This is a genomic window from Streptomyces sp. CBMA156, assembly GCF_014596515.1.
Taxonomy (GTDB): Bacteria; Actinomycetota; Actinomycetes; order Streptomycetales; family Streptomycetaceae; genus Kitasatospora.
Genome location: NZ_MSJQ01000120.1, coordinates 1 through 43,090 on the forward strand (window position 1 = coordinate 1; position 43,090 = coordinate 43,090).

The following is a 43,090-nucleotide window of genomic DNA, read 5'->3' on the forward strand; positions in this document are numbered from 1 at the left end:
CACCGCGGCGGCTCCGGGGTGCCCGCCAGGGCCCAGGCGGCCTGCCGGGCTGCCCCGCGGGCGGCGTGCGCACCCGGCGGCGGCACCACGACCGGGACGCCGAACAGCATCGGGGCGATGTGCCGGACGGCGGGCAGCCGCCCGGCCGTGCCGAGCAGGAACACCCGCTTCACCTCGACTCCCTGGGCGCGCAGCACGTCGAGGGCGTCGGCGATGTTGCACAGCATGCCCTCGACGGCGGCCCTGGCCAGGTGCTGAGGGGTCATCGCCTCGGCCCGCAGGCCGGTCAGGGTGCCCGCCGCGTGCGGCAGCGCGGGGGTGCGCTCGCCGTCCAGGTAGGGCAGCAGCACCAGGCCGTACGCGCCGGGGGAGGAGTGCAGGGCGAGGTCGCTCAGGCCCTCCAGGTCCCGGCCGAGCAGGGCGGCGGTGGAGCGCAGCACCTGGGCGGCGTTGAGGGTGGCGACCATCGGCAGGTGCCGGCCGCTGGCGTCGGCGAAGGAGGAGACCAGTCCGGAGGCGTCCACCACGGCCTCCTCGTGCACCGCGAAGATCGTCCCGGCGCTGCCGAGCGAGACCACCGCGTCGCCGGGGCCGAGGCCCAGGCCCAGCGCGGCGGCCATGTTGTCGCCGGTTCCGGCCGAGATCAGCAGGCCCTCGGGGGTGTGCCCGGCGGGCTCGGACGGGGGCAGGACGTCGGGCAGCCTGAGTTCGTGGCCGAGTGCCAGCTCGACCAGGTCCTGCCGGTACTCGCCGGTGACCGGCGACCAGTAGCCGGTGCCGGAGGCGTCGCCGCGGTCGGTGGTGCGGCGCCTGGGGTGGCCGAGCAGCTGCCAGACCAGCCAGTCGTGGGGCAGCAGCACCTCGGCGACCCGGCGGGCGTTGGCCGGCTCGAACTCGGCCAGCCAGCGCAGCTTGGCGACGGTGTACGTGGGGGCGGGCACGGCGCCGATCGCGGCGGTCCAGGCGGCCGGGCCGCCGAGGGCGTCCAGCAGCTTGGCGGCGGCGCCGCTGGAGCGGGGGTCGTTCCACAGGATCGCCGGGCGGACCAGCACCCCGCCCGCGTCCAGGCCGATCATCCCGTGCTGCTGCGCGCTGACCCCGATCGCCCGGACGCCCTCCAGCAGGCCGCCGGTGGCGGCGTCGCCGAGCGAGTGCAGCCAGACCTGCGGGTCGGCCTCGCCCGGGCGCAGGTCCTGGTCCTCGGGGACGGGGTGCGGCGCCTTGCCCGAGCGCAGGACGGCGCCGGTGTCGGCGTCGCACGCGACGATCCTGGTGCGGTTGGTCGAGCTGTCTATCCCCGCGACGATGGCCATGTCGAGATCATGCCTCAGCCCGGCTCCGGACGCGTCCGGGCCGGGCGGGCCGTTGCCGGTTCGCGACACCGGGCCCGGGTGCGCGTGGCCCGGGCGTCACCGTCCCGTCACGGACGGGCGGCGGGTCGCCGTTGCACCGCCTCACGTGAGGCGGTGCAACGGTTGCCCGTCACGGCCGGAAGGTGCCCCAGCCGTCGTCCTCCGCCCGGGAGCGGTTGAAGTACGGCACCCGGTCGGTGACGGCGTTCGGCAGCCGGTCGCCGACCCGGTCCGCGACCACCCCGGCCGCCTTCCCGGCCACCGCGCCGGCCTGCTGCCGTGCCCGGTAGGTCGCCCCCTGCACCGTGGGGTTCCGGGCGATCTGCCGGGTGACCTTGGAGATCTGTTCGTAGCGCCGGCGCCCGGCTCGCGAGCCCAGGACGTAGCCGGCCGCGAAGCCCGCGGCCAACGACAGCTTCCACATGATCGGATCCACCCTCTCCTGGCGGCTTCTGCCGCATTGCCCTACCCGTCCGTCGGGACGGCGAACCGTCGGGACGGCGAACCGTCCGCGCCCCAGCATCCCCGCCCCCGTCGCCGGGCGCGCGCGGGGCACGCCGGGCGGCCGCCCGGCGGCCGCCCGGCGGCAACCCGGGAAAGCGATTGGCGGACCACCCCCCCGAGTGCGCTAATGTATGTCCCGCAGCGAGCGCCGAGGAACCCGGGACACCGGGGGCCGAAGCGGAAGCCGATCCCCCATAGCTCAATTGGCAGAGCAGCCGACTGTTAATCGGCAGGTTATTGGTTCGAGTCCAATTGGGGGAGCCGGGAGCGAAGCCCTCCGGGGCCCAGTTCCCTTCCGTGGTACGGAAGTCGAGTACCGCGATCCCGCATAGCTCAATTGGCAGAGCAGCCGACTGTTAATCGGCAGGTTATTGGTTCGAGTCCAATTGCGGGAGCTGCACCGGGTCCGCCCGGTGACTGCTCAGAGCGAAGGCCCCTCGGTCGACCGGGGGGCCTTCGTGTTGTCCCGGTACGCTCGCGCGACGTGACGTACGCGACACCGGGCCCGGGCGCGGGCCCGGGTGGGCGCCGCCGCCCCGCCCGGTTCCGGGTCAGGTGGTCGCGGTCCGGTAGAGGGCGTCGACCCGCTGGTCGAAGGTGATGCTGTACGAGGTGCCCGGGGTCTCCCCGCCCTCCTGGTAGCCGCCGATCACGCCCACCACCGTGCCGTCCGTCGCGACCCACGGACTGCCGCTGGTGCCGTCGGTGTAGCCGCCGCAGTCGAAGCGCTCCTGGGTGGCGCTCTGCTCGCGGGTCCGGACCGCGCAGGTGATCGGCTCGTCGCTCTCGTTCGGGTAGCCGGTCACCGAGACGGACAGCCCGAAGCCCTGGCCGGTGCCGAGCGGGTTGCCGCCGACCGCGTCCTCGACCTGCCGGCCGTCGACCGGCCCCACGGTGACGAACGCCACGTCGTACTCGGGGTCGTCGCCGGCCGCCCAGCGCGGGTCGACGGTGATCGCCTGTACCGGCCAAGTCCCGTACGGGGTCGATCCGTTGCGGTAGCCGGGGGTGAACACCAGGCCGTCCAGCAGGCCGATCCGGCGGGTCTGCACGCAGTGCGCCGCGGTGACCAGCAGATTGCGCCGGGGGCTGTGCACCACGCTCGCGGTGCAGGCCCGGGGGCCCTGCGCGGTGTGGATGGAGAGGGTGCCGATCCGGTCCCGGGCGGGGCTCTGCTGCGCGACCTCGGCCGTGGGCGCCCCGTCCTGGCCGCCGCACGCGGTGCCGACGGCCAGCAGCAGGGCGGTCAGCGCGACCGTTCGTACCGTGTGCGCGGGCCGTGCCGGGCGGGAGGCCATCGGGTCTCCGTCTCGTTCCTCGGGGCGGGCACCGGGGCCGTGCGTTCCGCCGTTCGTGAGGAAGATCTACCAGGCCGTGCCCGGCGGCGCCACCGCCGGGTGCCCGGCGGGCCGGTGGTGTCGCCGCCGGCGTCCCACACGTCGTCATCCGCCCGGGCTGCCCGGGCGGGGAGCTCCGCCGCCACCCGGGCTGCGCCGCCCGGAGCGGAGCGGACCGTCGCCCCGGCTGCGCCCCCGGCGCGCACCGCGGGTGATCGACCGGCTATGCTGCCCGGGACGGCCTCGCTGGGGCCGTCTGCTGCTGCCGTGCCGACGACCGGCGCGTGCGGCGAACCGGGGCGGTAGCTCAGCCGGTTAGAGCAGGGGACTCATAATCCCTTGGTCGTGGGTTCGAGTCCCACCCGCCCCACCTTCCTGCCCCCGGCTGTTGTCGGCCGCCTTCGAGAAGGCCCCTGACCAGCCCGAACGCCCGTTTCCGCCGAGTGGAACTGTAGGGCAGGATCTCGTCCGCCGGAGTTTGCCACGCCGCGTTTCACCCTGCCCGGGGACATCCGGGGACTTCCGGCGAGGCCGGGCGACGGAGCCGGGCCACGACTGTGGGGCCGTCACCGGGGAACGGTGACGGCCCCACAGTCGTCGGTGCGGCTCAGCGGAGAGCGACCGGCCGGATGCTCACGTCGCCGCTCTCGTAGTGCAGCGCGGAGACGGCCAGGTCCGGGAGCCTGCCCGCGGCTGCCAGCGCCTTCAGGTCGGCGAGCAGCGGCGAGCCCTCGTCGACGTAGAAGCGGAGCGGGGTCGCCGGCCGGGAGGCGGCGAAGTCCGCCATCTCCTGGGCGCTGCGGTGGCCGATCGCCCAGGCCCACAGTTCCCAGGTGCTGCCCTGGTTGCGGTTGAGCACGCTCAGCCAGAGGTTGTCCTCGACGCCGCTCCAGTCCGGGCTGGCCTCGCCCCAGGCGCGGGCGCCGGCGAGGGAGACCGGCAGCCGGCCGTCCTGCGGGTGGTCGGTGTTGAGGACGGCGATCCGCTGGGCCAGCTTGAAGTGCGCGCCGGTGCCGTTCAGCTGGGACCGCCCGGGGCTGCCCTCCCAGCCGGCCTTGCCGGAGTCGGGCTGGGCGTTGCTGAGGACGGCGAAGGCCAGGCAGCCCGCGACGGCGACCACGGGCACCCCCGAGCGGAAGCGGGACCGGACGGTCGGGCGTGCGCCGGGGGCCGGTGCGGTGCCCGGCCCGGCGAACACGCGGCGGCCGAACGCGGGCAGCAGGGCGGCGGCGAAGCAGATCACCCCGACGACCATCAGCTGATGGATCATCTTCTCGTAGAAGTACGAGGTGGTGCCCGCCGTGCGGAGCTGGTACTCCATCACGCCGTAGCAGAGCAGTGAGACCGCGGCGAGCGAGGCCAGCGCGACCCGGCGCGAGCGGTTGGCGCGCGCGCTGCGGGTCAGCAGGGCGAGGAACGCGGCCACCACGAGGGGGAGCAGCAGGTGCCGGCCGACCGGGCTGATGCTGCCGGGAAGGGTCAGCACGTCCGCCGAACCGGCCGACTTGGCGTTGCTGTACGGCGGGAACAGTGCGAGGACGCCGGTCACCGCGGCGGTGGCCAGCACGGTCGGCCAGTGCCGGAAGCAGTTCCGCCGGTGCATGACGGCCCAGGCGAGCACCACGGCTCCGACGGCCGGCAGCAGCAGGTAGTGGCCGAAGGAGATGCCGACCGTCAGGGCGCCGAGCGCCACGACCTGCTCGTGGAAGCGGCTGAGCGGCCTGATCGCCAGGGCGAGCAGCAGGGCGAACAGCCCGAGCGCGAAGATCTCGCTCAGGAAGCCGCGGGCCTGTAGCTGCGGCACCTCGGCGACGACCAGGTAGACGGCGGTGGGCAGGGCGAGGGCCAGGCCGCGCCAGCCGCGCAGCGCGCGGCCGGCGACCCGCTGCACCGCCCACAGGACGGCGACCGCCAGGCCGGCCGCGGTCAGGGCGGACAGCAGGATGAACAGCGACATCTGGGCGAGCGCCGGGCCCTGGGTGGTACCGCCCCGCAGGAAGCCGGTGATCACGGCCAGCGTCAGGTGACTGCCCTGCGGGTAGGTGTCGAGGCCCGTCGTGACGGAGACGGCGGCCTCGCTCTTGTGCAGGGAGGTCAGGCCGCCCACACGCAGGATGGTGTCGTACAGTGCCGCGTGCCGGGCGAGGTCCTCGAACGAGATGATCAGGCCCAGCCGCTCGGTGGCGTTCCGGCGGACGACCGGGTACAGCGTGAACGCGACGGCCGCGGCCGCGGGCAGCAGCAGCGCGAGGTCCCGGGTGGGAACCAGCCGGCGCAGCCGCACCCACGGCCGCTGGGCCGGCCCGGCGGGCCGGGGGCCCTGGAGGAGCAGGATCGCGATCAGCGGCACCGCGGTGGCCTCGGCGAGCGCCACCGGGTGCAGGCCCCACGGCCAGTAGCCGGCGAGCAGGCTGAGTGCGCAGGTCCAGCCGATCAGGACGCCGCCGGAGACCATCAGCCGGTCGAAGGCGGTGGCCCGGGAGCGGATGAGGGTCGCGGCGGCGTACCAGATCAGTGCGAAGGTCAGCAGGTCGGCCGAGACCAGGTGGAACAGCGGCGGGAGGATCAGGAGGGCCGCGGCGAGCCGGAGCTGTGCCGCGTTCGGCCGTTCGAACCCGGTCCCCGGGCGGTGCCGCTCGGTCCCCGCGCCCGGGTTCGTTCTGTCCGGTATGTCGACAGATCCGGCAAGCGCTGTCATGGATGCGATTCCCCCACAAACGATGCTGAGTGTGCAGATGTCGGGTGGCACTTATGAACATTCGTACGGGTCGACAAGTCTGCCGCATCGGTGGCGGGTGGCCGGTGCCGGGGGTCGCCCCGTACGGCCGGATGGCGGCGGGTGGGAAAAAGTGATATCACTTTGCCATCGGATGAGAGTGCCTGCCGAAGGAGTCGCCCCATGACCACACCGCGTACGACCGTCGAGGACGGCCCCGCCCTGGACCTCCCGGTCCCCAAGATCACCGAGAAGGTCATCACCGGGGCGGCCGGCCTGCCGGTGCTCGGCGGCACGCTGCTCGGGCTGCTCGCCGGGATCGGCTCCTTCGTCGGCGGCGCGGTCCAGCTGTCCGGCGGCAGCAAGGGGGCGGGCGTCGCGCTGATGGTCGTCGGGCCGCTGCTGCTGCTCGGCTCGCTGCTGCTGATGTTCGGGCTGACGGTGGTCTCGCCGGGCCAGGCCAGGGTGGTCCAGCTGCTCGGGCGCTACCGGGGCACCATCCGGGCCGAGGGGATGACCTGGCTGAACCCGTTCACCAGCCGCCGGCACATCTCGCTGCGGATCCGCAACCACGAGACCGAGACCAGCAAGGTCAACGACGCGGACGGCAACCCGATCGAGATCGCCGCCGTGGTGGTCTGGCAGGTCGAGGACACCGCGATGGCGGTGTTCGAGGTGGACGACTACGCCGACTTCGTCGCCATCCAGACCGAGACGGCCGTGCGGCACATCGCCACCAGCTACCCCTACGACGCCCACCACGAGGGCCAGTTGTCGCTGCGCGACGGCGCGGAGGAGATCGCCCGCAAGCTCTCCGCCGAGATCTCCGCCCGGGTCGCCGCGGCCGGTGTGCGGGTCGTCGAGTCCCGGATCACCAGGCTCGCGTACGCTCCGGAGGTCGCCCAGGTGATGCTCCAGCGCCAGCAGGCCGGGGCCGTGGTCGCGGCGCGCAGACTGATCGTCGAGGGCGCCGTCGGCATGGTCGAGGAGGCGCTGGACCGGCTCGCCGAACGCGATGTCGTGGATCTGGACGAGGAGCGCAAGGCCGCCATGGTGAGCAACCTCCTGGTGGTGCTCTGCGGCGAGCGCGGCACCCAGCCCGTCGTGAACACGGGTTCCCTCTACCAGTAAGGCGAGGCCTTGGCGACGGAACGGAAGAAGCTCCTGTTGCGGCTGGACCCTTCAGTTCACGACGCACTCGCCCGATGGGCCGCGGACGACCTGCGCAGCACCAACGCGCAGATCGAGTTCCTGCTCCGCCGCGCCCTCGGCGACGCGGGCCGGATGCCCACCGGCGCGGCCCGGCTTCCCCGGCGCGGCCGCCCGCCCAAGGAGAGCCCGGAGAGCGTCGGTCCCGACGAGGACTGACCGCGGGGCCGGGCGCTCAGAAGACCTTCGGAGACCGACATGGAACTGCCCGCCACCCTCCCCGAGAAGCTGTACCTGCTCGCCTACGACCCGCGGCGCGGGCGGACCACCCAGCACTCCTCGCTCAACCTGCTGCTCCAGGCGGCGGCGCTGACCGAACTGCTGCGCCGGGGCCTGTTGTACGAGGAGGGCCGCAAGGCCGTCGCCCGGGTCCGGGCCGGCGCCGCCGAGGCGGGCCTCGACCCTTACAGCGCCCGCCTGTTGGGCCAGATCAGGGAGACCCGGCAGCACAGCTGGAGCTGGTGGGTCGGCCGTGCCAGGAGCTACGGGCACGACCAGCCGATCCGCCGGGTCAGGGACGGCCTGGCGGACTCCGGCCGGATCACCCTCCGGCCGCACCGGGTGGCCGGGCTGTTCCCGGTGACCCTGGTCGCGCTGGACGGCCCGGGGGCCCGGGAGGCGCTGGCGGCCTCCGTCACCGGGGCGCTCAAGGGACCGCTCAGCCGGGTCGACCCGGCCGACGCGGCGCTGACCGCCCTGGTCGCGGCGGGGAAGCTCCGTTCGGTCCTGAGCTCCGGGCAGCGCAGGGAGTACCGCGGCCGGATCGGGAAGCTCGCCCTGGCGGCCGGCCCGGTCCCGCGCGCGCTCGGCACGGCGCTGGCCTGGCGGACGGCGGGCCAGGCGGCGGAGAGCGCCTCGGTGGGCTGACGGGCCGTCCACGGGGGAGACGGCCCGTACAGGGGGCTGGAGCCCGGTCGCCGATCCGGCGGCCGGGCTCCACGCACACCCGTAAGCTGGCCGGGTGCTCGAACCCGCCCTGCTGCCGACCCCGCTGGTGGACTGCGCCGACGAGGCCTTCGCCCGGGCCGGGGTGGCGCTGCGGCTGAAGCGCGACGACCTGCTGCACCCCACCGTCCCCGGCAACAAGTGGCGCAAGCTGGCGCCCAACCTGGCCGCCGCCGTGGAGCGGGGCCACACCCGGCTGCTGACCTTCGGCGGCGCGTACTCGACCCATCTGCGGGCCGTGGCGGCGGCCGCCGGGGCGCTCGGGCTGGAGAGCGTCGGGCTGGTCCGCGGCGAGGAACTGGCCGGCCGGCCGCGCAACTGGTCGCTGCGGGCCGCCGAGGCCTCCGGGATGCGGCTGGAGTTCCTGACCCGTGCCGAGTACCGGGAGGCCACCGGCCGGGCCGAGGGGGAGCACGGCACGGACGCCCTGCTCCGCCGCTGGGGCCGCTGCCTGGTGCTCCCCGAGGGCGGCTCCAACGCGCTGGCCGCCGTCGGCGCGGCCGCGATCCCGGCCGAACTGCCCGGGCTCGGCGAGCGGGACGTGGTCTGCTGCCCGGTCGGCACCGGGGGCACCCTGGCGGGCATCGCGGCGGGCCTGCCGCCGGGTGCGCGGGCGCTCGGGGTGGCCGTGCTGCGCGGCGGCGAGGGCTACCTGGAGGCGGAGGTCGCCCGGCTGCACCGGGCCGCCTACGGACGCGAGTTCGGCAACTGGCGGATCGACCACGGGCACCACGGTGGCGGGTACGGCAAGGTCACGGCCGAACTGGACGGCTTCGCCGAGCGGTTCGAGCGCCGGCACGGCGTCCCGCTGGAGCGCCGCTACGTCGCCAAGCTGCTCGCCGCGCTGGCCGACCTGGCGGCGGCGGGCGCCTTCCCCCGGGGCACCCGCCTCACCGCCGTCGTCACCGGGCTGCCGGACCCGCGGTAGCGGGCGGTCAGCCGAAGGACAGCTTGGCGCACGGGTCGGTGTCGGCGTTGCGGGTGTTCTCCGCTATCCCGGTGGGGATGCCGCCCGGGGTGGCGCCGGGGTTGGCGCCGGCGGCGGCACCGGGGGTGGCGCCGGCCGGGGCTCCGGGTGCCGGGCTCGGGGCGGTGACCGAGTCGATCCGGGTGCCCGCCGTGGGGTAGTCGGGGCCGAGGGTGACGGTGATCGCCTCCGAGCCGGGCTCCTCGACGGCCTTGGCGCCGGGGAAGAGCGCCACCACCTGGTCGGCGGTGGCCTTCAGCGCGGGGTCGTAGGAGACCCGGGTGGCCTGCTGCCCGGGGGAGTTGGGGCCGAGCGTGATGTTCCGGAAGCCGCGCGCCTTGAGCGTCTCGGCGCCGGAGCCGGCCAGGCCGGGCGTGCCGACCCCGTTGACCACGGTGATCGGCGCCGCGGTCTGCTCCGGGGTGAGCGGGGTGCCCGGCGCGGGCGCGCCGCTCGGGTCGGCGCCGGGGGAGGAGGTCACCTGGCCGGTCCCCGCGGTGCTCTGGCCGTCCAGGGTGCGGTCCTCGCGCAGCAGCTTCCAGAGGGTGTCGGCGTCCGGCTGGACCAGCCGCACCCGGTCGCCGGCGTAACGCCAGGGCGCGGTGACGAAGGAGACGTCGGAGAGCTTGATGTCCTGCACCGACCGGGCGAAGTCCACCAGCTTCATCGCGGTGCCCAGCCCCTCGTCCACGGTGAGCGACTTGGTGGCGGCGTCGGCCAGCGGCAGCAGGGTGGGCAGCGAGAAGCCCTGGCTCTGCACCTTCCTGATCATCGAGGAGAGGAAGGCCTGCTGGCGCATCATCCGGCCTATGTCGGAGTTGTCGCCGAAGCCGTGGCGGGCCCGCAGGTAGTCCACCGCGGACTGCCCGGAGAGCTTCTGGAGGCCCTTCTTGAGGTGTATGCCGTACTCGTCGACGTCGTTGGGCACACAGGCCTCCACGCCGCCCACCGCGTCGGACATCGCGGCCGCGCCCTTGAAGTCGACCACCATGGTGTGGTCGATCCGCAGCCCGGTGAGCTTCTCGACGGTGTTCTGGGTGCAGGCCGGGTTGCCCTGGGCCGCCAGGCCCACGGTGAAGGCGGAGTTGAACATCTGGTCGGTCTTCGCCGTCGTCCAGTTGCCGTTCGGCAGCCGGCAGGACGGGATGGTGACCAGGGCGTCGCGGGGGATGGAGACGCCGACGGCGTGCTTGTGGTCGGCGTAGATGTGCACCAGGATCGCGGTGTCCGAGTGGCCGACGCCCTCGTCGCCGCCGCCCAGGGCGTCGTTGCCGCCGTCGCGGGTGTCCGAGCCGAGCAGCAGCACGTTGACCGGGACGGAGGCGCCCGGGGTGGCCGGAACGGGGGCCGGCGGGCGCTCGGTGGCGACGCCGCCCGCGTCGAAGGTGGTGATGTTGTTGTCCAGCCGGTGGTAGAACCAGGCTCCCGCGCCCACGACCGACAGCACCAGTACGGCGGCCAGGCCGATGGCGGTCCGCAGGTAGCGGCGCCGGCGCGTGCTGCTGCTCATCCTCCGTGCCCCCCGTTTCAGATCTCTCGCGTTCGATGTTCGAACGTTAGACGTTCCGGAAGGCGGTTCGGTTACCTCCCCGGGACGGACGAATATCCCCCCGGGCCTGTGATGCTGGTCACGCGCCGGGCCCCGAGGCGCCCGCGAGCATCCGCCGGAGCAGGTCGCGCAGGGCGGTCCGTTCGGCCGGGTCGAGCGCGGCCAGTGGTTCGCGGGCGAAGTTCAGCGATTCGCGCAGTTCCGTGGAGGCGGCCGAGCCGGTGTCGGTGGCCGCGACCAGCTTGACCCTGCGGTCCTGCCGGTCGGCCTCGCGGGTGACGAAGCCGCGGGATTCGAGCCGGTCGACGATGCCGGTGATGTTGGACGGCTCGCAGCTGAGCGTCTGGGCGATCTGGCGCATCGGCATCGGCCCGCGCCGCAGCAGGGCGAGCACCTTGGCCTGGGCGCCGGTGAGCGAGCGCGCGGCGGCGGCGTCCTCGTACTCGCGGTGGAACAGTGCGACCAGGTTCGCCATCAGGTCGACGACCTCGCGGGTGATCTCGTCGGGCTGCGACGTGGCGTCCTGGATCGGCTCGGTGTCCATGGATCGAAGTCTACCTGAAAAGTTGACAAGGTGAACCTTTCATGTCCATCGTTACTTAAGTTGCTCAACCTTTCATGTGCCCGAGCCGCACCCGAACCGCACCGCACCCGAACCGCAAGGAGCGCCCGATGGCAGAGCAGACCGTCCCCGCGACCGCCCGTGAATGGCACCTCGTCGCCCGCCCCCAGGGCTGGCCGGTGCCGGCCGACTTCGCCCTGGTCGAGGCCCCGGTCCCGGCCCCGGGCCCGGGCGAGATCCTGGTCCGCAACGCCTACCTCTCGGTGGACCCGTACATGCGCGGCCGGATGAACGACGTGAAGTCGTACGCCCCGCCGTTCCAGCTGGGCCGGGCCATGGACGGCGGCGCCGTCGGCTACGTCGTCGCCTCCGGGGCCGAGGGCTTCGCCCCGGGCGACGCGGTGCTGCACGGGCTCGGCTGGCGCGAGTACGCGACCCTGGACGCCGGGCACGCGGTCAAGGTCGACCCGGCCGCGGCCCCGCTCTCCTCCTATCTCGGCGTGCTCGGCATGCCGGGCCTGACCGCCTACGCCGGACTGCTCGCCGTCGGCGGCCTCAAGGAGGGCGACCGGGTCTTCGTCTCCGGCGCGGCCGGCGCGGTCGGCTCCCTGGTCGGCCAGATCGCCAGGCTCAAGGGCGCCTCGCTGGTGGTCGGTTCGGCCGGCTCGGCGGAGAAGGTGGCCAAGCTGGTGGACGAGTACGGCTTCGACGCGGCCTTCAACTACAAGGACGCCCCGGTTGCCCAGCAGCTCGCCGAGGCCGCCCCGGAGGGCATCGACCTCTACTTCGACAACGTCGGCGGTGACCACCTGGAGGCCGCGATCGGAGCGCTGGACGTGCACGGCCGCGCGGTGCTCTGCGGCGCGATCGCCCAGTACAACGACACCACCGCGCCCGCCGCCCCGCGCAACCTCGCGCTCGCCATCGGCAAGCGGCTGCGCCTGGAAGGCATGCTGGTCCGCGACCACGCCGCGCTGCAGCCGCAGTTCGTCGCCGAGGTGGCCGGCTGGCTGACGTCCGGTGAACTGCGCACCGAGGAGACCGTGGTGGACGGTTTCGAGAACGCCGCCGAGGCCTTCCTCGACCTGCTGCGCGGCGTCAACACCGGCAAGATGGTCGTCCGGCTGGGCGACTGACGCCACGTCAGGAACGCCGACCGCCCCGCCGCCCCGACCGGGCGGCGGGGCGGTTCGTCGTCGTCGGTCCGGGGTCGGGTGCGGGGGTTCGGGGCGCACTACCGCATTCCGGCCCGATCCGAAAGTGCGTCATCCGTGCTGTGGCGACGCGCGGTACGGTGGTTCCGCCAGGCGATGGGGCCGTTCGGGGGAGAGATCCGGCCGAGGGGTGGACCTCGTTGAGGATTCGACTAGCATTGAGCGAAAGCCTGTCCGTTTTGCTCAATTTAGTAGCTTAATGTCGGCTAACGTGGGTAACTGCGGATCAACTGTAGGCACGAGGCAGCTGGGGAAGGCGACCCTCGTCCACAGCCTGGAGGTCCCGGTGACGACACGTGGAGTTCTGTACATCCACTCCGCGCCCCGCGCGCTGTGCCCGCACGTCGAGTGGGCCGTCGCGGGGGTGCTCGGTGTACGGGTGAGCCTGGACTGGATCCGCCAGCCGGCCGCACCCGGGCACTGGCGTGCCGAGCTCTCCTGGCAGGGGGAGCCCGGTACGGCTTCGAAGCTCGCCTCCGCGCTGCGCGGCTGGCAGCTGATGCGGTACGAGGTGACCAGCGAGCCCTGCGCCACGGCGGAGGGGGAGCGGTACAGCAGCACGCCCTCGCTCGGCATCTTCCACGCCGTCACCGGCATCCACGGAGACATCCTGATCCCCGAGGACCGGCTGCGCGCCGTCCTGCTGCGCGCCCGCAGCGAGGGGGCCGACCTGGAGGCCGAGATCGCCAGGCTGCTCGGCAAGCCCTGGGACGACGAGCTGGAGCCCTTCCGGTACGCGGGCGAGGGCGCGCCGGTGCGCTGGCTGCACCAGGTGGTCTGAGGCCGGCCCGGAGGAGTCCGACGGGCACCACGAAGGGGCCGGCGCTCGCGGAGAGCGCCGGCCCCTTCGTCCTGGGCGTCAGCGGCTGCGGAAGGCCAGCACCACGTTGTGGCCGCCGAAGCCGAACGAGTTGTTCAGCGCCGCGATCCGGCCCTCGGGCAGCGGGCGGGCCACGTCGCGGACGATGTCCGCCTCCACGTCGTCGTCCAGCTCGTCCACGTTGATGGTCGGCGGGGCGATCCGGTGGTGCAGGGCCAGCACGGTGGCGACGGTCTCGATGCCGCCGGCGCCGCCCAGCAGGTGGCCGGTCATCGACTTGGTGGCCGAGATGGCGATGTGGTCGAGGTCGTCGCCCAGCTCCTTGCGCAGCGCCTTCAGCTCGGCGGTGTCGCCCTGCGGGGTCGAGGTGGCGTGCGCGTTGACGTGCACGATCTCGGCCTTGTCCAGGTCGTTGCGCTCGAACAGGTCGGCCAGCGCGCGGGCCACACCGGCGCCGGTCGGCTCGGGCTGGGCGATGTGGTGGGCGTCCGAGGACAGGCCCTGGCCCACGGCCTCGCAGTAGATCCGGGCACCGCGCGCCTCGGCGTGCTCGATCGACTCCAGCACGACCACGCCGGCGCCCTCGCCCAGCACGAAGCCGTCGCGGCCCTTGTCGTACGGCCGGGAGGCGCGCTGGGGGTCGTCGTTGTTCTTGGACATCGCCATCATGTTGGCGAACGCGGCGATCGGCAGCGGGTGGATCGCGGCCTCGGTGCCGCCGGCCACCACGACGTCGGCGCGGCCGGTGCGGATCATCTCGATCGCGTAGCCGATCGCCTCGGCGCCGGAGGCACAGGCGGAGACGGGGGTGTGCACGCCGGCGCGGGCGCCGACCTCCAGACCGACGTTGGCCGCCGGGGAGTTGGGCATCAGCATCGGGACGGTGTGCGGGGAGACCTTGCGGGCGCCCTTCGCCTTCAGCACGTCGTACTGGTCGAGCAGGGTGGTCACGCCCCCGATGCCGGAGGCGATGACGGCGCCCAGGCGCTCGGGGACGAGCTTGGAGGACTCGTCGGTGGCGGGGGTCTCGTAGCCGGCGTCGGCCCAGGCCTCGCGGGCGGCGATCAGCGCGAACTGCGCCGAGCGGTCCAGCTTGCGGGCCAGCGGGCGGGGAAGGATCTCGCCGGGCTCGACGGCGGTCTTCGCGGCGATCCTCACCGGCAGTTCCTCGGCCCACTCCTCGGTCAGGGCCGCCACGCCGGACTTGCCTGCGACCAGGTTCTCCCAGGTGCTGGCGGCGTCGGCGCCCAGCGGCGTGAAGGCGCCGATACCCGTGACGACCACGGTGCGGATTTCAGCGGTCACTGGTTTCTTCTTCTCTCACGTGTGCGGGGGTCGGCGGCGTGCCGAGGATGGGCCCGGCCGGGCGCCCCCGGGGTGGGGACGCCCGGCCGGCGGGTCGGCCTGACTCGACCGAGCCCGGCCGACCGGTCAGCCTTCGCCGGCGTACGGGACGCCGGACGGGCTGGCCGGGTCGAACGATTCGATCGTTCAGGCGTTGGCGATGATGTAGTCCACCGCGTCGCCGACGGTCTTCAGGTTCTTGACCTCGTCGTCCGGGATCTTGACGTCGAAGCGCTCCTCGGCGGCCACGACGACCTCGACCATGGACAGCGAGTCGACGTCCAGGTCGTCGGTGAAGGACTTGTCGAGCGCGACGTCCTCGGTCGGGATACCGGCGATCTCGTTGACGATCTCGGCGAGACCTTCCAGGACCTCGTCCTTGGTAGCCATACTGGCTGCTCCTCTTCGGTGTTGAACGCACCCGGCCGATCGGCCGGGCACAGGCTTGTGGATGTGGGCGAAAGCGCCTAGGGGAGAGTAACGACTGCTGCGGCGTAGACGAGACCCGCCCCGAACCCGATGATCAGGGCCAGGTCTCCGCTGTGGGCCTCACCGCTCTCCAACATGCGCTCCATCGCCAGCGGGATGGAGGCCGCGGAAGTGTTGCCGGTCTCGGCGATGTCGCGGGCGACGGGCACCGACTCCGGCAGCTTGAGCGCCTTGATCATGGCATCGGTGATGCGCATGTTCGCCTGGTGGGGGATGAAGGCACCGAGCTGGTCGGCGGTGATCCCGGCGGCGTCCAGCGCCTGCTGGGCCACCTTGGCCATCTCCCAGACCGCCCAGCGGAAGACCGGCTGGCCGTCCATCCGCAGGGCCGGCCACCTGGTCTCCTCGCCCGCGCCGTTGATCGCGTCGGACTTGGCGAAGGCGGTGTCCCAGGCCTCGGTCTGGGTGATCAGGTCGGCCTGCGAGCCGTCCGAACCCCAGATCAGTTTGCCGATGCCGGGCGTGTCGGACGGACCGACGACCGCGGCGCCGGCGCCGTCGCCGAAGATGAAGGCGGTGGAGCGGTCCGACTGGTCGGTCAGGTCGCTGAGCCGCTCGACGCCGATGACCAGCACGTACTCGGCGTTGCCGCCGCGGATCATGCCGTCGGCCAGGCCGAGGCCGTAGCCGAAGCCGGCGCAGGCGGCCGAGATGTCGAAGGCCGGGGCGGTGCCGCAGCCGAGCCGCTCGGAGATCTCGGTGGCGATCGCGGGGGTCTGCTTGAGGTGCGAGACGGTCGAGACGATCACACCGCCGATCTGCGCGGCGGAGATCCCGGCCTGGGCGATGGCCTTGCCGGCGGCCTGGAGGGACATCTCGGCGACGGACTCGTCCGGGCCGGCCCAGCGGCGCTCGGCGATCCCGCTGCGGGTGCGGATCCACTCGTCCGAGGAGTCGATCCACTCCAGGACCTCGGAGTTGGGGATCACCCGGACCGGGCGGTAGCCGCCGACGCCGAGGATGCGCGAGTACTGCGCGCCGCTCACCGGACGGATCTGGGGCTTGGTCATGCCTGGGTCTCCTGCTCCTGACCGCCGTGCTCCGCGACGAGCTCGCGGGCCCGGTCCAGGTCGGCGGGGGTCTTGAGGGCGAGCGTGGCCACACCCTTGAGGTTGCGCTTGAGCAGTCCGGTGAGGGTGCCCGCCGGGGACAGCTCGATCACGGCCGTCGCGCCCAGCCGCCCGAGGGTCTCCATGCAGAGGTCCCAGCGGACCGGGTTGGAGACCTGCGACACCAGGCGCGCGAGCACCTCGGCACCGGAGTCCACGACCGCGCCGTCCTTGTTGGAGACGTAGCGGACCTGCGGGTCGGCCGCCGTCAGGGTCGGGGCCAGCCTGGCCAACCGCTCGACACCGGGGGCCATGTGCTCGGTGTGGAAGGCACCGGCCACCTTGAGGGCGATCAGCTTGGCGCGGGTCGGCGGGTCCGCCTTCAGCGCCTCCAGCTGGGCCAGCGTACCGGCGGCGACGATCTGGCCGCCGCCGTTGTTGTTGGCCGGGGTCAGGCCGTGTTCGGCCAGCTTCGCCGCGACCTCCTCCGGCTCGCCGCCGAGCACGGCGAGCATGCCGGTCTCGGTGACGGCGGCGGCCTCGGCCATGGCCCGGCCGCGCTCACGGACGAAGGTCAGCGCGTCGTGGGCGGTGAGCACCCCGGCGCCGGCGGCGGCGGTGATCTCACCGACGCTGTGGCCGGCCACGGCCCCGACCACCTTGCGGGCGAGGTCCTCGTCCGGGAACAGCTCCCGGGCGGTCATCAGGCCGGCCGCGACCAGCAGCGGCTGGGCGACGGCGGTGTCCTTGATGTCCTCGGCGGACGCCTCGGTGCCGGCGTGCACCAGGTCGAGACCGGCGACGTCCGACCAGCCGCTCAGGCGGTCGGCGACACCGTCGAGTTCCAACCAGGGGCTGAGGAAACCGGGGGACTGGGCACCCTGTCCAGGGGCGACGATTACGAGCACGGTTCAACCCTCTCTCGCCAGGCACCCAGGGGCGGGTAGGCGACGGTAACGAAGAAAACCATCCGGGATTGTATGGTCCCTACACTCCGGCTCAGCCGGGCTCGCTGTCGGCGTCCAGCCGGCCGAGGGCCAGGGCGATCCGCAGAGTGAACGCAGAACGTACATCGGAGGGGGCGTACCCCGTCACATCAGTCACACGTCGTAGCCGGTAGCGCACCGTGTTGGGATGGACGAAGAGCATCCTGGCCGCTCCCTCCAGCGAGGATGCCTGCTCCAGGTAGACGCTCAGCGTCTCCAGCAGGGCGGAGCCGGCCTCGTCCAGCGGTGTGTAGATCTCCTCCACCAGCTGACGGCGCGCGGCCTGGTCACCGGCCAGCGCCCGCTCCGGCAGCAGATCGTCGGCCAGCACCGGGCGGGGGGCGTCCGGCCAGGCGGCGCAGGCCCGCAGGCCGGCCGCGGCGGCGTGCGCCGAGCGGGTCGCGGAGAGCAGGTCGGGCACCGTCGGGCCGACCACCACGGGGCCCGGCGCGAACTGGCCGATCAGCGCCCGGGCCGCCTGCACCGGCTCCTTCTCGCCGCCGACCACGACCACCAGGCGCTTGCCCAGCACCCCGGTCAGCACGTGCAGCTTGGCGTACCTGGCGGCCCGGCGGATCGCCTCGACCACCAGCTCGCTGTCGCCGTCCGGCGCGCTGCCCATCACCACCCGGATCTGGCTGGGCTGGCCCCAGCCGAGCGCCGCGGCGCGCGAGAGCACGCCCTCGTCGGCGTCGCCGGACAGCAGCGAGTTGACCACCAGCGCCTCCAGCCGGGCGTCCCAGGCGCCGCGTGCCTCGGCCGCCTGGGCGTACACCTGGGCGGTCGCGAAGGCGATCTCCCGGGCGTAGACCAGCACCGACTCGCGCATGTCCGCCTCGTCGCCGGGGGCGGCCACCTCCTCGATGGCCTCCTCCATCACCTCGATCGTGGTGCGGATCAGCTCGACGGTCTGGCGCAGGGTGATCGCCCTGGTCAGCTCGCGCGGGGCGGTGCCGAAGACGTCGGTGGAGATCGCCTTCGCGGCCTCGGGGTGGCGGTACCACTCGGTGAAGGCGGCGATGCCGGCCTGGGCGACCAGGCCGATCCAGGACCGGTGCTCTGGCGGCATCCGCCGGTACCAGCCGAGCTGGTCGTCCATCCGCGAGATCGCGGCGGTGGCCAGCTTGCCCGAGGACTTCTCCAGCCGCTTGAGCGTCGCGGCCCGGCGCTCGGCGCGCTCGGCGACGTTTCTGCGCTCCTGCGCGGTCAGGCGGGGCGCCGCGCGGCCGGGGCGGTCGCGGCCCGACCGGGAGGCCGGGCTCTTCCCGGCGGCTGCGGGGCTGGGACTGGGGTCGCTCTTGGAGTTCGCGGAAGCGGCTGGCACAAGGACAAGACTGCCTCACGCGAGTGACTGCTCGCGCACACCCCCCGGCGGAGCGGCGCGGTGGCAAGGATCACACCCGGGGCCCACCCACTACGGTGGGGGCGTGACCGAAGCCGCCGACCGCCCCCGTGCCGACCTGCGCCGCACCGCCGAGCGCTACCGCTCCGCCCCGGCCGAGGGCATCGAGACCCGGCACGCGTTCTCCTTCGCGGGCCACTACGACCCGAAGAACACCCACTTCGGCGCGCTGCTCGCGTGCAACGAGGAACTCCTCGCCCCCGGGGCCGGGTTCGACGAGCACAAGCACCGGGACACCGAGATCCTCACCTGGGTGCTGGAGGGCGCGCTGGCCCACCGGGACTCCCACGGCCACGGCGGGGTGGTCCGCCCCGGGACGGTCCAGTACCTGAGCGCCGGTTCCGGCGTCACCCACACCGAACGCAACGTCGGCGGCGCCACCGGGCCGGTGCGCTTCGTCCAGATGTGGCTCCAGCCTGACGAGTTCGACGCACCCCCCGCCTACGGCCTGCGCAAGGTGGAACCGGCGGACGGCGGGTTGACGCTGCTCGCCTCCGGGCTGGAGCGCGACGCAGGGACGGACGCCCTGCGGCTGCGCCGGGGCGACGCCGCGCTGTGGCTGGCCGCCGCGGGGCCGTGGCAGCCGCTGCCGCAGCTGCCCGTGGCGCCCTGGCGGTACGCGCACCTGACGGCCGGCTCACTGGGCTACCGGACGATCCCGGGGCCCAAGGGCGGCGGCCGCTCGATGGCCCCGGGCGACAGCGTGCGGATCACCGGGGAGGCCTTCGCCGACCCCACCGCGGGCGAGGCCGGCGCCGAACTCCTGCTCTGGGAGATGCACTCGCCGGTCTCGTACGGCTAGCCGTACGGTCCGGTCAGCCGCGCAGCTCGGCGAGCACCGCGTCCGAGAAGGCCGGCCAGGCCTCGATCGCCCACGGCCCGAAGTCCCGGTCGGTGAGCACGACGCAGGCCGCGCCGGCCTGCGGGTCGACCCACAGGAAGGTGCCGGACTGGCCGAAGTGCCCGAAGGTCCCCGGGGAGTTGGCGGTGCCGGTCCAGTGCGGGCTCTTGCCGTCGCGGATCTCGAAGCCGAGGCCCCAGTCGTTCGGGCGGTGGTGGCCGTAGCCGGGCAGCACGCCGCCGGTGCCGGGGAAGGCGACCTCGCGAGTGGCCTGCCGGACGGTGGACGGGTCCAGCAGCCTGGGCGCCTGCAACTCGGCGGCGAACCGGGTGAGGTCGGCGACGGTGGACAGGCCGCCCGCGCCGGCCGGGGACTTGTGCGCGGTGTTGAGCAGGGTGTCGGTCATGCCCAGCGGCTCGAAGACCGCCTCGGCGGTGTAGCGGGAGAACTCGATCCCGGCGGCCTCGGACAGCGCCCGCGCCAGCGCGTCGAAGCCCGCGTTGGAGTACAGCCGGCGTTTGCCGGGCTCGGCGAACACCCGGTCCTCGTCGAAGCCCAGGCCCGAGGTGTGCGCGAGCAGGTGGCGCACGGTCGCTCCGGACGGCCCGGCCGGGTCGTCCAGCTCGAACACGCCCTCCTCGACGGCGACCAGCGCCGCGTAGGAGGTGAGCGGCTTGGTCACCGAGGCCAGCGGGAACAGGTGCTGCTGCGGCCCGTGCGTGCCCAGCACCGCGCCGTCCGCCCGGACCACCGCCGCCGCGGCGTGGGGCACCGGCCAGTTCTCGATCATCCGCAGGCTCTCCATGGGGTCCGACTGTAGTCGCCGGGAAATGCCCCCGGGGAAGGTGGTGGTGGAGGCACCCGGATGACGGGCTTGCTTGGAGTGCACTCAAACTAGGTAGCGTCGTCCGTGTCGCCGAGGACAGGGCGCCGGAGACGAGGCCGCCGAGCACAGGGCGGCCGAGGACAGGGGCACCGAGCCGCCGAGGACAGGGGAAACGAGCGATGACCGCACCCGCACGCATCGAGACGGACCTGCGCAGCTGCTCCGAGGTGTTCAGCCGCCCGACCGGCGACCCGGACCGGACGCCGAGGCACACCATCAGCGAGGTCGCCGCGGCGAGCGGGCTGACCGCCCACACCCTGCGCTGGTACGAGCGGATCGGCCTGCTGGACCCGGTCGGCCGGGCGTCGGGCGGACAGCGCCGCTACCGCGACGCCGATCTGCACCGGCTGGCCTTCCTGGGCCGGCTGCGGCTGACCGGCATGCCGGTGGCGGACATGCTCAGGTACGTGGACATGGCCCGGCAGGGCGAGCAGACGTACCCGGCGCGCCAGCGGCTCCTGGAGGCCCAGCGCGAGGAGGTCCGGCAGCGGATCGTCGACCTCCAGGCCACCCTCGCCGTCCTCGACTACAAGATCGACCTGTACGCCGGGAAGGCCGCCGGCATCGCCGGCACCCCGGCCGGACAGCAGGACCACCCCGTGGACAACCGTGTAGAGGAAGAGCAGAGCGCATGACTCAGACCGTCCTTCCCACCGTCGAACTCGGCACCGGCGGCCCGCTCGTGGGCACCCAGGGCCTCGGCTGCATGGGCATGAGCGAGTTCTACGGCCCCACCGACTCCGGCGAGGCACTCGCCACCCTGGACGCCGCCCTGGAGGCCGGCGTCACCCTCTTCGACACCGCCGACATGTACGGCTCCGGCCACAACGAGGAGCTGATCGGCCCGTTCGTCCGGGCCCACCGGGACGAGGTGGTGCTGGCCACCAAGTTCGCCATCATGCGCTCGGCGGAGGACGAGTCCGTCCGCGGCATCAGCAACGACCCGGCGTACATCCGGACCGCGGTGGACGCCTCGCTGCGCCGCCTCGGCGTGGACGTGATCGACCTGTACTACATGCACCGCCGCGACCCGGCCGTGCCGCTGGCCGACTCGGTCGGCGCCATGGCCGAGCTGGTCGAGGCGGGCAAGGTGCGCCACCTCGGCCTGTCCGAGGTGACCGGGGCGGAGCTGCGCGAGGCGCACGCCGTCCACCCGATCGCCGCGCTCCAGTCCGAGTGGTCGGTGTTCGCCCGCGACGTCGAGCGCACGGCGGTGCCGGCCGCGGCGGAGCTGGGCGTCGCCTTCGTGCCGTACTCGCCGCTCGGCCGGGGCTTCCTGACCGGCGCCTTCCAGGACGCCAAGGAGCTCTCGGCGGACGACTACCGCCGCAACCACCCGCGCTACAGCGGCGACAACGCGGCTTTCAACGGCGAACTGCTCGCCCCGCTGCGGGAGATCGCGTCGGCCCGCGGCGTGACGCTCGCCCAGGTCGCCCTGGCCTGGGTGCACGGGCAGGCCGAGGTGCACGGGCTGGCCGTCGTGCCGATCCCGGGCACCCGCAAGCGCAGCAGGCTCGCCGAGAACGCCGCGGCGGCGACGCTGCGGCTGACCGCCGAGGAGCTGGCGCTGCTGGAGCCGGTGGCCGGCCGGGTCGCGGGGAACCGTTACGCGGACATGAGCTCCACCTCGGCGGCGCGCGAGTAGCGGGCACCGACGGCCCGGGGAGAGCGGGTGAGCCCTCTCCGGGCCGTCGCGGGCTCAGACCGTACGGCCCAGCCAGGCGGCCAGCTCGGTCTGGACGTCGGCGCCTTCGGGGACCGGCCGGGCGTCGCCGAACGGGGCGCCGGGCGGGCGCTGTCCGGCCGGCATCACGGACCGGGCGACGGCCAGCGCGGCCCGCGCCAGGTCGTCGTCCAGGGCGAAGCCGTTGCCAAGGGCGGTGGCGATGTCCCAGGAGTGGGTCACCACCTCCATCAGGTAGCCGCCGACCGCCGCCGCGCCGGGCACCTCGCCCCAGGGGGCGACGGCCGGGCGGCCGAGCCTGGCGTCGTCCGCCCAGGCGGCGGTCACCCGGGTGCGGGCCCGGCCCAGCGCGGCCGGCCAGCCCTCGTCGGACGGGTCCTCGACGCCGGCCAGGACGTCCTGGGCGCGGCCGCCCTCACCCATGTACGCGAACCGGTGGATGCCGCCGACCACGTGGTTCAGCAGCTGACGCAGCGTGAACTCGGTGCACGGGGTGGGCCGGCCGAGGTCGGCCGGGGTGATCGTGGCGAACAGCTTCTCCAACTGGTCGAGGGCGGTCAGGTACTGCGGGCGGGCATCCTGGACGGCGGACATCTGCGCTCAACTCCTTTGTGGCGGACGGCTTTTCCGGCTCGGAGCGCAATCTTCCGGTAAAACCTGACAACCGCCGTCAGGATTACTGGGATTCTTGGACCATGAAGGCCGACCGCCTGCTCTCGATCCTGCTGCTGCTCCAGACCCGCGGCCGGGTGCCCGCCACCGAACTCGCCCAGCGGCTGGAGGTGTCCGTCCGCACCGTCTACCGCGACGTGGAGGCGCTCTCCACCGCCGGGGTGCCGGTGTTCACCGAGCGCGGCCGGCACGGCGGCATCAGCCTGCTGCCGGGCTACCGCACCGACGTGACCGGGCTGACGGCGGACGAGGCCAGGGCGCTGTTCGTGCTCTCCGCCCAGGGCGCGCACAGCGACCTCGGGCTGGACGGCGCGCTCGGTTCGGCGCTGCGCAAGGTGATGGCGGCGCTGCCGGCCCCGCACCGCCCGGCGGCCGAGCGGATCAGCGAGCGGATCCTGGTCGACCCGGCCCGCTGGATGCAGGCCCCGGCCGGCCCGGCCGCCGGCCCCGACCTCGGAGAGCTCCAGTACGCCGTCTTCGCCGACCGGCGGCTGCGGCTGCGCTACCGGCACGGAGGCGCGCCCGCGCCGGTGGACTACACCGTCGACCCGTACGGGCTGGTGAGCAAGGCCGCGGTCTGGTACCTGGTGGCCGACCTGCACGGCGAGCCGCGGCTGTTCAGGGCCGACCGGGTGCTGGTCGCCGAGACCGCGGAGGAGCCGGTGCGGCGCCGGACCGGGATCGGACTCGGCGACGTCTGGGCGGTGCTGCGCGAGCAGGTGGAGCGGCTGCCTGTGGACCTGCCGGTGCGGGCGCGGGTGCGGCGCGCCAGGCTGGACATGTTCCTGCGCATCCACGGCGGCCGGGTCAACGCCCCGCTGCCGGAGGTGGGTGCCGGGCCGGCCGAGGAGTGGGTCGAGGTGGCGATGGCGTTCCCGGCGCCGGCGGCCGTCCGCGCGTTGCTGACCTTCGGCGCGGACGTCGAGGTACTGGCCCCGCCGGCCGCCCGGCGCGAGCTGGCCAGGGCGGCGGCGGACGCCCTGCGGCTGTACCAGGACGAGTTCTCCTAGGGCGCTCGCAGGGGAACCGCCCTGCGGCGCGCGGGACTTCAGGAGCCGGGGCTGGTCCGGATCACGGCCTGGTAGCGGCCGAGCGAGATCGCCGCGAAGTTGCGCAGGCTGTCGGTGCCCTCGGTGAAGTAGCCGTTGTGGCCGGCCGCGCGGGCCGAGGAGATCTGCTCGGAGCCGAAGCCGCTCGCGGCCGGGTCGGCGCCGTGGCCGAGCCCGCCGACCTCCAGGAACGGCACGTTGCCGATCCAGTCGCTGGGGTTGCGGGTGGCCCAGACGTGCACGCCGGTGCCCAGTTCGGTGGTGTCCTGCACGCCCATGCCGGGGCTGCCGAAGACCACCAGGTCGGTGATGCCCGAGGTGTCGGACGGCGAGGCGGCCGCGCGGGGGATCTCGGGGGCAGCGGTGCCGCAGACCACCGAGCCGTACGAGTGGCAGAGCAGCGACGGCGGCGCGTCCGGCCTGGTGGTCTCCCTGAGCCCGGCGAGCAGCCGCTCCAGCCGGGGCGCGGCGACGTCGGCGAGCCGGGAGGTGGCCGCGTCGGGGCCGAGGCCGGAGGGGGTGACGTAGCCGGTCCAGGAGATCACGGCCGTCCGGGTGCCGGGCGCCTGGCGGCGTTCCTCGGCGAAGAGGGCGCGGGCCATGCCGGCCGGGGAGCGCAGCGGTTCGGCCGTCTGGTCGTGGTGGCCGAGGTCGGCGTCCGAGCCGGGGACGAGCACGGAGATCCGCTCGGCGTCGGCGAGGTCGCCCCAGACCTCGGTGACCAGGCCGCGGCCGCGCGGGTCGAAGGCCAGGATCTGCCGGCCGGGGGCGAGCAGGTTCTCGGCGTCGTTGGCGCGGGAGACGGCCAGCGCGCGGGTGTCGGAGTCCAGGTCGCGGTCGGCGGCGCGTGCTCTGGCCCGGTCGCGCTCGGCGGCCAGGGCGATCCGGTTGGCGCGGTAGCGCAGGTCCGGCGGGGCGCCGTCGTAGTTGCCGACGACCAGCGGGTACTCCTGGATCAGCCGGTCCAGCTCGGTGGGCGCGAGCGAGGCGAAGAACTGCGCGGCGGCGGCCGGGGTGGTGGTGGCCGGGTCGGGCAGCGAGCGGTCGAAGGAGTGGTCCTCGACCCAGGCGGCGCTGCCGGCCGGAGGCGTGGAGATCGCCAGCTGTTCGGAGGAGACCGCGGCCGCGGCGGCGGAGGCTCCGGCGTCGGCGAGCACCGCGCAGCCGGCGAACGCCCCGATCAGTACCCGCTTCCAGCGCCGACGGTTGCGCACCGCACCAACTCCCTTGGGGCCCGTCACCGTTTCACGGGCGGTGCCCGGAGGGTGCGATAGCTCTGCTGACTTCCCTGCGCAAGCCTAGGGGGACCGACGGGGTGACGGGAACGCCTAAACTGTGGGATGGATCACATGAACCACGGGTGTCCTTCCGGCGTCCTTGAGCGGCCGGTTCGGCGGCCCTATCCGGAGTTCCGGGCGTCGAATTCGCGGACCAGGCGCTTCGGCGCCGTCCGCCGCCAGGCCTCGGTGACCAGGTCGCTCAGCTCGTCCCGGTCCACCGGACCGAGCCGGACGCTCACCCAGCCGTGCCGGCCGACGTACGGGGCGGAGGAGAACACCTCGGGCTCGGCGGCGAGCAGTTCGGCCTGGTCCTCGGGGGAGGCCTTGACGGTGACGCGGTCCCCGTCGGGAGCGCCCATCGCGAAGATCCGGCCGCGGACCCGCAGCGTCTCGATGTCCCAGGTCGGCTCCTGGGCGGCCTCCGGCAGGGCCAGTGCCATCGCGCGGAACTCGTCGAACGTCACCATGGCGGCAGGGTAGGGCAGGGCACCGACATCGCGCGGAACTCGTCGAACGTCACCATGGCGGCAGGGTAGGGAAGGGCACCGACATCGCGCGCCCCGGGGCGGAACGGCCGGGGGCGCGGACCGGCCGGTCCACGCCCCCTTCGTGCCGTGGACGACGGCGCGCGTCACACCACGCCCAGCGCGTACGCCGCGAACAGTGCCGCCGCGGCCCCGGCCACCGCCTTGCCGCCCCGGGAGAAGGCCGTCCACGGCCCGTCGAAGCGGCGGGTGAACCAGCCGATCGCCACCAGCGCGGCGCCGAACAGCGGCAGCAGCGCCAGCCGGGCGGCCACCCAGCCGAGCGAGTCCGGCGCGGTGGTCAGCCCGGGGACGGCACCCAGGCCGGCCGCTCCCGGCACCGCGACCACGAGCATCGCGCTCTGGTGCCAGCAGAAGATCGTCATCGCCGACAGGTTGACCACCACGACCGGCAGCCAGAGCAGCGGTCGGCGGGTCAGCAGCCGGCCCAGCCGCTCCCGCAGCAGCACCGCGGCGCCGCACTGGAACGCCGCCAGGGCGAGCACCAGCAGGGACGGCGGGTGCGAGTTGGTCCGCGCCGCCCCGGGCACGCCGACCATGCTGGCCGGGTAGTGGAAGACCAGCAGCAGGGCGGCGAACACCGCGCCGCCGCCGAGCAGCAGCACCCGGGCCGCCGGACGGCCGAGCCGGCCCTGCGCCCAGAGCACGCCCAGCTGGTAGCCGAACAGCCAGCCAGGCAGGATGTTCAGCAGGGCGACCCAGGACGGCACCGCCCCGGCCCACGGCCCGTACCGCAGCAGGTCGACGGCGGCGACCGAGAGCGCCGGCAGGCCCGCCGACCAGCCGCCCAGCCGGCGCCCGGCGGCCACGCAGAGCGGGGTGAGCGCGGTCAGCCCCAGGTAGATCCCGATGTACCAGAGCGGCTGCACCACCAGCGTGGAGCCGGTGCGCAGGGTGTCCGCGGGGACGCCGAGCGCGGGCAGCAGCGGGACCAGCGCCGCCCAGACGGCCGCCACCCCGAGCACCGGGCGCAGCAGCCGGACCGTACGGGTCCGCAGCCAGCCGCCGAAGGTGACGCCCTTGGCCCTGGCCCGCTCCAGCGAGCTGGCCGAGGAGTGGCCGCCGACCAGGAAGAACACCCCGAGCATCTGGAGCACCCAGCTGAGCGGGGCGAAGAAGCCGAGGGTGGCGAGCGGGCTGGCGTTGTGCAGGGCGCCGTCGGGGGAGAGGGTCAGGCCGCCGAGCATCCAGTGGCCGACCGGCACGGAGAGCAGGGCGAGGGCGCGCAGCCCGTCCAGGGCGCGGTCGCGGGTGGCGGGGGTCCTGGCGTCGACCTGGTGGGCGGCGCGGCGCAGGGGGGTGAGGGGGCTGGCCATGGTGGTGCTCCTTCCGGTGCGGGAGGTCAGGCGGCGCGGCCGAGGGCGACGGCGGCGTAGGCGGCGAGCGAGGCGGTGCCGGGGGCGAAGTAGCCGTTGTGGCCGTGGGATCCGGTGGCGGGCAGCGGGCGGGCGCCGAAGCCGGGGGCGGTCGGGTCGGCGCCGTGGCCGAGGCCGAACAGCCGGACGTTGGGCACGTCGCCGATCCAGTCGGAGCCGTTGCGGGCGGTGGCCCAGAGCGGGACGCCAGGGTCGAGGTCGGCGGCCGAGCCGATGCCCATGCCGGGCGAGCCGAGCACCACCACGCCGGAGGCCTGGGCGGGGGTGGGGCGGGCCAGGCCGCAGACCACCGAGCCGTAGCTGTGGCAGAACAGCGTGGGCGGGGCCTGCGGGCGGGTGCTGACGGCGAGTCCGTCGAGCAGCCGGGTGAGCCGGGGGGCGCCGGCCTCGGCCAGGTCCTCGGTGGCGGCGTCCGGGCCGAGGCCGAGCGGGGTGGTGTAGCCGGCCCAGGCGATCACGGCGGTCTGCCGGCCGGTGGCGTCCAGGAGCGCGCGGGCCATGCCGGCGGGGGTGCCGTACGGGTCGGAGGCGCGGTCGAAGCGGAGCAGGTCGATGTCCGAGCCGGGGACGATCACGGCGGTGCGGCGGGCGCTGGCGAGGTCGCCGTAGACCTCGGCGACCTGGCCGCGGCCGCGCGGGTCGAAGGCGAGGATCCGCCGGCCGCCGTCCAGCAGGGCGCGGTAGCGCTCGGCGCGCTCGCGGGCGGTCTCGTGGTCCTGCGGGGTGAGGGCGGGGTCGGCGGCCCGGGCGAGTTCGCGGGCGCGTTCGGCGGCGAGCGCCAGGGCGTTGGCCCGGTACCTGAGGGCGACCGGGGCGCCGTCCAGGTTGCCGACCACCAGCGGGTGCCGGGCGGCCAGGGCGTCCTGCTGCGCCGGGCCCAGCCCGGCGAAGAACGCCGCGACGTGGGCGGGGGTGGTGGTGGCGGGGTCGGGCGGCCGCAGGCCGAGCGCGGTGTCGGCCGCCCAGGCGGCGCTGCCGGGCGGCGGGCCGGTGACGGGGGTCTGGGTGTCGGCGGCCCAGCCGCCCGCGCCGAGCACGACCGCCAGCGCCACCGCGGTGGCGGCGAGCGCCCTCCTGGCCCGAAACCTGCGCATGTCCCTGCCTCCCTTGTCCGTTCGGCAGCCGACTCGGTTCGGCTTCCGACGGAGAGGAAGGTAGGAATGCGAAGGCCCCGCGGACGTCACACCGCGGGGCCAACTCCCGGGTGCTACCGGGGTATCAGGGGGACAACCCCACCTACTGGCCGGGGGTCACCAGACCGGACTCGTAGGCCAGCACCACCGCCTGGGCGCGGTCGCGCAGGCCGAGCTTGGCGAGGATGCGCCCGATGTGGGTCTTGACGGTCTGTTCGGCGAGCACCAGTCCGGCGGCTATCTCCTGGTTGGAGAGGCCGCGGGCGATCAGCTCCAGCACCTCGGTCTCCCGCGGGGTCAGGCCGTTGAGCCGCACCTTGGGGTCGCGGCGCCTGGCCGGGCGGGTGCGGGCGAAGTCCTCGATCAGCCGGCGGGTCACCGAGGGGGCGAGCAGCGCCTCGCCGGCCGCGACCACCCGGACCGCGGCGATCAGGTCGGCCGGCGGGGCGTCCTTGAGCAGGAAGCCGCTGGCTCCGGCGCGCAGCGCCTCGTACACGTAGTCGTCCACGTCGAAGGTGGTGAGCATCAGCACCTTGGGCCGGTGGGCGCCCGGTACGGCCGGGTCGAGCAGCCGCCTGGCCGCCTCCAGGCCGTCCATGACGGGCATGCGGACGTCCATCAGCACCAGGTCGGGGTGGGTGCGGCCGTTGACCTCCAGGGCCTGGGCGCCGTCCGCCGCGTCCCCCACCACGTCGATGTCGCTCTGGGCGTTGAGGAGGGCCGCGAAGCCCGCGCGCACCATGGCCTGGTCGTCGACGATGATCACGCGGATGGTCATGCGGTGGTCTCCAGGGGGGTGTCGGGGTGGTCGAGGGGCAGGACGGCGGCCACCTTGAAGCCGCCGTCCGGCAGCGGGCCGGTGTCCAGCCTGCCATCGACCAGCCGGACGCGTTCGCGCATTCCGACCAGCCCCTGCCCGGTGCCCTCGACCGAGGCCTCCAGGGACTCGGTGCGCACCGGCGGGGCCGCGTTGACCACCGTCACCCGCAGCGCCGGGCCGTCCTCGGCCAGCGACACCCAGGTCCGCGCGCCGGGGGCGTGCCGCACCACGTTGGCCAGCGCCTCCTGCACGATCCGGTACGCGGACAGGCCGACGGCCTGCGGCACCAGGTCCACCAGGCCGGGCTCCACGGTCAGTTCGGCCGGCACCCCGGCCCGGCCCACCGTCTCGACCAGCTGGGCGAGTTGGCCGACCCCGGGCTGCGGGGCCTTCTCCCCGCCGGACTCCTCGCTGCGCAGCACGCCGAGCAGCCGGCGCATCTCGGCCAGTGACTCGCGGGCGGTGCCGGCTATCGCGGTGAACTCCTCGGAGGCCTCGTCCGGTACGCCGGTGATCCGGTACGGGGCGCTGGCCGCCTGCACCGCGATGACCGACATGTGGTGGGCCACCACGTCGTGCAACTCCCTTGCGATCCTGGCGCGTTCCTCTAGCAGGGTGCGGCGTTCGCGTTCGACCTCGCTGATGTGCTCCTGCTCGCTGAGCAGCCGGCGCGCCTCGGCGCGGTCCCGGACGGCCCAGCCGAGCAGCAGGGCGGCGCCGCTGAGCGCGATCAGCAGCATGGTGGTGCCGTCGCCGGAGCGGGGCAGGCCCAGGGTGGTGGTGAGCGCGGTGAGCGCGACGGTGGCCAGCCAGACCGAGACCAGGGTGGCCCGGCTCTCCCGCAGCGCGAGGGCCGCCAGCAGGAAGACGTAGGAGAGGATCATCGGCGCGGTCCACGGCCAGGTGCCGCCGTCCTGCTCGTACCGGGCGGTGATGGTCGCGGTGGTGACCAGGGTGGCCGCGCTGATCCACCAGGCGGCCAGCGGCCGGGTGATGGCGAGCAGCAGCGGAACGGTCTGGGCGACGGTGAGCGCGCCGGCCACCGGGAGCACCAGGCCGAAGGAGCCGACCAGGACGCCGATCCCGCTGGGGATCAGCGAGGACATCATGGCCAGGGCGACGGCGTACGGCAGCCGGCGCAGCCAGGGCCGGGGCGACTCCCCGAGCAGCGGGGTGTGGTTGTCGCCCGGAACGGTGAGGTGCTGCCAGAAGGTGCGCAGCAGGCGGTGGACGTACCGGCGGAGGTCGGCTGAGGTGAGGTTCTTCATCGCGGGCCAGCCTAGGAGGGCGGGGCCGCCCGGGCGTCGCACTGGGGCCCGAACTTCCGGGTGCCACCGGGGTATCGGGTGATACCCCGGTATGACACGGCGGTTCCGCCGGGTACTACGCGGGGTCGCGCCAGTGGCCGGCCAGGGCCGGTCCGAGCTGGTCGAAGTGACGCTCGATCACCGTGACCATGCCCTCGGGGCCGGCCGGTTCGAGTTCGGCGCTCCAGGACAGGTGGGCCGCCCGCAGCAGGCTGCCGAAGACGGCGGCGAGCACGGCGGGGCGCAGGTCCCCGGCCGGGTCCAGGCCCTCGCGTTCGGCGAGCACCTGGACCACCAGCCGCTCCTGCTCGGTGACCCGGCGCAGGTGGGCGGCGAGCAGCGGGGGCGTCTCCTCGATCATCCGCATGAGTTCGAGGGCGCTGTGGATCGAGTGGGGTCCGGAGGTCTCCGCGCTGCCGAGGTCGCGCCAGGCCTTGACGATCGAGGCGCGCAGGGCCTGGAGCGGGGTCTCCTCGGCCGGGCGGTGGCGCAGGCACTCGATGAAGTAGTCCTCGGCCACGGCCATCACGGCGAGCGCGACCTCGTCCTTGTTGGCGAAGTAGCGGAAGAAGGTGCGCTGGGAGACGTCGACGGCGGAGGCGATCTCGTCGACGGTCGTGTGGGCGAAGCCCTGCCGGAGGAAGAGCAGGTGGGCGGCCTGGATCAGGGCGTACCTGGTCTGCTGCTTCTTGCGCTCGCGCAGCCCCGGCGTGCGTCCGGGAGCATCCGGGGCGTCGGTGGTGCGGGGGGTGTGAGCGGCCATGGCGGGGGCCTTCCGGAGCGCTGGGAGCGACGGGTGGGAGCACAACCTTAGCGCTCTGACAAATGGCAGTAATGGCCAGAAGTCACTGTTTGCCGAATGTCAGCAGCTGACATAATCTGCCGAGGTGGCGCCCGTCGGGCCGGGGCACCTGTGGGGACGGGTGGGCCGGGGCGCCACCGCCGTGTCCCGCACCGAGCCATGCCCCCGGAGGGCCCCAGATGAGCCAGTCCGTCGTCAAGAACTCCGAGGCGGACGCACCGCCGCCGAATCCGCGGTCGGGGGGCGGCCTCAAGGGGCACCCCTGGCTGACCCTGCTGACCGTCGCGGTCGGCGTCATGATGGTCGCGCTGGACGGCACGATCGTCGCCATCGCCAATCCGGTGATCCAGGAGAAGCTGCACGCGGCGCCCTCCGAGATCCAGTGGGTCACCAGCGGCTACCTGCTGGCCCTGGCGGTCTTCCTGATCACCGCGGGCAAGATCGGTGACCGCTTCGGCCACAAGAACACCTTCCTGGTCGGCGCCGTGGGCTTCGCCGTCACCTCGGCCGCGATCGGCTTCGCCGGCAACATCCAGACCGTGATCGCCTTCCGGGTGCTCCAGGGCCTGTTCGGCGCGCTGCTCCAGCCGGCCGCGCTCGGCCTGCTGCGCGGGGCCTTCCCGGCCGAGAAGCTCAACATGGCGATCGGCATCTGGGGCGGCGTGATCGGCGCCTCCACCGCGGCCGGCCCGATCGTCGGCGGCCTGTTGGTCGAGCACGTCAACTGGGAGTCGGTGTTCTTCATCAACATCCCGGTCGGCCTGATCGCGGTGGCGCTCGGCCTGTGGATCCTCAGGGACGTCCGGGCCGAGAACGCCGCCAAGTCCTTCGACCTGCCCGGCATCGCGCTGCTCTCGGTGGGGATGTTCGCGCTGGTCTTCGGCATCATCAAGGCCCCCGAGTGGGGCTGGGGCGACGGGAAGACGCTGCTGTTCCTGATCGGCGCGGTGGTCCTGATGGTGCTGTTCGCGCTCTGGCAGGGCAAGGCCCGCGAACCGCTGATCCCGCTCAGCCTGTTCCGTTCGGTGCCGCTGTCGGCGGGCGTGCTGCTGATGGTGCTGATGGCCTTCGCGTTCTTCGGCGCGATCTTCTTCGTGACCTTCTACCTCCAGAACGTGCACGGGATGAAGCCGGTCGAGGCCGGTGTCCACCTGCTGCCGATGACCGGCATGATGATCGTCGGCTCGCCGCTGGCCGGCATCGCGATCGGCAAGCTGGGCCCGCGCATCCCGATCGTGGCGGGCATGCTGATCACCACCACCGCGATGTTCGGCATGTCCACCCTGGACACCGGCTCCGGCAACGGCGTCATGTCGCTCTGGTTCGTCCTGATGGGCCTCGGCATCAGCCCCGTCATGGTCGGCGCCACCGAGGTGATCGTCGGCAACGCCCCGCTGGAGCTGTCCGGCGTGGCCGGCGGCCTCCAGCAGGCCGCGATGCAGGTCGGCGGCAGCCTCGGCACCGCGGTGCTGGGCGCGCTGATGGCCGCCAAGGTCGGCGACGTGCTGCCGGGCAACTGGGCGAAGGCCGGCCTGCCGCCGGTCGAGGGCGAGGCGGGCGAGGGCCTGAAGCAGGCCGCCCAGCTCGGCATCGCCCCGCCGGCCCCGGCGGGCACCCCGCAGCAGGCGGTGGACGCGATGGCCGGCGCCGTCCACGAGTCCTTCGTCAGCGGGATGTCGCTCGCCTTCGCGGTCGCCGCCGTGGTGGCCTTCGGCGCCGCCCTGCTCGGCCTGCTCACCCGCCGCGGCACCACCGACGCGGGCCCGGCCGTGCACATCTGACGCAATCCCGGGCGGTCGGCCCGGCAGCGCCACGGCCCCGGACTCGCTGGAGTCCGGGGCCGTCGTGGTGGCCGGGGCGATCGCCCGGGCCGAGGGCCACCACGGCGGCGACCCAGGGCGGGGCCAGGGCGGGACCGCCCGGGCCCGGCGAAGGCGAAGGGCCGGACCCCCGTCGGGAGTCCGGCCCTCAGTGCCTCAGTGGCTGATCAGGCGTCGCCGCCGGCGGCGCCCGGGTCGGCCGCGGCCACGTTCAGCAGCTGGTAGCGGTCGATCGCGTCCTTCAGCGCCGAGCGGTCGATCTTGCCCTGCTTGGCGAGCTCGGTGAGCACGCCCAGGACGACCGACTGCGCGTCGATGTGGAAGAAGCGACGGGCCGCGCCACGGGTGTCGGCGAAGCCGAAGCCGTCGGCGCCCAGCGACTGGTACTGGCCGGGCACCCAGCGGGCGATCTGGTCCGGCACCGCGCGCATCCAGTCGGACACCGCGACGACCGGGCCCTCGGAGCCCTGGAGCTTCTGGGTGACGTACGGCACGCGCTGCTGCTCCTCGGGGTGCAGCAGGTTGAACTCCTCGGCCTCCACCGCGTCGCGGCGCAGCTCGTTCCAGGAGGTCGCGGACCAGACGTCGGCCTTGACGTTCCACTCCTCGGCGAGGATGCGCTGGGCCTCCAGGGCCCACGGCACGGCCACGCCGGAGGCGAGGATCTGGGCCGGGATCTGGCCCGCGGTGCCCGGCGCGTACTTGTGCAGACCCTTGAGGATGCCCTCGACGTCCACGTTCTCGGGCTCGGCCGGCATCTTGATCGGCTCGTTGTAGACGGTCATGTAGTAGAACACGTCTTCACCGTGCGGGTGCTCGGCGCTGGAGCCGTACATCCGCCGCAGACCGTCCTGGACGATGTGCGCGATCTCGAAGCCGTACGCCGGGTCGTACGCGACGACGCCGGGGTTGGTCGAGGCCAGCAGGTGCGAGTGGCCGTCGGCGTGCTGGAGGCCCTCACCGGTCAGCGTGGTGCGGCCGGCGGTGGCGCCGATCACGAAGCCGCGGGCCAGCTGGTCGGCCATCTGCCAGAACTGGTCGCCGGTGCGCTGGAACCCGAACATCGAGTAGAAGACGTACACCGGGATCAGCGGCTCGCCGTGGGTCGCGTACGACGAACCGGCGGCGATCAGGGAGGCGGTGCAGCCGGCCTCGGAGATGCCGTCGTGCAGCATCTGGCCGGTCGGCGACTCCTTGTAGGCCAGCAGCAGGTCGCGGTCGACCGACTCGTAGGTCTGGCCCAGCGGGTTGTAGATCTTCGCCGACGGGAACAGCGAGTCCATGCCGAAGGTGCGGTACTCGTCCGGCGCGATCGGCACGAAGCGGTTGCCGATGCCCTTGTCCCGCATGAGGTCCTTGAGCACCCGGACGAACGCCATGGTGGTGGCGATGGTCTGGTTGCCGGAACCCTTCTTGACCGCCTTGTAGGCGTCGTCGCCCGGGAGCTCCAGCTGCCGCGGCCGCACCTTGCGGGTCGGCACGTAGCCGCCCAGCTCCTGGCGGCGGTCGTGCATGTACTGGATCTCCTCCGAGTCACGGCCCGGGTGGTAGTAGGGCGGGTAGCCCTCCTCCAGCTGCTTGTCCGTGATCGGGAGGTGCAGGCGGTCGCGGAAGCGCTTCAGGTCCTCGACCGTCAGCTTCTTCATCTGGTGCGTCGCGTTGCGGCCCTCGAAGTTGGGGCCGAGCGTCCAGCCCTTGACCGTCTGGGCCAGGATGACCGTCGGCTGGCCCTTGTGCTCGCGGGCCGCCTTGAAGGCCGCGTAGACCTTGGCGTGGTCGTGGCCGCCGCGACCCAGGTGCTGGATCTGCTGGTCGGTCATGTTCTCGACCATCTTGCGCAGCCGCAGGTCCCCGCCGAAGAAGTTCTCGCGGATGTACGCGCCGGTCTCGGTCGCGTAGGTCTGGAACTGGCCGTCGACCGTGGTGTTCAGCTTGTTCACCAGGACGCCGTCGCGGTCCTGCGCGAGCAGCGGGTCCCAGCTGCGGTCCCAGACCAGCTTGATCACGTTCCAGCCGGCGCCGCGGAACTGCGACTCCAGCTCCTGGATGATCTTGCCGTTGCCGCGGACCGGGCCGTCGAGGCGCTGCAGGTTGCAGTTGACCACGAAGGTGAGGTTGTCCAGGCCCTCGCGGGCGGCCAGGGAGAGCTGGCCGAGCGACTCGGGCTCGTCCATCTCGCCGTCGCCGAGGAAGGCGTAGACCTGCGAGTCGGAGGTGTCCTTGATGCCCCGGTGCTCCAGGTACCGGTTCATCCGGGCCTGGTAGATCGCGCCGAGCGGGCCGAGGCCCATCGAGACGGTCGGGAACTCCCAGAAGTCCGGCATCAGCCGCGGGTGCGGGTAGCTGGACAGGCCGTAGGGGGCCTTCGACTTCTCCTGGCGGAAGGCGTCGAGCTGCTGCTCGGTGAGCCGGTCCAGCAGGAAGGCCCGGGCGTAGATGCCGGGGGAGGCGTGACCCTGGAAGAAGATCTGGTCGCCGGACTCGCCGTCGGCGTCCTTGCCCCGGAAGAAGTAGTTGAAGCCGACGTCGTAGAGCGACGCGGAGGAGGCGAAGGTGGCGATGTGGCCACCCACCCCGATACCGGGGCGCTGCGCCCGGGAGACCATCACCGCGGCGTTCCAGCGGGTCGCGTTCAGGATCTTGCGCTCGATCTCCTCGTTACCGGGGAAGAACGGCTCGTCCTTGGTGGCGATGGTGTTGACGTAGTCCGTGCTGCGCATCTCGGGCACGGCGACACGCTTCTCGCGGGCGCGCTCGATCAGCCGCAGCATCAGGTAGCGGGCACGCTCGCGCCCCCGCTCGTCGATGGCCGCATCGAGCGACTCCAGCCATTCCGCGGTCTCCTCGGGATCGAAGTCCGGGACCTGACTCGGAAGGCCGCCAATGATGATCGGGTTGCGATCGGATCCGGAAGCCACGCTGTTCCTTCACTGTCGGTCGAAACTGAGGTGTGTCGCGCCGCCTCCATCGTGCTACCGCGCTCGGAGATCCGTCATCTCTACCGATCGGTAACCGGTCCGCCTGGTGGGCGGGCCGGTCTGGCGGCGCGCGGTGCGGGCGTCTTCGTCCGCTCCGCACACCCCCGGGTGTTACGAAAAGAGGTGGTCCGACCTGGTGTCCCGTCCGCCCGATGGCGGGCGGCCGGGGTGAGGGCCAACAGGAGACTCTACGCCCGCGCACGCGCGGACCCGAATGCCGTTCGTATCTCGGGCACGCGTACGCCCTGTGGGCCGGGACCACCCGAAGCATCCTTGTCCCACGCAGAGAAGGGCAAATCGGTGTGATTCCCGACACGCGGAACGGCGTGTCCCCCTGTGCCACGTCAACCTTTGGGGGGGATCGGGGGTCGGGTACTTGCGCGAACCGCCGCTCCCGTGTGGACTACGGCCACAGCCTCGGCATGGACGCCGGGCCGAATACTGGAGGTTATTCCCGTGAGCGCGACCGCGGACCCCGCGGACAAGTCCAACCCGGTGACCCGTCTCGGCTTCGAAGAGGGCCAGATCATCCAGGAGCTGGGGTACGACGACGACACTGACCACGAGCTCCGCGAACGCATCGAGGAGTTCACCGGGACGGATCTCGTCGACGAGGACTACGACGACGTCGCCGACGCCGTTCTGCTGTGGCACCGCGACGACGACGGGGACCTCACCGACGCCCTCGTCGACGCGCTGGAGTACCTGGCCGAGGGCGGTCTCATCTGGCTGATGACGCCCAAGACCGGGCGGGACGGCCACATCGAGGCCTCCGACATCAACGACGCGGCCAAGACCGCCGGTCTCTCCCAGACCAGCTCGATCAACATCGTCAAGGACTGGGCGGCCACCAGGCTCGCGACCAAGTCCACCGCGGCGAAGTCGGGCGGCAAGCGCTGAGCGGGCTCTGAAACCCCCGCACCGGGCCCCGCCGGAGGAACTCCCTCCGGCGGGGCCCGTCGCGTTCCCCGGCGCCCCTGGAGCCCCTGGAGCCCCCGGTGACCGGCGCGGCCGGCCCGGGCACCGGGGGCGCCGGGAGCCGCGGGCGGGGCGCCCGGGGCGCCCCGCCGGAGCCGTTCGCGGAAGGCGAACGGGGACCGCCGCCGAGGCCCGCCTCATCCGTTCGGCGGAACGCCCGTAAGCGAATGGGAGGATGTGGCCCGCCGCGCCCGCCGCGCGGCGCGGTCTGCGTCAGAAAGGTCCCGCACATGGCCATCGAGGTCGGTACCCAGGCTCCGGACTTCGAGCTCAACAACCAGCACGGCGAGACCGTCCGGCTCTCCGACTTCCGCGGCGCGAAGAACGTCGTCCTGCTCTTCTACCCGTTCGCCTTCACCGGCGTCTGCACCGGCGAGCTGGGCGCGGTCCAGCGCGGGCTGGCGGGCTTCCAGAACGACACCGTCCAGGTGCTCGGCGTCTCCTGCGACTCGCAGTTCTCCCAGCGGGTCTTCGCCGACCGGGAGGGCCTGGAGTTCCCGCTGCTCGCCGACTTCTGGCCGCACGGCGAGGTCACCCGCGCCTACGGCGTCCTCGACGGGGAGCGGGGCTGCCCGCTGCGCGGCACCTTCGTGATCGACACCGCCGGCCGGGTGCGCTGGAGCGTCGTCAACGGCCTCCCGGATGCCCGGGACGAGCAGGAGTACCTGAAGGTCCTCGCGGGGCTCTGAGGCCCCCGCCCGGGCCTCTGGCGGGGGTCCGCACGCCCGCGCGGCACCCGCCGGCCGAGTGCCGCGGGGTCGTGTCCGGGCTGATCAGGGGTGCGCTCGGGAACCGCGTACTACGCTCGGGCCGTTGGCGGGGTGGGGTGCGGGAGCCGATGCGTCTTCCGCCGCCCAGGACCGCACCACCGGGGGCACCACTGGACGTGCCTCCCGATTCTTGGAGGACTAGTGGGAGTCAGCCTCAGCAAGGGCGGAAACGTCTCGCTCACCAAGGAGGCCCCCGGCCTCACCGCCGTGCTCGTCGGTCTGGGCTGGGACGTCAGGACCACCACCGGCGCGGACTTCGACCTGGACGCCAGCGCCCTGCTGTGCAACGCCCAGGGCAAGGTCGCGTCGGACGGCAACTTCGTCTTCTTCAACAACCTGAAGAGCCCGGACGGCTCGGTGGAGCACACCGGCGACAACCTCACCGGTGAGGGCGAGGGCGACGACGAGGCGATCAAGGTCAGCCTGGTCGGCGTGCCGGCGGACGTGGACAAGATCGTCTTCCCGGTGTCGATCTACGACGCCGAGACCCGCGGCCAGAACTTCGGCCAGGTGCGCAACGCGTTCATCCGGGTGGTGAACCAGGCCGACAACACGGAGCTGGCCCGGTACGACCTCTCCGAGGACGCCTCCACCGAGACCGCGATGGTCTTCGGCGAGCTGTACCGCAACGGCGCGGAGTGGAAGTTCCGCGCCATCGGCCAGGGCTACGCCTCCGGCCTGCGCGGCATCGCGCAGGACTTCGGCGTCAACGTCTGAGTTCTCGTCGGCGGCCTTCACCGGCGGCCCGCGGCGCGGCCCGCGCGCCGTTCTCCCGGGGCGGTCCCGGACCTCCGTGGTCCCGGGGCCGCCCCGGCCGCGTTCCCGGGCGTGTCCCCGGCCGCGTTCCCCGGCGGGGGCGGGCCGCGGGCCGGTTCGCCCGGTCGGGTGCCGCGCCGGTCCGCCGCGCTGCGAGGATGTGAGTTCAGGAAGTTCAGCCGACCGGAGCCGGTCGGCCGGGGCCGCGGGGGATACACCTGGATGGCGCCCCGGGAGAAGCATGGGAGGAAGAACGTCATGGTGGTCACGCTCGCCAAGGGCGGCAACGTCTCGCTCACCAAGGCCGCGCCGAACCTGACGCAGGTCCAGATCGGCCTCGGCTGGTCCGCCCGTTCGACCACGGGCGCCCCGTTCGACCTCGACGCGAGCGCCCTGATCTGTGGTGGCGGGCGAGTGCTCGGTGACGAGTACTTCGTCTTCTACAACAGCCTCAAGAGCCCCGAGGGCTCGGTGGAGCACCAGGGCGACAACCTCACCGGCGGCGACGACACGGGTGACGACGAGGTGGTCGTGGTCAACCTCGACCTCGTCCCGGCACAGGCGGACAAGGTGGTCTTCGCGGTCTCGATCTACGAGGCCGAGGCGCGGTTCCAGAACTTCGGTCAGGTCCGCAACGCCTACATCCGGGTCGTCAACTCGCTCGACGGCCAGGAGATCGCCCGCTACGACCTGTCCGAGGACGCGTCCAGCGAAACCGCGATGATCTTCGGCGAGCTGTACCGCTACGCGGGCGAGTGGAAGTTCCGCGCGGTGGGCCAGGGGTACGCCTCCGGCCTGCGCGGCATCGCGCTCGACTTCGGCGTGAACGTACAGTAAGGGCGGAAATCGGACTCGTCGCACCCGACCCGATCATGAGAACCGAGGGCAGTGCGGGGGAGACCTGACCGGGCCCGGCCCGGTCAGGGCGTCTCGGGGACGAGGCCGCCCCCGACACGGCCAAAACCCGAAAGGTAGCCAACTCCCGTGTTCCTCCGCACATTCGGCTGGTCGTTCGCGATCACCGCCATCGGTCTGGTCGCAGCCGGACTGCTCTGGGGAGCCCAAGGCTTCGGCATCGTGCTGATCCTCTCCATCCTGGAGATCTCCCTGTCGTTCGACAACGCGGTGGTCAACGCCACGGTGTTGAAGCGGATGAACCCGTACTGGCAGAAGATCTTCCTGACCGTCGGTGTGCTCATCGCGGTCTTCGGCATGCGCCTGGTCTTCCCGCTGCTGGTCGTCGGCCTCACCGCGAAGCTCAATCCCGCGACGGTCATCGACCTCGCGCTGCACTCCGACAAGACCCACGACGGCCTCACCTACGGCCAGTACCTGGAGGCGGCCAACCCGGCCATCGCGGCCTTCGGCGGCGTCTTCCTGCTGATGATCTTCCTCGACTTCATCTTCGAGGAGAAGGACTACAACTGGCTGGCCTGGATCGAGCGCCCGCTGGAGAAGGTCGGCAAGCTGGAGGCCTTCTCCAGCGTCGTCGCCCTGGTCTCCCTGCTGCTGGCCGCCAACTTCTTCGCCGAGGAGCACGCGGAGACCGTGCTGCTCGCCGGCGTCCTCGGCCTGGTCACCTACCTCACCGTCAACGGCCTCTCGTCGATCTTCGAGTCCGGCCTGGAGGCCGAGGAGGAGCGCGAGGAGGCGGCGGAGAAGTCCGGCAAGTCGATCGTCCAGGTCGGCGGCAAGGCGGCGTTCTTCCTCTTCCTGTACCTGGAGGTCCTGGACGCCTCGTTCTCCTTCGACGGCGTGGTCGGCGCGTTCGCCATCTCCAGTGACATCTTCATGATCACCCTGGGCCTCGGCATCGGCGCGATGTACATCCGCTCGCTGACCGTCTTCCTGGTCCGCAAGGGCACCCTGGACGACTACGTCTACCTGGAGCACGGCGCGCACTACGCGATCGGCGCGCTGGCGGCGATCCTGCTGGTCGGGATCAAGTACCACATCCCGGAGATCGTCACCGGCCTGATCGGCGTCGCCTTCATCGGGCTGGCGCTCGGCTCCTCGATCCTGCGCAACCGGCGCGAGGGCTCGGACGAGGAGCCGGAGCCGGTCGGCAGCGGCGCCGAGTAGCCGTCCGACGGACACACGCGCGACGGCCGCCCCGGGATTCCCGGGGCGGCCGTCGCGCGTTCGTGGTCCGCCGGGTCGTGGTCCGGGGCGGCCCGTCCGGAGCACGGACCGGCCGCCCCGCTGCGGAGGCGGGGCGGCCGCCCCGGGACGCTCCTGTGGACGTCAGCCGAGCTGCTGCTCGATCGCGCGCAGCTTGCGCTCCAGCGAGTCCAGCTTCGGCATCGACAGGGTGTCGTCGTCCGCGGTCAGGTCGACGGTCGAGCCGCTGCGGGACGACCCGGTGCCGGAGGCCGAGGAGGCCGAGGAGTACGAGGAGGACGAGTAGGTGGAGGAGGAGTACGAGGAGCTGACCGCGGCGCGGGGGCGGCGGCCGGCGTCCAGGGCGGCCGGCTCGAGCGGGTCGGTGGACCGGAGCGAGGCCGAGTAGGACGAGGACGGAGTGGTGGCGTCGGATTCCGCGGCTAGGGCAGGCTCCGTAGTGCTCGGGCCGTCTCCGGCAGCCGTGAGAGCGGGCACCTGGCGGCCACCGCGGGCCCGGGCGAGCATGCCGCCCTGGCGGGAGATGGCCTTCAGCTCGGCCCGCTCGCGGCGGTCGGCGGTACGGGCGCGGGCCTTGGCGTCCAGCTTCGACTGGCGCTCCTCGCGGACCTCCTCGACGGCCTCGTCCAGGCTGCGGACGTTCTCCAGCAGCATCAGCGACCAGGCCGCGTAGGTCTCGCGCGGGGCGCGCAGCCAGCGGACGATGCGGATCTGCGGCAGCGGACGCGGCACCAGGCCCTGCTCGCGCAGCGCGGCCTTGCGGGTCTGCTTCAGCGCCCGGTCGAACAGGATCGCCGCCGAGATCGACATGCCGGAGAAGAACTCGGGGGCACCGTCGTGCGAGAGGCCGCGCGGGGCGTGCACCCAGTTGAACCAGGCCGACGCGATCGCGAACACCCAGACCAGCAGGCGCGAGCCGAGGGCGGCGTCACCGTGGCTGGCCTCGCGGACGGCGAGCACCGAGCAGAACATCGCGGCGCCGTCCAGGCCGAACGGGACCAGGTACTCCCAGCCGCCGGACAGGCCCAGGTTCTCCTTGCCGAAGCCGACCAGGCCGTGGAAGGAGAGGGCGGCGGCGACACCGGCGCAGCAGAACAGCAGCGTGTACGAGGAGATGCCGTAGACCATCTCCTTGCGGCGGCGGCGCTCCTCGCTGCGCTCCCAGGAGTCGCCGGACTCGTCCTTCTTCGAGCTCTTGAAACGCAGCGTCGCCATCAGGACGGCGACGAACAGCAGGGCTGCGCCGCCGACGACGGTCCAGACCAGCTGTATGGAGGTCAGGTTCATTGCGGGTCGGGCCTCGGGTTTCCGCAGGGGACAGGTACACAGCGAGACACAGGCGGTCAGGACCGGCCGGGCGGGCATGGCCTGACGGTTCGTTCGTCGCCGCACGGCGTGCCGCCGCGCCCGCGCAGGGGCGGACGGGACACCTGTGCGGCTAGACGATATCGCGTCCGGGAGGGCGGCATGTTACGGGAGGGGGCTGGCTCCGGCCAATCGACCCGCCGGTCCGGCCGACCTGGGTAGCGGAAGGGCCGGACGGGGTATCGCCCGGCCGGGCCGATGCCCGATCATTGGTCGGCGGACCGTCAGACCGCCTGGCGGGAGCAGGGGGAGAGGACGGCATGGTCTCGATCTGGGAGTACCTGCGCGGGGACCGGAGCTACACCTTCGACAACCCCGGCGGTCAGCACAAGGTCACGCTCACCAAATCGTCCCCGCAGCACGCGATCACCGGGCCGGCCGCCACCACCGGCTACCTCTACGTCAACCTGCACTGGACGATGAGTTCCGGCGGCGCCCGGCCGAGTCCCTGGGACTCCTTCAGGCGGTTCTTCAGCCCGCGGCTCCTGCGGCCGCAGGAGCCGGACTCGGCGCAGGGCACCGAGCCGACGAACGTCGACCTCGACCTGGCCTGCATGTACGAACTCTCCGACGGCTCCACGGGTGTGGTGCAGCCGCTCGGCGGGCTCTTCGGCGACCTCCAGAGCGCGCCGTACATCAAGCTCAGCGGCGACGACCAGTACGGGGCGCCGTCCGGCGAGACGATGTACGTCAACCTGGAGAAGAAGGACAAGTTCAAGCGGCTGCTGATCTTCGTCTACATCTACGACGGCACGCCGGCCTTTGAGCAGTCGCACGCGGTGGTCACGATCGTGCCGCAGACCGGGCCGCGGATCGAGATCAAGCTGGAGGAACGGGCCAGGGCGGCGCGGTCCTGCGCGGTGGTGCTGATCGAGAACGCGGGGGACAACCAGCTGAGGGTGCGCCGCGAGGTGCGGTACGTCAACGGGTTCCAGGCGGACATCGACAGGCTGTACGGGTTCGGGATGCAGTGGCAGCGCGGGTACAAGGGGGACTGACGGCGGGTGGTGACCGGCGGTCCTCGCGGCGGGGGCGGGGCGCCGTCGGACCCGGTCGGACCCGGCTGGGCCGGGCCGGGCTGGTCCGGGGTGGCGGGTGGTCCCGCCGGGGCGTCAGCGGGGCTGGAACTGCGGGCCCTGCGGGGGCAGCGCGAACTCCTCGCCGGCGAGCGCCGGGGGCTGGGCCGTCGGCGACTGCGGCGGGACGGGCGGCTGCTGGCCGGTGCCGGACGCTGCGGGTAGCCGTAGCCGGCGGGGCGCTGCGGCGGGGCGGGCCGGTCGGGCTGGGGGTAGCCGTAACCGCCCGGCTGCTGCTGGTAGGGCTGCTGGCCGGGGCCGGGCTGCGGGTAGCCGTAGCCGCCGGTCGGCTGCTGCTGGGGGTAGCCGTACCCCGTGCCGGGCTGCTGTTGGGGATAGCCGTAGCCGGTGCCGGGCCGGTGGCCGGGAGGCACGGTGGGCGGCGG

General features: G+C 73.2%; 39 protein-coding genes and 3 tRNA genes. 20 read left to right on the plus strand and 22 right to left on the minus strand.

The genetic code is table 11. The features are described 5' to 3' along the window. Together BU198_RS09925 and BU198_RS09930 are read right to left on the minus strand one after the other, a co-directional pair. On the minus strand, positions 1-1,313 hold a 1,313-nt coding region (locus BU198_RS09925), incomplete at its 3' end, for an FGGY family carbohydrate kinase (protein WP_188296467.1). Positions 1,314-1,482: 169 nt separating this feature from the next. Further along, positions 1,483-1,788 carry a hypothetical protein gene (locus tag BU198_RS09930; protein ID WP_188296468.1) on the minus strand — a complete coding sequence of 102 codons (306 nt, stop codon included), beginning with the start codon at positions 1,786-1,788 and terminating at the stop codon, positions 1,483-1,485. A 256-nt stretch (positions 1,789-2,044) separates the two neighbouring features. Here BU198_RS09930 and BU198_RS09935 point away from each other — a divergent pair. Then, a tRNA-Asn gene (locus BU198_RS09935) sits at positions 2,045-2,117 on the plus strand. Between the two features lie 61 nt (positions 2,118-2,178). Then, positions 2,179-2,251 (plus strand) — tRNA-Asn (locus BU198_RS09940). Positions 2,252-2,407: 156 nt separating this feature from the next. Here BU198_RS09940 and BU198_RS09945 read toward each other — a convergent pair. Then, positions 2,408-3,154, minus strand: a complete 747-nt coding sequence (locus BU198_RS09945) for a trypsin-like serine peptidase (protein ID WP_188296469.1) — start codon at positions 3,152-3,154, stop codon at positions 2,408-2,410. A gap of 335 nt (positions 3,155-3,489) precedes the next feature. Between BU198_RS09945 and BU198_RS09950 the strand changes: the two genes are divergently transcribed. Then, positions 3,490-3,563, plus strand: a tRNA-Ile gene (locus BU198_RS09950). A 237-nt stretch (positions 3,564-3,800) separates the two neighbouring features. Here the strand turns inward: BU198_RS09950 and BU198_RS09955 are convergent. Next, positions 3,801-5,891: a hypothetical protein gene (locus BU198_RS09955; RefSeq protein WP_188296470.1), complete on the minus strand. Its 2,091-nt coding sequence runs from the start codon at positions 5,889-5,891 to the stop codon at positions 3,801-3,803. 201 nt (positions 5,892-6,092) lie between these two features. Between BU198_RS09955 and BU198_RS09960 the strand changes: the two genes are divergently transcribed. The 4 genes from BU198_RS09960 (at position 6,093) to BU198_RS09975 (ending at position 8,991) form a co-directional block, all read left to right on the plus strand. Then, a complete protein-coding gene (locus BU198_RS09960) occupies positions 6,093-7,040 on the plus strand; it encodes an SPFH domain-containing protein (protein ID WP_188296471.1) in 948 nt (315 codons plus the stop codon). Positions 7,041-7,049: 9 nt separating this feature from the next. Continuing rightward, a complete protein-coding gene (locus BU198_RS09965; RefSeq protein WP_188296472.1) occupies positions 7,050-7,277 on the plus strand; it encodes a hypothetical protein in 228 nt (75 codons plus the stop codon). A 39-nt stretch (positions 7,278-7,316) separates the two neighbouring features. Further along, positions 7,317-7,985, plus strand: a complete 669-nt coding sequence (locus tag BU198_RS09970; protein ID WP_188296473.1) for a GOLPH3/VPS74 family protein — start codon at positions 7,317-7,319, stop codon at positions 7,983-7,985. Between the two features lie 94 nt (positions 7,986-8,079). Then, a complete protein-coding gene (locus BU198_RS09975) occupies positions 8,080-8,991 on the plus strand; it encodes a 1-aminocyclopropane-1-carboxylate deaminase/D-cysteine desulfhydrase (RefSeq protein WP_188296474.1) in 912 nt (303 codons plus the stop codon). A 7-nt stretch (positions 8,992-8,998) separates the two neighbouring features. On the opposite strand, the gene BU198_RS09980 is transcribed toward BU198_RS09975, so the two are convergent. After that, positions 8,999-10,540, minus strand: coding sequence for an LCP family protein (locus tag BU198_RS09980; protein ID WP_188296475.1), 1,542 nt, complete (start codon positions 10,538-10,540; stop codon positions 8,999-9,001). Positions 10,541-10,658: 118 nt separating this feature from the next. Further along, positions 10,659-11,123: a MarR family winged helix-turn-helix transcriptional regulator gene (locus BU198_RS09985; RefSeq protein WP_188296476.1), complete on the minus strand. Its 465-nt coding sequence runs from the start codon at positions 11,121-11,123 to the stop codon at positions 10,659-10,661. Positions 11,124-11,251: 128 nt separating this feature from the next. On the opposite strand from BU198_RS09985, the gene BU198_RS09990 reads away from it, so the two are divergent. Together BU198_RS09990 and BU198_RS09995 are read left to right on the plus strand one after the other, a co-directional pair. Beyond that, positions 11,252-12,277, plus strand: coding sequence for an NADP-dependent oxidoreductase (locus tag BU198_RS09990; RefSeq protein WP_188296477.1), 1,026 nt, complete (start codon positions 11,252-11,254; stop codon positions 12,275-12,277). Positions 12,278-12,641: 364 nt separating this feature from the next. Next, complete coding sequence (locus tag BU198_RS09995) at positions 12,642-13,136, plus strand: DUF3145 domain-containing protein (protein ID WP_188296478.1); 495 nt, start codon at positions 12,642-12,644, stop codon at positions 13,134-13,136. 78 nt (positions 13,137-13,214) lie between these two features. Here the strand turns inward: BU198_RS09995 and fabF are convergent, their stop codons facing one another. The 5 genes from fabF to BU198_RS10020 all read right to left on the minus strand — a co-directional run bounded on the left by fabF (position 13,215) and on the right by BU198_RS10020 (position 18,253). Next, entirely contained in the window at positions 13,215-14,480 is a 1,266-nt protein-coding gene (gene fabF / locus BU198_RS10000) for a beta-ketoacyl-ACP synthase II (protein ID WP_188296479.1), read from the minus strand. A gap of 186 nt (positions 14,481-14,666) precedes the next feature. Further along, positions 14,667-14,909, minus strand: coding sequence for an acyl carrier protein (locus BU198_RS10005; protein ID WP_188296480.1), 243 nt, complete (start codon positions 14,907-14,909; stop codon positions 14,667-14,669). Positions 14,910-14,986: 77 nt separating this feature from the next. After that, the gene (locus BU198_RS10010) at positions 14,987-16,018 is read right to left on the minus strand and encodes a beta-ketoacyl-ACP synthase III (RefSeq protein WP_188296481.1); all 1,032 of its coding nucleotides are present in this window, start codon (positions 16,016-16,018) and stop codon (positions 14,987-14,989) included. Then, on the minus strand, positions 16,015-16,965 hold the full coding sequence (locus BU198_RS10015; RefSeq protein WP_188296482.1) for an ACP S-malonyltransferase: 951 nt from the start codon (positions 16,963-16,965) through the stop codon (positions 16,015-16,017). Before BU198_RS10015 ends, BU198_RS10010 begins: the two co-directional genes overlap by 4 nt. A gap of 91 nt (positions 16,966-17,056) precedes the next feature. Further along, positions 17,057-18,253 (minus strand): PucR family transcriptional regulator, encoded by a 1,197-nt coding sequence (locus BU198_RS10020; protein ID WP_188296505.1) that lies wholly within the window; start codon positions 18,251-18,253, stop codon positions 17,057-17,059. Positions 18,254-18,470: 217 nt separating this feature from the next. On the opposite strand from BU198_RS10020, the gene BU198_RS10025 reads away from it, so the two are divergent. Then, positions 18,471-19,247, plus strand: a complete 777-nt coding sequence (locus BU198_RS10025; protein ID WP_188296483.1) for a pirin family protein — start codon at positions 18,471-18,473, stop codon at positions 19,245-19,247. 13 nt (positions 19,248-19,260) lie between these two features. Here BU198_RS10025 and BU198_RS10030 read toward each other — a convergent pair whose 3' ends face one another. Further along, positions 19,261-20,091 (minus strand): serine hydrolase domain-containing protein, encoded by an 831-nt coding sequence (locus BU198_RS10030; protein WP_188296484.1) that lies wholly within the window; start codon positions 20,089-20,091, stop codon positions 19,261-19,263. A gap of 200 nt (positions 20,092-20,291) precedes the next feature. Here BU198_RS10030 and BU198_RS10035 point away from each other — a divergent pair, with 200 nt between their 5' ends. Next, positions 20,292-20,807, plus strand: a complete 516-nt coding sequence (locus tag BU198_RS10035) for a MerR family transcriptional regulator (RefSeq protein ID WP_188296485.1) — start codon at positions 20,292-20,294, stop codon at positions 20,805-20,807. Then, a complete protein-coding gene (locus BU198_RS10040) occupies positions 20,804-21,817 on the plus strand; it encodes an aldo/keto reductase (protein ID WP_188296486.1) in 1,014 nt (337 codons plus the stop codon). The genes BU198_RS10035 and BU198_RS10040 overlap by 4 nt, the downstream gene beginning before the upstream one ends. Positions 21,818-21,871: 54 nt before the next feature. Here BU198_RS10040 and BU198_RS10045 read toward each other — a convergent pair whose 3' ends face one another. Then, positions 21,872-22,450: a TIGR03086 family metal-binding protein gene (locus BU198_RS10045; protein ID WP_188296487.1), complete on the minus strand. Its 579-nt coding sequence runs from the start codon at positions 22,448-22,450 to the stop codon at positions 21,872-21,874. Between the two features lie 101 nt (positions 22,451-22,551). Between BU198_RS10045 and BU198_RS10050 the strand changes: the two genes are divergently transcribed. Further along, positions 22,552-23,538: a helix-turn-helix transcriptional regulator gene (locus tag BU198_RS10050; RefSeq protein WP_188296488.1), complete on the plus strand. Its 987-nt coding sequence runs from the start codon at positions 22,552-22,554 to the stop codon at positions 23,536-23,538. Between the two features lie 38 nt (positions 23,539-23,576). Here BU198_RS10050 and BU198_RS10055 read toward each other — a convergent pair whose 3' ends face one another. The 7 genes from BU198_RS10055 to BU198_RS10085 all read right to left on the minus strand — a co-directional run bounded on the left by BU198_RS10055 (position 23,577) and on the right by BU198_RS10085 (position 30,801). Next, positions 23,577-24,791, minus strand: coding sequence for an alpha/beta hydrolase (locus BU198_RS10055; RefSeq protein ID WP_317620048.1), 1,215 nt, complete (start codon positions 24,789-24,791; stop codon positions 23,577-23,579). Between the two features lie 185 nt (positions 24,792-24,976). Beyond that, positions 24,977-25,324: an MmcQ/YjbR family DNA-binding protein gene (locus BU198_RS10060; RefSeq protein WP_188296490.1), complete on the minus strand. Its 348-nt coding sequence runs from the start codon at positions 25,322-25,324 to the stop codon at positions 24,977-24,979. A gap of 164 nt (positions 25,325-25,488) precedes the next feature. Continuing rightward, positions 25,489-26,718, minus strand: coding sequence for an acyltransferase family protein (locus BU198_RS10065; RefSeq protein WP_188296491.1), 1,230 nt, complete (start codon positions 26,716-26,718; stop codon positions 25,489-25,491). Between the two features lie 26 nt (positions 26,719-26,744). Beyond that, positions 26,745-27,872, minus strand: a complete 1,128-nt coding sequence (locus BU198_RS10070; protein ID WP_188296492.1) for an alpha/beta hydrolase — start codon at positions 27,870-27,872, stop codon at positions 26,745-26,747. Positions 27,873-28,014: 142 nt separating this feature from the next. Then, positions 28,015-28,689 carry a response regulator gene (locus BU198_RS10075; protein ID WP_188296493.1) on the minus strand — a complete coding sequence of 225 codons (675 nt, stop codon included), beginning with the start codon at positions 28,687-28,689 and terminating at the stop codon, positions 28,015-28,017. Further along, positions 28,686-29,999, minus strand: a complete 1,314-nt coding sequence (locus tag BU198_RS10080) for a sensor histidine kinase (RefSeq protein ID WP_188296494.1) — start codon at positions 29,997-29,999, stop codon at positions 28,686-28,688. Before BU198_RS10080 ends, BU198_RS10075 begins: the two co-directional genes overlap by 4 nt. A gap of 115 nt (positions 30,000-30,114) precedes the next feature. Next, positions 30,115-30,801, minus strand: coding sequence for a TetR/AcrR family transcriptional regulator (locus BU198_RS10085; protein WP_188296495.1), 687 nt, complete (start codon positions 30,799-30,801; stop codon positions 30,115-30,117). 218 nt (positions 30,802-31,019) lie between these two features. On the opposite strand from BU198_RS10085, the gene BU198_RS10090 reads away from it, so the two are divergent. Next, complete coding sequence (locus tag BU198_RS10090; RefSeq protein WP_188296496.1) at positions 31,020-32,621, plus strand: MFS transporter; 1,602 nt, start codon at positions 31,020-31,022, stop codon at positions 32,619-32,621. Between the two features lie 206 nt (positions 32,622-32,827). On the opposite strand, the gene aceE is transcribed toward BU198_RS10090, so the two are convergent. Beyond that, positions 32,828-35,578 (minus strand): pyruvate dehydrogenase (acetyl-transferring), homodimeric type, encoded by a 2,751-nt coding sequence (gene aceE / locus BU198_RS10095; RefSeq protein ID WP_188296497.1) that lies wholly within the window; start codon positions 35,576-35,578, stop codon positions 32,828-32,830. Positions 35,579-36,094: 516 nt separating this feature from the next. Between aceE and BU198_RS10100 the strand changes: the two genes are divergently transcribed. The 5 genes from BU198_RS10100 to BU198_RS10120 all read left to right on the plus strand — a co-directional run bounded on the left by BU198_RS10100 (position 36,095) and on the right by BU198_RS10120 (position 40,224). Then, positions 36,095-36,538 (plus strand): DUF3052 domain-containing protein, encoded by a 444-nt coding sequence (locus BU198_RS10100; protein ID WP_188296498.1) that lies wholly within the window; start codon positions 36,095-36,097, stop codon positions 36,536-36,538. Positions 36,539-36,846: 308 nt separating this feature from the next. Next, positions 36,847-37,305, plus strand: a complete 459-nt coding sequence (locus tag BU198_RS10105) for a peroxiredoxin (RefSeq protein WP_188296499.1) — start codon at positions 36,847-36,849, stop codon at positions 37,303-37,305. 222 nt (positions 37,306-37,527) lie between these two features. Then, positions 37,528-38,103, plus strand: a complete 576-nt coding sequence (locus BU198_RS10110; protein WP_188296500.1) for a TerD family protein — start codon at positions 37,528-37,530, stop codon at positions 38,101-38,103. Between the two features lie 297 nt (positions 38,104-38,400). Beyond that, on the plus strand, positions 38,401-38,979 hold the full coding sequence (locus BU198_RS10115) for a TerD family protein (protein WP_188296501.1): 579 nt from the start codon (positions 38,401-38,403) through the stop codon (positions 38,977-38,979). A gap of 147 nt (positions 38,980-39,126) precedes the next feature. Then, positions 39,127-40,224 carry a DUF475 domain-containing protein gene (locus BU198_RS10120; protein WP_188296502.1) on the plus strand — a complete coding sequence of 366 codons (1,098 nt, stop codon included), beginning with the start codon at positions 39,127-39,129 and terminating at the stop codon, positions 40,222-40,224. 162 nt (positions 40,225-40,386) lie between these two features. Here the strand turns inward: BU198_RS10120 and BU198_RS10125 are convergent, their stop codons facing one another. After that, positions 40,387-41,550 carry a DUF2637 domain-containing protein gene (locus BU198_RS10125; protein WP_188296503.1) on the minus strand — a complete coding sequence of 388 codons (1,164 nt, stop codon included), beginning with the start codon at positions 41,548-41,550 and terminating at the stop codon, positions 40,387-40,389. 338 nt (positions 41,551-41,888) lie between these two features. On the opposite strand from BU198_RS10125, the gene BU198_RS10130 reads away from it, so the two are divergent. Beyond that, positions 41,889-42,626 (plus strand): Tellurium resistance, encoded by a 738-nt coding sequence (locus BU198_RS10130; RefSeq protein WP_188296504.1) that lies wholly within the window; start codon positions 41,889-41,891, stop codon positions 42,624-42,626. Positions 42,627-43,090 lie beyond the last annotated feature (464 nt).

Excerpts from the sequence above, each read along its gene's own strand:
- BU198_RS09945 (WP_188296469.1), bottom strand. The coding sequence starts at position 3,154 with ATGGCCTCCCGCCCGGCACGGCCCGCGCACACGGTACGAACGGTCGCG.
- BU198_RS09955 (WP_188296470.1), bottom strand. The coding sequence starts at position 5,891 with ATGACAGCGCTTGCCGGATCTGTCGACATACCGGACAGAACGAACCCG.
- BU198_RS09960 (WP_188296471.1), top strand. The coding sequence starts at position 6,093 with ATGACCACACCGCGTACGACCGTCGAGGACGGCCCCGCCCTGGACCTC.
- BU198_RS09970 (WP_188296473.1), top strand. The coding sequence starts at position 7,317 with ATGGAACTGCCCGCCACCCTCCCCGAGAAGCTGTACCTGCTCGCCTAC.
- BU198_RS09980 (WP_188296475.1), bottom strand. The coding sequence starts at position 10,540 with ATGAGCAGCAGCACGCGCCGGCGCCGCTACCTGCGGACCGCCATCGGC.
- BU198_RS09985 (WP_188296476.1), bottom strand. The coding sequence starts at position 11,123 with ATGGACACCGAGCCGATCCAGGACGCCACGTCGCAGCCCGACGAGATC.
- BU198_RS09990 (WP_188296477.1), top strand. The coding sequence starts at position 11,252 with ATGGCAGAGCAGACCGTCCCCGCGACCGCCCGTGAATGGCACCTCGTC.
- BU198_RS10005 (WP_188296480.1), bottom strand. The coding sequence starts at position 14,909 with ATGGCTACCAAGGACGAGGTCCTGGAAGGTCTCGCCGAGATCGTCAAC.
- BU198_RS10010 (WP_188296481.1), bottom strand. The coding sequence starts at position 16,018 with ATGACCAAGCCCCAGATCCGTCCGGTGAGCGGCGCGCAGTACTCGCGC.
- BU198_RS10030 (WP_188296484.1), bottom strand. The coding sequence starts at position 20,091 with ATGGAGAGCCTGCGGATGATCGAGAACTGGCCGGTGCCCCACGCCGCG.
- BU198_RS10035 (WP_188296485.1), top strand. The coding sequence starts at position 20,292 with ATGACCGCACCCGCACGCATCGAGACGGACCTGCGCAGCTGCTCCGAG.
- BU198_RS10040 (WP_188296486.1), top strand. The coding sequence starts at position 20,804 with ATGACTCAGACCGTCCTTCCCACCGTCGAACTCGGCACCGGCGGCCCG.
- BU198_RS10045 (WP_188296487.1), bottom strand. The coding sequence starts at position 22,450 with ATGTCCGCCGTCCAGGATGCCCGCCCGCAGTACCTGACCGCCCTCGAC.
- BU198_RS10050 (WP_188296488.1), top strand. The coding sequence starts at position 22,552 with ATGAAGGCCGACCGCCTGCTCTCGATCCTGCTGCTGCTCCAGACCCGC.
- BU198_RS10060 (WP_188296490.1), bottom strand. The coding sequence starts at position 25,324 with ATGGTGACGTTCGACGAGTTCCGCGCGATGGCACTGGCCCTGCCGGAG.
- BU198_RS10065 (WP_188296491.1), bottom strand. The coding sequence starts at position 26,718 with ATGGCCAGCCCCCTCACCCCCCTGCGCCGCGCCGCCCACCAGGTCGAC.
- BU198_RS10070 (WP_188296492.1), bottom strand. The coding sequence starts at position 27,872 with ATGCGCAGGTTTCGGGCCAGGAGGGCGCTCGCCGCCACCGCGGTGGCG.
- BU198_RS10075 (WP_188296493.1), bottom strand. The coding sequence starts at position 28,689 with ATGACCATCCGCGTGATCATCGTCGACGACCAGGCCATGGTGCGCGCG.
- BU198_RS10080 (WP_188296494.1), bottom strand. The coding sequence starts at position 29,999 with ATGAAGAACCTCACCTCAGCCGACCTCCGCCGGTACGTCCACCGCCTG.
- BU198_RS10085 (WP_188296495.1), bottom strand. The coding sequence starts at position 30,801 with ATGGCCGCTCACACCCCCCGCACCACCGACGCCCCGGATGCTCCCGGA.
- BU198_RS10090 (WP_188296496.1), top strand. The coding sequence starts at position 31,020 with ATGAGCCAGTCCGTCGTCAAGAACTCCGAGGCGGACGCACCGCCGCCG.
- BU198_RS10105 (WP_188296499.1), top strand. The coding sequence starts at position 36,847 with ATGGCCATCGAGGTCGGTACCCAGGCTCCGGACTTCGAGCTCAACAAC.
- BU198_RS10115 (WP_188296501.1), top strand. The coding sequence starts at position 38,401 with ATGGTGGTCACGCTCGCCAAGGGCGGCAACGTCTCGCTCACCAAGGCC.
- BU198_RS10125 (WP_188296503.1), bottom strand. The coding sequence starts at position 41,550 with ATGAACCTGACCTCCATACAGCTGGTCTGGACCGTCGTCGGCGGCGCA.
- BU198_RS10130 (WP_188296504.1), top strand. The coding sequence starts at position 41,889 with ATGGTCTCGATCTGGGAGTACCTGCGCGGGGACCGGAGCTACACCTTC.